This is a genomic window from Blastococcus sp. CT_GayMR19 (genome assembly GCF_004570385.1).
Lineage (GTDB): Bacteria > Actinomycetota > Actinomycetes > Mycobacteriales > Geodermatophilaceae > Blastococcus_B.
On record NZ_SPQL01000021.1, the window covers coordinates 1 to 51,979 of the forward strand.

Sequence of the window (51,979 nt, forward strand, 5' to 3'; positions counted from 1 at the left end):
CCACGGCGCCGGGCCCCACGGGGCCTGACCCCCCGGAGGGTTCGGCGGCGGCCAGGGTCCGCCGGCCCACGGCGCGGGCTGCCACGGCGCGCGCTGCCACGGGGCGGGCTGCCACGGTGCGGGGGCCCACTGGCCCGGCTCCGGTCGCTGGGTCGGGGGCGGACCGCTGTAGGACTCGTCGCCCGCCGCCGTCCCGGAAGTCGGTTCGCTCATCCGGCGGACTGGCCGGTCAACTCGCGCGCGGCCGCCAGCCGGCCCAGCGTGCGGTCCCTGCCGAGCAGCTCGATCGACTCGTACAGCGGCGGGGAGACCGTGCGGCCGCTCACCGCCACGCGCACCGGACCGAAGGCCTGCCGCGGCTTGCGGCCCAGGCCGTCGACCAGCGCCGTCCTCAGCGCCTCCTCGATCGCGGCCGTCGACCAGTCGGCCAGCTCGGACAGCGCCGTCGTCGCCGCGTCGAGCACCTCGGCGGCGTCCGGCCCGGACAGCTGCTTCTCGGCCGCGGCCGGCTCGATCTCGACGTCGTCGACGAACAGGAAGCGCAGGAGACCCACGGCCTCCGACAGGACGATCATGCGCTCCTGGGCCATGGGGGCGATCGCCGCCAGCACGCGCCGCTGCTCCGCCGTCGGCGGCTCGCTCACCAGACCGGCCGCGGCCAGGTACGGCGTGACCCGCTCGGTGAACTCCTCGACCGGCAGGGCGCGCAGGTGGGTGGCGTTGATCGCCTCGGCCTTCTTGAGGTCGAAGCGCGCGGGGTTGGCGCTCACCCGCGTGACGTCGAAGGCCTCGACCAGCTCCGCCATCGAGAAGATGTCGCGGTCCTCGGCGATCGACCAGCCGAGCAGGGCCAGGTAGTTGACCAGGCCCTCGGGCAGGAACCCGCGCTCCCGGTAGACGTCGAGATTGGACGTGGGGTCGCGCTTGGAGAGCTTCCGGGTGCCCTCGCCGGTGACCAGCGGAAGGTGCCCGAACCGCGGCGTGCCCGAGGCGACCCCGATGTCGGTGAGCGCGGCGTAGAGCGCCAGCTGGCGCGGGGTCGAGGGCAGCAGGTCCTCACCGCGGAGCACGTCGGTGATGCCCATCAGGGCGTCGTCCACGGGGTTGACGAAGGGGTACAGCGGAACGCCGTTGCCCCGGACGAGGACGAAGTCGGGCACTGCGCCCGCCGCGAACCGGACCTCTCCACGGACGAGATCGGTCCACGTCAGGTCCTCGTCGGGCATCTTCAGCCGCAGGACCGGCTCGCGGCCCTCGGCGCGGAAGGCGGCCTTCTGCTCGTCGGTGAGGAAGCGGTCGGCGTTGTCGTAGCCGAGCTTCGGGTCCTGCCCGGCGGCTCGGCGGCGGACGTCGACCTCCTCGTTGGTGGAGAAGGACTCGTAGGCGTGCCCGGCGACGAGCAGCTTCGCGGCCACCTCGCGGTAGATGTCGTGCCGCTCCGACTGCCGGTAGGGCCCGTGTGGTCCGCCGACCTCGGGGCCCTCGTCCCAGTCCAGGCCCAGCCAGCGGAGGGAGTCGAGGAGATGGCGGTAGGACTCCTCGGAGTCGCGGGACGCGTCGGTGTCCTCGATGCGGAAGACGAACGTGCCTCCGGTGTGGCGGGCGTGCGCCCAGTTGAACAGCGCCGTCCGGATCAGCCCGACGTGGACGAGTCCGGTCGGCGACGGGCAGAAGCGGGTGCGCACACCACTCATCGGGCGCCGCCCGCGGTGGAGACGCCCTCGGCCTCGGCGACGGTGTTGGTGAGCGTGCCCAGCCCCTCGATGGAGCACTCCACCCGCTGACCCGGACGGATCGGGCCGACGCCGGACGGCGTCCCGGTGAGGACGACGTCACCGGGGAGCAGCGTCATGACCTGCGAGATGTAGGAGATCAGCGTGGGCAGCCCGAAGATCAGCTGGCTGGTGCGGCCGGACTGGCGCGGTGCGCCGTCGACCGTGCAGCTGATCTCGAGATCGGCCGGGTCCAGCCCCAGCGCGCCGAGATCGGTCTCGATCCAGGGCCCGAGCGGGCAGAAGGAGTCGAAGCCCTTGGCGCGGGTCCACTGCCCGTCGGACTTCTGCATGTCCCGCTCGCTGACGTCGTTGCCGATCGTGTAGCCGAAGACGCTGGCCATGGCCTGCTCCTCGGTCACGTTGCGGGCCCCCCGGGCGCCGATGACGACGCCGAGCTCGACCTCGTGGTGCACGTTGGTGCTGCCCGGCGGGATCCGGATGGCGTCGCCGGGGCCGATCACCGCCGTCGAGGGCTTGAGGAAGATCAGCGGGGCCTTCGGTGCGTCCCCGGTGTCCATCTCCGCGATGTGCTCGGCGTAGTTCTTGCCGATGCAGACCACCTTGCTCGGCAGGATCGGGGACAGCAGCCGGATGTCGGCCTGCGCGTAGCGGGCCCCGGTGAAGGAGATCCGGCCGAACGGGTGGCCCTCGATCTGGGCGACCTGGCCGTCCCCGTCGAGAACGCCGAAGGACATGCCCTGAGGTGAGGCGAAGCGGACGATGCGCACGTCCCGAGGTTAGTCGGGTGCGGTTCCTGCCTACCGTGCCCGTCATGGCCTGCCGCTTCACCGAGCTCGTCGTCGACTGCCGCGACCCGGACACCCTCGCCGCCTTCTGGGCGGCGGTCCTGGACTACCGGGTCCTCTCGCGCGACGAGGACGGCGCCGTCGAGATCGGCCCGGAGGCCGGGTTCGGGGGCCCCGCGCCCACGCTCGTCTTCGGGCCGGTGCCCGACCCGACGCCGGGCAAGGTGCGGCTGCACATCGACCTCAACGCCACCGACCGCGACCAGGACGCCGAGCTGGAGCGCCTGCTCGAGCTCGGCGCGACCCGCGCGGACGTCGGCCAGACCGGCGGGGAGGGCTGGCACGTGCTGGCCGACCCGGAGGGCAACCAGTTCTGCCTGCTCCGGCGCCGGCTCGATCCGTTGTAATACCCGGGTGATCCTCATCGTCGTCAAGTTCCCCGTCCGCCCCGAGCGTGCCGAGGAGTGGTCGGCACTGGCCGCCGGCTACGCCCGCGCCGTCGACGCGGAGGACGGCAGTCTCTTCTTCGAGTGGTCGCGAAGCGTCGGGGAGGCCGAGACCTGGGTCTGCGTCGAGGGCTTCCGCGACGGTGACGCCGGCGCCGCCCACGTGCGGACGCAGGCGTTCAAGGACTTCGTCGAGCGGGCGCCCGACCTCGTCGCCGCGCAGCCGCAGATCATCTACGTCGACGCGCCCGACCTGGCCGGCTGGGGCCCCATGGGCGAGATCCGGCCCCGCGACTGACCCGCGGTCAGGTCCGCGCCGGGGCGCGGTGGCGGACCGCGTAGGTGAGGGCATCCACCAGGGCGTGCCAGGAGGCCTCGACGATGTTCGAGTGGACGCCCACCGTCGTCCACTCCCCCACGCCGTCGGTGGTGTCGATGAGCACCCGCGTGGTCGCGCTGGTGCCGCCCTTCCACCCCAGGATGCGGACCTTGTAGTCGGCCAGCGAGACCTCGGCCAGGTACGGGTGCCGACTCACCAGCGCCTGCCGCAGGGCGTTGTCCAGGGCGTTGACGGGACCGTTGCCCTCCGCGGTGCTGATGATGCGCTCGCCGTCGACGTGCACCTTGACCGTCGCCTCGCTCACGACGACGCCGTTCCCCCAGTGCTCGACCGACGTCTTGTAGCTCTCCAGCTCGAACAGCGGCTCCGGGGCACCCGGCAGCTGGGCGCGGAGCAGGAGCTCGAAGGACGCGTCGGCCGCCTCGAACGACCACCCGTCGGCCTCGAGCACCTTCACCTGGTCCACCACCCGGCCGATGGCGTCCGCCTGCCCGGCGAGGTCCACGCCCAGCTCGCGTCCCTTGAGCTCCACCGATGCCCGCCCGGCCATCTCGGTCACCAGGATCCGCATGTCGTTGCCCACGACCGCCGGATCGAGGTGGTTGTAGAGCTCCGGGCTCACCTTGATCGCGCTGGCGTGCAGCCCGGCCTTGTGCGCGAAGGCCGAGTGACCGACGTAGGGCTGATGGTCGTCGGGGGCGATGTTGGCCAGCTCGGCGATCGCGTGGCTCACCCGCTGCAGCTCCGGCAGGCACTCCGGCGGCACCACGGGCAGGTGCATCTTCACGGCGAGGTTGGCGATCAGCGAGAACGTGTCGGCGTTGCCGGCCCGCTCGCCGTAGCCGTTCGCCGTCCCCTGGACGTGGGTGACCCCGGCCTCGACGGCCGCGAGAGAATTGGCGACGGCGCAGCCGGTGTCGTCCTGGCAGTGGATGCCGAGCTTCCCGCTCACCCGCGCCCGGACGTCGGCGACCACCCGGCCGAGGCCCATCGGCAGCATCCCGCCGTTGGTGTCGCACATGACACCGACCTCGGCCCCGGCGCCGAAGGCGGCCTCCAGCACCCGGACGCCGTAGTCGGGATCGGCCGCGTAGCCGTCGAAGAAGTGCTCGCAGTCGAGGAACACCCGGCGGCCGTGGCCGACGAAGAAGGCCACCGTGTCGGCGACCATCGCGAGGTTCTCCTCGAGCGTCGTCCGCAGGGCCTCCCGGACGTGCCGGACGTCGGACTTGGCGACCAGGCACACCACCGGGGTCTCCGCGTCGAGCAGCGCCCGCACCTGGAGGTCCTCCTCCACGCGGACGCCGGCCTTACGGGTGGCCCCGAAGGCGACGAGCAGGGCGTGGCGGAGCTTGAGCTCGGTGCGCGCTCTGGCGAAGAACTCGGTGTCCTTCGGCAGGGCGCCCGGCCAGCCGCCCTCGATGAAGCCGACACCCACCTCGTCCATCAGGCGGGCCACGGCCAGCTTGTCGGCGACGGAGTAGCTCACGCCTTCGCGCTGGGCCCCGTCGCGCAGGGTCGTGTCGAAGACGTGGAAGTCGGTGCTGGTGCTGGCCACGGTGTTCTCCAGAGCGGTGACGTGTGCGGGCCCGACAAACGAAAAAGACCCCCCGGTTACGGGAGGTCTGCGCGCAGTCGGGGAGCTGACTGCGCGCTAGCTGATGATGATCGAGCCGGTCATGTGCATCGCGCACGAGTAAAGCACGACCGCGCGCGTCGCGAACGCTATGCCCTCTCAGTCCCCGCCGACTCGCTCGGGGCCAGCGGGCGGTGACCCCGGCGACACACGCCGAGCAGGCCCTGGACCAGGACGTCGTCCTCGCCCTGGCCAGGCCCGTCCACGGCGTCACATCGGAGCGGAGCCGTCCTGGTCGCCCGATCCTCCGGCCCGCCCGTCGACATCCGTCGACGACGAGAACTCCCGGTGCGACTCGGGACCGTCGGCCTCGACGAGCAGTCGAAGTGCCGCTTCGACCACCGCCCGCTGACGCGCCCGGTCACCGACCGGGCCGATCGTGCGGCCCATGAGATGGGGCGTGACGAGTACCCGTGGCACACGCAGCCGCCCTGCAACGTGTGCGAAGACCCGGCTGAACACCGACACCGTGGGGATCCCTGCCGCCTCGAGGGCGCGTGCGACGAGTCCGACCGACCCGTGGCACACCGGCTAGGTCGCGACGAGCAGGCAGGCATCCACCCCGTCGGCCCGTAGTCGCTGCGCCCACTCCGGAGCGACCTGCTCCCGAAGCCTCACCTGGGAAGTGGCGCCGGTGAAGGCGAAGTGGTCCTCGGCAAGGACGAACGCGCCCTCGGCCGCCATCTCGCGCAGGACCGCCAGCGGGAAGACGGTCCCCGGATCCCGCTGGGCGGTGCGCGCGTCGTAGCCGGGATGGCGGGCGGTGATCGCTGAGTCCGGCGTGTCCTTCGGGATGACCGAGAGCGTCGGGGCGCCTCGCAGGAAGTCCTTGATCATCGTCAGCGACTCCTGCTGGGTCGGCCCGTCCGGGCCCATCGGGTCGTCGTCGACGCGGAACACTCCGCCCGCCGACATCAGCGCCAGCCGCAGGTTCGCCAGCTCCCCAGGCAACGGAGCGAACGGCGCGTCGTCAACCGTCGGGGCACTGTCCTCCGCATAGGCCGCGACCTGCGCCTCGTACACCGCCTGACCGACCGCAGCCAGGTCCCCCGTGTCGAGGGCCTCTCCCAGCCGGGCCAGGACGCCCGCGACGGCGTCGGCGGCCGGTTCGTCGTCCATCCTGGCCAGGAACTTGAACTGCATGTCCGAGTACCGGCCGTAGTAGAAGGATTTCCGGAAGTCCTCGAACGTCATGGGGTGCTCAGCCATGGCTGTTCCGTTCCTGTCGCTCGATATCCGTCAGGCGGTGTACGTCATCGTCCTGCCCGTGCGCCCGAGGCCTGACACACCCTGCCGTCCCTCCAGCCCGAGCGTCCGAGCATTCGCGGCTCACACGTGGTCGGTCGCGAATCCCTCGAAGATCGCGGCACTGTCCACCGCGTTCGGGTCGGCCACCCGGTCGGCGGCGACCTCCAGCGTCTCCCGCACCGCGGTCATGATCCGTGCGGAGATTCCCGCGGACCGCAGCCCCTCCTCGATGAGGCCGCTGTCCTTGAGTGCTCCGGAGAGGGCGAAGCTCACCGGGTACTCATGGCTGGTCATCGAGCCACCCTTGAGCGTGGCGTACGGGCTGGCGAGGGGGCCGCCTTCGATGGCCGCGAAGAACTCCTGCGGGTCGACGCCGAGCTCGCCCGCGAGCGCGATCGACTGCGCGACGCCCGCGACGAGCATGAGCACCCACGCGTTGCAGGCCAGCTTCAGCCGGCTGCCGGCACCTGCCTCGCCCAGCCAGAGGGTCTTCTTCCCGAGCGCCTCGAACACCGGCGCCAGCCGGGCGCGGGCGCTCTCGCTGCCGGACGCGAGCAGCACCAGCGTCCCGTCCTCGGCCGGCTTCCTGGTGCCGAGGACGGGACAGTCCACCAGCTCCAGGCCGAGTTCGCGGGCGACGGCGATCGTGCGGTCGACGCCTTCCAAGCCCACCGTGGCCGTCTGCAGCCACACCGTGCCGGGAGCCGGTGCGGCCCGGCGGATCGCCTCGATGACTGTGTCGGCGTCGAGGAGGATGGTGAGCACCACGTCGGCGCCGGCTGCGGCGGTGGCCGGTGAGTCGCAGGGCTCCGCCCCCGAGTCGGCCAGTGCCCGCGCCTTGTCGCCGTCCCGGTTCCACACCCGCACGGGAAAGCCCGCCCGGCGCAGGGACCGGACCATGCCGGCCCCCATGGTCCCCGCGCCGAGCACCGCTACAGACGGCATCACTCGACGAGAGCCACGGCCCGGTTCGGGCCGCCGTGCGCACCGATCACCTTGAGCGGGAAGCCGGCGAACGTGAACCGCGTGTTCACGACCTTGTCCAGGTTCGCGAGGTTCTCGTAGTGGGTGATGTGCTCGCGCCGGCACATCATGTGCACCGGGTAGGTCTTGCTGGCCGGGTTGTCCGGCGTCGGGCTGTCCACCCCGAAGGTCTTGACGCCGCGCTCGACGATCCACTCCGCGGCCGACGCGCCCAGGCCCGCGAAGTCGGTCAGGTAGCGCTTGTCCCCGGCGAACTTGTTCCAGGTGCCGGTGTGGAAGAGCACGATGTCGCCCCGGCGGACGTCCACCGGCGACTCGGCCTCGATGCGGTCCAGGTCCTCGGCGGTGATGTCGGTCTGCGGCTCGAAGGACGTCACGTCGAGGCACACCGCGGTCCCGTAGAACAGCTCGAGCGGCATCTGGTCGATCGTCTCCGCGCCCTCGGCAGGGTCGAGGTGGGAGAAGGAGTCGACGTGGGTCGGGCCGTTGTCGTTGAGGATGAAGCCGGTGGTCTGGAAGGAGAAGCCGCCCTCGAACCGCGGGGCGGTCTCCTCGTGCGTGACGTGCTCGAACTGGACGGTCTTGAGGTGCCCCGGGTAGACCTTCATGCCCTCGTAGATGTCCTGCGACAGGTCGATGATCTGCATGCTCGCTCCTCGTGGATGGGGGTGCTGGGCCGAACCCCCGGCCAGTGCCGGGGAAGACATGGTCAGTGGATCGTGTCGGGCACCTGACGGGCCCGCCATGTGCGGGACGACATCGGGCAGGTCACTCCTCTGTCGGTCCGGCCAATCACGAGGGCCGGTCCAGCCGCTCGACGGCGCCGCTCATCGCCGAGCGCGTGATGGCCTCGAAGGCGCGGACGGTCGACCGGATCTCCGCCGTCGTCACCGGGTAGCTGCCCTCCCCCTCGATCGACGCGGCGAAGCGCTCCAGGTTGTCCCGCACCGCGGCGTTCGGGGCGACGACCCGCTCCTCCCGCTCGCCGCCCCGGCGCACCGTGGTGACGTCCCAGCCGGTGGGGTTCTCGGGATGGCTGCGGTCGCGGATCTCCATCCACCCCTCGGACCCGAGGACACAGATCCGGCCGATGAAAGGGGTGGTCAGGATGGCGGTGATGCTGGCCGTCGCACCGCCGTCGAAGCCGAGAGTGACCGACAGGGTGTCCCCGTTGCCGAACGTCGTGGCGCGGGTGGAGAGCCTCGCCCACACCTCGGTCGGCTCCCCGAGGATGCTGACGGCGAGGTCGACCAGGTGGATGCCGGTGGCCGACAGCGGCCCGACCGGGGCGAGCTCCGGGGACAGCCGCCAGTTGTCCGGCGGGAGCGACAGGAACTTGTCCTGGCTGAAGTTGCCCTCGAACACCAGCGGGATCCCGAATTCCCCCGACCGGCACCGCTCCTGCAGCTCCATCACGGCCGGCTCGAACCGCCGCTCGTGACCGATACCGAGCGCGACCCCGGCAGCCCGGACCGCGTCGAGGGCGATGTCGGCCTCGGCGACCGAGGTCGTGAACGGCTTCTCGCAGAACACGTGCTTGCCGGCCTCGGCGGCCGCCACGATCTGCTCCGCGTGGAATCGGTGCGGGGAGCACAGGAGCACCGCGTCGATGGCGGGGTCGCGGAGCGCCTCGGCCAGATCGGCCGTGACGGCCAGGCCCCGTTCGCGGGCCCACTCCCGACCAGCCGGCTCCGGATCCACCCCGAGGACCGGGCGGAGCCGCTCGCTGTCGGTCAGCAGCCCGACGATGGTGCGGCCCCACCAGCCCAGACCGACGACGGCTACGTCCAGCAACGGTTCCTCCCGGTCCTCGGGTGAATGGTCTCGGGTGGTGCGGTCCGTCCCGCGGATCAGCCGTCGAGCTTGAGGAGCTTCGAGGCGGTCGCGCTGCGGATGAGCTCCTTGTCCTCGTCGCTGACTCCGCGGACGCCGTCGATCTGACCGAGCGGGTCGTAGTGGCCCATGTCGAAGGGGTAGTCGGTGCCGATGACGACGTGGTCGACGCCCATCTGCTGGATGAGGAACTCCAGGTGCACCGAGTCGAACACCAGGCAGTCGACGAACACCTGCTTCAGATAGGTGCTCGGGGCCCGCGTGATGTGGTGGCGTCCCTCGGGGCGCTGCTCGTAGGAGTGGTCGATCCGGGAGGAGTAGAACGGCAGGAAGCCACCGCCATGGACCAGGACGAGCTTGAGGGCCGGGTGGTCCTCGAGCACGCCGCCGTGGATGATTCGGTTGATCGCGATCGTGGTGTCCAGCGGGTTGCCGATCACGTTGGTCATGTAGTACTTCTGCAGCCGCTGCCCGTGGGTGAAGCCGTTCGGGTGGAGCATGACCGGGACGTCGAGCTCCTCGGCCTTGGCGAAGAACGGACGGAAGCGGGGGTCGTCCAGGTCCAGGCCGAAGACGTTGGTGTTGATCTCCACGCCGCGGAAGTTCAGCTCCCGGATGCAGTGCTCGAGCTCCTTGACCGCCGACGACACGTCCTGCAGGGGAACGGTGGCCAGGCCCACGAACCGGTCGGGGTTGTCCTCGACCATGGATGCGAGATTCTCGTTCTGCATCCGGGCGAGCTTCCGGCCGAGCTCGACGTCGGTCCAGTAGTAGTACTGCGGCGGCGCCACCGAGATGGCCTGCACGTCGATGCCCATGGCGTCCATGTCCGCGATCCGCACCGCGGGGTCGGTGGCCTTCGGGAAGATCGCCGCCGTGTGGCCGGCCTGGTACTCGTTGGTCTCCTTGCCCGCCCAGAAGGAGAAGGGCTCGTACTCCGGCTCCATCAGGCCCTTGACCAGCTCGAGGCAGGCCGGGGTGACGACGTGGGCGTGGATGTCCACGGTGCGGCCGTTGGTCCCGCTCATGGGTGGGGATGTCCTCTCGGTGGGGTGAACAGTGGTGGTCAGGATGTGGCGGCGTAGACGTCCGGCGCCCACGGGAGGCCGGCGCCGGCGTACTTCGCCGCCCGCACGTCGCCGGAGCGCGCGTGGCCCTCGAACAGCTCGATGCGCGACGCCCGTCCGCAGAGCTCACCGAGGGCCGCACTCGCTGCCCGGTCGGTGACCTCCTGGTAGGTGACCGTGCGGAGGTACTTCCCGACCCACAGGCCGCCGGTGTACCGAGCAGCGCCACGGGTGGGCAGGACGTGGTTGGTCCCGATGCACTTGTCCCCGTAGGAGACGCAGGTGCCCTCCCCCAGGAAGAGCGCACCGTAGTGGCGCATCTTCTCCAGGGCCTCGCGCGGCCGCTCGGTGAGGATCTGGACGTGCTCGCTGGCGAACTCGTCCGCCAGCCGGTAGGCCTCGTCCAGGTCGTCGACGACGTGCACCTGCCCGTGGTCGCGCCACGCGGGGCCGGCCATGTCGTTGGTGGGCATGTCGGGGAGCAGCCGGTCGATGTGTGCCATCGCGGCGCGGGCGACGTCCTCCGACGTGGTGATCAGCACCGCCGGTGAGTCGGGACCGTGCTCGGCCTGGCTGAGCAGGTCGACGGCGACGACGAACGGGTCGGCAGCGTCGTCCGCGACGACGAGGATCTCGGTCGGGCCGGCGAACAGGTCGATCCCCACCTCGCCGAACAGCTGACGCTTCGCCTCCGCCACGTAGGCGTTCCCCGGGCCGGCGAGGAGGTCGACCTTTCCGATGGTCTCGGTCCCCACGGCCATCGCGGCGATCGCCTGCACGCCGCCGAGCAGGAAGATGTCGTCGGCGCCGGCGAGGTGCATGGCTGCGATGGTCGCACCGGGGATCTCCCCCCGGATGGGCGGAGTGCAGGCCGTCACCCGCTCGACGCCGGCCACCTTCGCGGTCACGACGGTCATGTGCGCCGATGCGGTCAGGGGGTAGCGCCCACCGGGGATGTAGGCCCCGGTGGCGGTGATGGGGAGATGCTTCTGCCCCAGGAACACGCCGGGCTGGGTCTCCACCTCGAACGCGCGCATCGACTCGAGCTGGTGCTGCGCGAAGGTCCGCACGTTGGCCTGCACGGTGCGCAGGTCGTCGAGGACCTCGGTCGGCACCGTCGCGACGATCCGTTCGATCTCCTCGGGGCCGAGGCGGAAGCTCTCCGGCGACCAGTGGTCGAACTTCTCCGAGTAGTGGCGGACGGCGGCGTCGCCCCGCTGGCGCACGTCCTCGATGACCCCGGCGACCACCTCGGCCACGTCGGATCGTTCCTGGCGCAGCGTCGCGTTGGACGCCGTCTGCTTCAGCTGCCGGCTCATAGAGGACTCCATGTCACGTCGGGATCACGATCCTGTTGTGCATACCTAGTCATGTCAAGGCCGCCGGGGGTCTTCCGTGGAGCTCGGCACCGTTCTCCGCCGCCAGGCACGGCAAAAGCGCAGGTCAGCTCGTATACGACCGCGCAGCCTCCGGGTAGCAGCGGAGAGCACGATCTGATGACGACACCAGGGACTGCTTGACGTATTCATGTGCGGGGAGGCACAGTGCCGCCCGTATACGTGGGCTGGATCACACCAGTTCCCGCAGCACATGGCTTCACCCATGCAGGACGCGGTGTGCGTCCCACGAGAGAGGCAGGAACATGGGGATCACCTCAGGGGGCACGCGGGCGGGACGGCTGCGTTGTGTGGCCGGGCTCGCCGTGCTCGCGGTTACGGCGTCGGCGTGCGCATCGGGCGGTGGCTCAGGCCAGGTAGCCGGCGAGGCCGAGGACGCCAACGGCGTCGTCAACATGGTCATGGCGCCGGACGCGGTCTGGAAGTGGCTCGACGACAACGGCATCAAGCAGGAGATGGAGGAGGAGGCCGGCATCCAGGTCCTCACCTCCTCGTCCTGGGACGAGTTCGGCGTCTTCGCCGGCGGCCACGCCGACGTCGTCTCCGCGGCCACCTACGAGGCACCCGACCTCGCCGACGCCATCAAGGAGCCGGCCGCCGTCTTCGGGCGGTACAACGCCGACCGCAGCCTGCTCGGCGTGGCTCCCGGCTCCCCGTACCAGGACCTCTGCGACCTGGAGGGCAAGAAGATCGCCACCTTCACCGCGGTCAGCATCACGCTGGTGTGGGGCATGTACGCCAAGGAGATGTGCGGCCTCGACCTGAAGGCCGGCGGCGGTGACTACGAGCTCGTCGTCACCGACATCCAGAACCTCGGCGACCTGGTCGCGCGCGGTGACGCCGACGCCTGCCTGTGCCTGCCCGACTTCGCCCTGCCGCAGCTCGTTGCGGGCACCGTCACGCCGCTGTACGAGGGCAAGTCGGCCGCGCAGCTGTGGTCGGAGAACTTCGGCAGCAACCCCGACGACATCACGCACCCGCAGACCAACGTCTTCGTGGCCCGTGAGGCCTGGGTCGAGAAGAACCCCGAGGAGGCGGCCTTCCTCCTGGCGCTCTGGGAGCGCGGTCTGGAGGAGTGGCGGGCGAACCGGGACGAGATCATCTCGACCTACCCCGAGGACTTCGGCGTCACCTCCCCCGAGGAGCAGGCCTACCTCATCAACCACCTCGACACGGTCTACGACTGGTACGTCGACTCGGTGTACCTCGAGGACCAGTGGGTGAGCGAGGAGAAGGAGATCTTCGAGTTCATGCGCGAGACCGGCTTCATGGAGAAGGACGTCGAAGACCCGGTGTTCACCACCGTCGAGCCCACCTCCTGATCCCGACCGTCCAAAGGGGGACGTGACTCATGTCGAATCCCGTGATCGAGGCGCCCCCCACGGCGCCGGCGGTCACCTGGCAGGAGGGCGAGCAGCTCGCCCGCCGTGCGTCCTCGCGACGCAGGGCGAAGCGGCTCGTCCTCCTGGCAGCCGGATGGGTAGCGATGCTGCTCGTCTGGAACGTGGCCGCGTACTACCTCCCGGCGGGGGTCCTTCCCTCCCCCCTCGAGGTGCTGATCGTCATGTGGGAGATCGTCGCCAGCGGTGCCTTTGCGGCGAACTTCTTCGCCAGCGTCGGCAAGACGTTCGTCGGGTTCCTGGTGGCTATCGCCGTGGGTGCCCCGATCGGCTATCTCATGGGCCGGTACACCTACTGGCGGGCGTTCTTCCACGACGGCGTGACCGTGGCGGGCACCATCCCCGCGCTGACCTACGCCGTCCTGTCGCTGATCATCTTCGGGATCTCCGACCTCGGGCCGATCCTGTCGGTCGCCCTGGTCTCGGTGCCCTACATCGCGATCAACGTCGCGGAGGGCGTCCGGGGTGTCGACCAGTCGCTGGTCAAGATGAGCCAGGCGTTCGGGCGTTCGCCCCAGCAGATCCGCCGGGACGTCTTCATCCCCACCCTGGTGCCGTACATCTTCGCCGCGATCCGCATGTCCTTCGCGGTCGCCTGGAAGGTCGAGGCGCTCACCGAGGTGTTCGGCGGCACGAACGGCGTCGGCTTCCAGATCCGCAGCGAGTACCAGCTGTTCAACATCGACGGTGTGCTGGCGTGGATGTGCCTGTTCATCGTCTTCATGCTGATCATCGAGCGCCTGGTGCTGCGCCAGTTCGAGAACCGCGTCCTGGCCTGGCGGCCCGAGGAGAGGGTGGGCCGATGACCGCGACGGCAACGCAACGCCGATCGTCGGAGGAGCAGGCGTCGGGGACGTCGGCCTGGCGGCGGAGGGTCACCTCCGAGCCCGCGGCCCGCGTCACCTTCTACATCACGGCCTTCCTGATCTGGGTCGGACTGGCCGCGATGTTCGTCCGGGTACCGGGGCCGGCCGCCGTGACGGCCTCCCTGGTCAAGGAGTTCTCCCGCGGGGAGGTGTTCAGCAACTTCGCCGACACCTTCTACCGCTTCGCGGTCGGCGTCTTCCTGTCCGTGGTGGTGGGGCTCGCGATCGGCGTGATCATGGGCATGTCCGGCCTGGCCCGCGCCTTCTTCGAGAGCCCGGTCCTGGTCGGTCTGTCCATCCCGGCCATCATCTGGGCGTTCCTGACGGTGATGTGGTTCGGGTTCGGGGACACGTCGCCCATCGTGACGACGTTCCTCACCGCGGTCCCGTTCGTGATCATCAACGTCGCCCAGGGCGTCCAGGGAGTCTCGCGGGACCTCCGGGACATGTCGTCGTCGTACGGGGTGCCGCTCGGCCGTAGGGTCAAGGACCTGATCCTGCCGGCGGTCGCGGGCTACGTCCTGGCCGGTGTCCGCTTCGCGGTCATCATCGGCTGGAACGGCGTCCTCCTCGCGGAGTGGTTCGGCGGCTCCGGGGGCGCCGGCTTCCGGGCCCGCTACTGGTACGACGCCAACCAGTTCGCCGGGTTCGCGGCGTGGGTGATCCTGTTCGTGATCGTGATCGTCGTGCTCGACCAGCTCCTCTTCGAGCGGGCCGCACGCCGGGCGTTCCGCTGGCGCGACGCCGGCCACTGACGCCCGTACCGAGTTGCGGGGGCGCCGCGTCCGCGCGGCGCCCCCATCCCTCCAGCTCGCCAGCACGTTCCTCCCAGGGACGCACACCGAGAGGCAATGACATGGCCGTCCTGACGGTGAAAGACCTCTACAAGACATTCGGCGCCGGCACGCCCCGCGCCAACCGGGTGCTCGACAACATCTCCTTCGACGTCCGCGGCCAGACCTTCGTCTCCATCGTGGGCCCGTCCGGCTGCGGCAAGAGCACGCTGCTCAACATCATCTCCGGTGTGGAGACCCACACCTCGGGGCAGATCTCGGTCACCAGCGACGACGGCAAGCCGGCCCGTATGGGCTACGTCTTCCAGGACCCGCGCCTGCTCCCGTGGCGATCGGTCCGCAAGAACATGCTCTACGTCCAGGACCAGGCCGACGACGAGACCAACCGCCGGGTCGACAAGTACCTCGACATGGTCGGCCTCGGGAAGCACGGCGACTTCTGGCCGGGCCAGCTCTCGGGCGGCATGCAGCAGCGCGTCGGCATCGCCCGTGCGTTCGCCGTCGAGCCCGACCTGCTGATCATGGACGAGCCGTTCAGCCACCTGGACGCGATCACCGCACGGGCTCTGCGCGAGCAGCTGCAGGACATCTGGTCGCAGTCGAAGAAGACCGTCGTCTTCGTCACCCACGACGTCGTCGAGGCCGTGGAGCTCTCGGACCGGATCATCGTGCTGCAGCCCGGCGGCAAGATCTTCGAGGACATCACGATCGACCTTCCCCGGCCCCGCCGGCAGACCGATCCCGCCGTGGCCACCCTGCAGGCCGAGGTCCTCGCCCGGCTCGAGCGCATGAAGGGCATGGCGCCGCAGGTCTCCGCTGCGCCCTGACATCTCTCGGGCGTCGTCCTACTGACTGCGGAGCGCTCATTGCTTATCGGGAGGACGCCGGTAACATCGACGTGAATGCATACGCAGTCACGCTGTCTGCCCAATGGGGTTGCTGCCTCACTTCCGAGAGCCACTCCTTCCGCTCCCAGGAGTGCCCAGCGCGCCCCGCGTCCGGGCTCCGACAGAAGGAGATTCCGTGGTCGACAGAGCGCCCAACCTGCTCGGGAACGACGCGCGTCCCCGGTTCTTCCCCGTGGCGGATCCTGGCGATCTCGGCCTGACCCCGCCGCCGGACCGGCACGGGACGGCGGTGCGGGTCTGGGCCAGATCGCTGGCCGGGATGCAGAAGGAGGTCCTGGTCTCCACCACCCTCGGGGATCCCGCCTGGCGCCTGGTCAGCGACGAGGGGAGCGATCTCAACGGCTACGACGAGGGACCGTTCCCGCTGGGGCACATGGCTGCCGGGATGGTCGCCTCGTACACGAACGAGCTCGTGGCGCTGGCGCACCAGCGTGGGATCGAGCTGCGCGACCTGCGGCTGACCTTGGACAACTACTACACGATGGAAGGCTCCGCCCTCCGCGGGACCATGATCGGGGGTGCGCTCCCACCCGAGCTGTCGCTGGAGTGCACCTCGGATCTCGATGCCGACGGTCTGCGTGGCCTGGTCTCCGATGCGGTGCATGCCTCGCCGGTCAACGCGCTGCTCCGCCAGGCACTCGTCAGTGCCTTCACGCTGACCGTCAACGGCGAGCGTGGCGACCCGGGTCGCGTGCCCGAGCTGGGCAGCGACTGTCCTCCTGACCCCGACGGCAGCTTCGTCGAGGCTCGAGTGGCCTCGAGCGAGGTGTCGCAGCCGCTCGTGGAGCTCCTGCCAGAGCCCGCATCGGACGACGCCGGTGACGGCGGCGGTCTGACGGAGACGCAGAACCGACGCCTCCACGTCCGCGCGGTGTGCACGATCCGGGACGACGGCGTCAAGGAGATCACCGCACACCTGCGCAGGCCCGCGGGCGCGCTCTTCCGCTTCCTGTCCGACGAACCCGCCGGTCCCGGCCGGCCCGCCCGAGCCCCGGACGCCGCAAGCTACGTCGCGGCAGGTATCGCCTTCTGTTTCATGACCCAGTTCGGCCGGTACGCGGCGATCACCAAGAAGAAGCTCGAGACGTACCGCCTGGTCCAGGACCTGCACCTGCCGATGGGCGGCGCCTCGGGCGCCACGGGCACGGCCGGCAACGCCGACCCGGTGGAGACGCACGTCTACCTGGAGACACCGCACGGCCACGAATTCGGTCAGCTGGCCCTGGCCATGAGCGAGCAGACCTGTTTCCTCCACGCGGTCTGCCGCACGGCCCTCAAGACCCGGATCCGTGTGCTCGCCCGGAGGTGATCCCCGTGACCGTCTGCGGACGTCTGCCGATGACCTCTCATGCTCCTCGGGTTCGTCTGCCCCCATCGGGTGGCGGGTGAACCCGACGACGATGGTCACGGTGCAGATCCTGCGAGAATGGTCGCCACCGGGTCCTGCTGCCCTGGAGACCAGGCCACCCCGCCAACCGGGTGTGAACCGTGCCGCGCCCCTCGCATTGGCCGCCGCCGTGTCGGCGCACCCAGCCGCTTGCCAGGAGCAAGCACCGACAGGACGGCCCGGAGAGGACGACCACATGCTGATCGACGTCGGCGGCGTGCGCACGCGCCCCTCCTCGATGGCCGCCCGGCCGGCCGGGCGGGAGACCACTTCGTGGCCCTCGATCCGGTGAGCAACACTCCCCGGCTCCCGGTGGCCCACTCCGAGCGCGGCGATCCCTCCGATCGCGCGCCCACCAGCTGGACCGTCGCACGAGCCGCCGGCGTCTCCCAGTCCACCGTGTCCCGCGCGCTGCGCGGCGATCCGAGGGTGCGCGAGGCGACACGCCTCAGGGTGGACGAGGCCGCCCGGCGGCTGGGCTACGTGCCCAACTCCCTGGCCAGCGGTCTCGTGTCCCGATCCACCCGGACGGTCGCGGTCGTGGTCTCCGACCTGACCAACCCCTTCTTCCCGTCGCTGCTGACGCCTGTCTACGACGAGCTCCAGCTCATGGGCTACCGCGTGGTCCTGTTCACCGAGCGGACCGACATCCCCACCGGGCAGGAGACGCTCCGGCGGCTCCTCGACCGGTCCATCGACGGCGTGCTGGTGACCACCGCGACGCTGGACTCGCGCTTCGCCGGCGAGCTGCAGCAACGGGGACTCCCGATGGTCCTGCTCAACCGGTACATCGACGGCCTCGACGTGGACCGGGTCATCAGCGACAACTTCGGCGGCGCGGTCACCGGGGGTCGGCACCTGCTGGACCTGGGTCACCGACGGGTCGGCATCATCCGCGGACCGGCCAACACCTCGACGAGCCGTGACCGTACGGCCGGACTCGTCGAGGCGCTCGCGCAGCACGGCATCGCGCACGATCCCGGTCTGTTGCGCGAGGGCAGCTACTCCCATCAGAGCGGGTACCAGCACACGAGGGAGCTGCTCCGCCTCCCCGAGCCGCCGACGGCCATCTTCTGCGGCAACGACGTCGTCGCGTTCGGCGCCGTAGACGCCGCGCTGTCCCTCGGCGTCCGCGTTCCGCAGGACGTCTCGATCCTCGGATTCGACGACATCCCGATGGCCGCGTGGGAGGTCTTCCAGCTCACCACGCTGCGCCAGCCCATCGGCGACATGGCGCGTGCCGCAGCCCGCATGCTCGCCGAACGGATCGAGCACACCGCGGAGATCGGGCCCGGCCGCGAGCAGATGTTCGCCACCAGTCTCGTCCGTCGTGCCACCGTCGACCGTCCGCCGGCCGGTCGCTGAGTTCACGCCGTAGCGGCGCCACCCAAGGCCTCGAGCACGTCCGCTGGGCGGATCGGCTGCCGCCAGACCCCCGCAGCTCCCCCGTGGGCGAGCGCGTCGTTCACCGCGCAGTGGATGGCTGCCGGCGCCCCGGCCGTGCCGGCCTCCCCCACCCCCTTGGTGCCCAGTGACGTCGAGGGCGCGGGGGTCTCGATGTGCTCGATCCGGATGTCGGGAACGTCGACGGTCGTGGGTACCAGGTAGTCCAGCATCGTCGACGTCTGCGGCTGGCCGATCTCGTCGTGGATCACGTGCTCGAGCAGCGCCCCGCCCAGGCCCTGGGTCACACCGCCGCGGATCTGGCCGTCCACGATGCCGGGGTTGATCAGGACGCCGCAGTCCTCGACGACCAGGTAGTCGACGACCCGGACCAGCCCGGTCGCCCGTTCGACCTCGACGACCGCCACGTGAGTGCCGTTGTTGAAGGTGTACGGCGGCCCGGAGTAGGACCCGACGGCCCCCAGCCCGACCTCCATCTGCGGCGGCAGCTGATGCGTGCGCCAGTACGCGACCTGGGCGATGTCCCGCACCGGCAGCCGCGTGGACGGGATCCCCCGCACGCCTACCTGGCCCTCGGTCATCTCGAGGTCGGCGGGATCGGCCTCGAGCATGTGGGCAGCGAGGAGCAGCAGCCGGCGGCGCACCTCGACGGCTGCCGCGGAAGCTGCCCCGGCGCTCACCACCGCCGACCGGCTCGCCCAGACCCCGCTGCCGTGCGGGGCGACGGCGGTGTCCCCGGACAGCACCCGTACGTCCTCCAGCCGTACACCGAGGCTGTCGGCGACCACCTGGGCAGCCGTCGTGTGCAGGCCCTGACCCTGACCTGGCGTGCCCAGCACCACGGTGACCGAGCCGTCCGGCTGGACCGTGACCTCCACCTGGTCGTGGGCGGTGATCGGGGCGCCCTTCGCCCCGTAGAACATCGCCCCCGGGGCCGACAGCTCGACGAAGGCCGCGTACCCGACGCCGAGCAGGCATCCCCGGCCGGCGGCCTCCTCCCGGCGAGCCGCCAGGTCGTCGGGGCCCAGGCCCACGACCGCCTGCTCGAGCGACTCGAGGTGCGATCCGGAGTCGTAGACGTTGCCGGTCGCCGAGGTGTAGGGCAGGTCGTCGGGCCGCAGCAGGTTGCGCCGTCGGATCTCGTCCGCCGGCAGCCCGAGGGCCCGTGCGGCCTCGTCCATCAGGAGTTCCATCACCAAGATCGCCGGCGGGTGCCCGACCGCCCGGTAGACGGCCAGCGGTGTCTTGTTCGTGTAGACGACCCGCAGGTCGGCGGCGTACGCGGGCACGCGGTAGGGGCCCGGCATGATCGTGGCCACCTGCACGCCCTCGGTCACGCACCCCCGCGGGTACATCGACCACGCCCCGGCGTCGGAGACGACGTCGGAGCGCAGCCCGAGGATGCGCCCGTCCGCCGCGAGCGCCAGCGAGGCGGTGACCCGCTCGTCCCGGGCCTGGGTGTCGGACTGCAGTGCCTCGTAGCGGTCCTGGGTCCACTTGAGCGGGCGGTCGACCAGCGTCGCCGCCGTCACGACCGCCATCTCGTCGGGATAGACGAAGGCCTTCATGCCGAAGGCGCCCCCGACGTGCTCGGTGAGCACCCGTACCGAGTTCTCCGGCAGGCCGAGTTCCCGTGCGTAGAGCGTCTGCAGCATCTGCGGCGCCTGCGTGGACACCCGCACCGTCAGCGTGCGCTCCTGCCGGTCGAAGGACGCCAGGACGCCCCGCATCTCGAGCGCGACGGCGGTGTGCCGGCCGGTCTGCACCGTCACCTCGACCACCCGGTCGGCCGCGGCGAAGGCGGCGTCCACGTCGCCGCTGCCGAAGGGTGAACCGAAGCACAGGTTGGTGCCCAGCTCCTCGTGCACCAGCGGGCTGCCGTCGGCCAGCGCCGCCACCGGATCGAGGACCGGCGGCAGCTCGTCGTAGTCGACGACGACGAGCTCGGCCGCGTCCTCCGCAGCGGCCCGGCTGGTCGCGGCGACGAGGACGACCGGCTCGCCGACGTGCCGGACGACGCCGGCGGCGAGCGGGGTCTGCAGCCCGGCGACCATCCCCGGCCAGGCCAGGAGTCCCCGCCACCCGCCGCAGTACGGCGCGAGGTCCTCGGCGGTGAACACGGCCACGACCTCCGGCGACGCCAGTGCGGCGGCGGTGTCGACGTGGGTGATGCGTCCGGAGGCGATCGGCGACCGCACGAACGCGACGTGCGCCTGGCGCCGCTCGGTCACGTCGTCGACGAAGCGTCCGCGTCCGACGAGCAGCGTCGGGTCCTCGCTGCGCCGGACCCGCCGGCCCACGTACGGCGCGCCCGCCGCCGCGTCCCCCGTCATCGCGCCGCCTCCCCACCCGGGTTCCGGGCGGCCTCCGCAGCCGCGAGGACGGCGTCGACGATCGGCTCGTAGCCGGTGCAGCGGCACAGGTTGCCGCCCAGCCGCTCCCGCAGTGCGGTGCGGTCCCAGTCGGTCCGTTCCCGCAGCGCCACCAGTGCCGTCATCAGGAAGCCGGGCGTGCAGAAGCCGCACTGGACCGCCTGGGCGTCCCAGAACGCCTGCTGCAGCGGATGCAGTCCGTCCCGGCCGAGACCCTCGACGGTCTCCACGTCGCAGCCCTCGGCCTGGACGGCGAACATCAGGCAGCTGCGGACCGCGGCCCCGTCCACGACGACGGTGCAGGCGCCGCACACCCCCTGCTCGCAGCCCACGTGGGTGCCGGTCAGGCCCAGCTCCTCGCGCAGGAACTCCGCCAGCGTGACCCGCGGCTCGACGCGGCCCACCTCGCGTCGGCCGTTGACGCGGAGGGTCACGGGCACGGGCTGCCCCGTCACGCGGTCCCCCCACCGGCCGAGCGGACCGCCGCGGCGAGCGTCCGCCGCACCAGGGCACGGCCCGCGTCCCGCCGGTAGGCGGCCGGGGCGTGCACCTCGTCGCCGAGCACGTCGACGCCGTCGAGGCTCGCGGCCGCCGCCGCGTCGAGGACTGCCTCGTCCACCTGCTGCCCCATCAGGACCTCCTCCGCGCCGCGGGACCGGACCGGCGTGCTCGACACGCCGAACAGGGCTACGCCCACCCCGGAGCACCGCCCGGAGCTGTCGAGCTCGACCGTGCAGACCGCGCCGGCAAGGGCGAAGTCCCCCGGGCGGCGGGCGATCTCGTCGACGGCCCAGCCGACCGCCGGCCCGGGGACCGGCAGCCGGGCGGCCACGACCATCTCGCCGTCGTCGAGCGCCGCGGTGAACGGGCCGTCGAAGAACTCGGCCGCGGGAACACGCCGGGGCCCGCCGGGCCCGTCGACCTCCACCTCGCCGTCGGTGGCCAGCAGGAGGGCGGGCAGTTCCGCGGCCGGGTCTGCGTGGGCCAGCGATCCGCACAGCGTGCCCCGGGCGCGGATCTCCTCGTGGGCGATGAGGGACAGCGTGCGCACCAGCAGCGGATGGGCGGCCCGGATGTCGGGGTCCCGTTCCAGGACGGCGTCGGGGACGGCGGCACCGATCCGCAGCACCGACTCCTCCAGCGAGCAGGACTGCAGCTCGGGGCAGCGGGTGATGTCCACCAGCACCTCCGGCCGGGCCAGCCGCAGCGCCATCATCGGGACCAGGCTCTGTCCGCCGGCCAGCACCCGCGTCTCCCGGTCGTCCGCGAGGGCGACGAGCGCCTCCGCCACGCTTCCCGCGCGGACGTAGTCGAACGCCGCCGACCTCATGGCCGGTCCGGGACCGGGTCGCTGCGGAGGCCGGCGGCCGAGATCCCCGCGAGCGCGCAGGCCTCGTCCACGTCCGAGATGTCCCCGCTGACCCCCACCGCGCCGAGCAGCGCACCGCCGGCATCGCGCACGAGGACACCGCCCGCTGCGGGTGCGAACCGGCCCTCGGCGACCGACGCCAGCGATCCGAAGAAGACGGGCTGGGCCTCGGCGCGCCGGCCGATCTCCCGGGAGCTGAACCCCATGCCCAGGGCGGACCAGGCCTTGGCGTGGGCGATCTGGGGCCGCAGGATGCCGGATCCGTCCTCGCGCTTGAGGACCACCAGGTGCCCGCCCGTGTCGAGTACGGCCACCGTCAGCGGGGCCGCTCCGACGGCCCGCCCGTGCTCCAGGGTCGCCGCGGCGACGGCCTCGGCCTGTGCCAGCGTGATCATCGGCGATCCTCCCGGTTGAGCGTCTCGAGCAGTGCGGCGGCGTCGGCGTCGGCGAGGCCGTGCTCGACCGCGCGGTCGTAGAGCGGCCGCGTAGCCTCGAGCAGGGGCAGCCCGAGGCCCAGCCCGTCGGCGAAGTCCGCGATCAGGCCCGTGTCCTTCACGAACATCGAGATCTTCGCGGTGGCGGGGTGGTAGGCCCGGTCCACCATGAGCTGCCCGCGCTTCTCGAAGATGACCGAGTTCCCCGCGCCGTCGCGGATCGTGTCGTAGATCTGCCGCGGGTCCAGGCCTGCCGCCTCCCCGAGGGCGAAGGCCTCGGCCGTGGCGGCGTTGTGCACGGCGACGAGCAGGTTGGCGACCAGCTTCATCGTCGACCCCCTGCCGAACGGGCCGAGGTAACGCACCGACCGGGAGAAGGTCTCCATGACCGGGCGGGCGCGCTCGAAGGCCGCTTCGTCGCCACTGCCGTAGACCACGACGTCGCGGACCAGGGCCTGCGCCCCCGTGCCGCTGAGCGGGCAGTCGAGCAGCTCGGCGCCGGCCGCGCTCACCAGCTCCCGGCACCGGTCCTTCACCTGGTGCGGCAGCGTGGACGTCTCCACGATGATCGAGCCCTCCCGCGCCCCGGCCGCCAGTTCGGCGCAGACGTCGAGCGCAGCCTGGCTGCCGGGGAGGGAGGTGATCACCACCTCGGCCCGTTCGGCCGCCTCCCGCACCGACGACATCGAGGTCCCGCCTCTGGACTCGAGCTCGCGGATCCGGTCGGCATCCAGGTCGTACCCGAGGACGGCGCAGCCGCCGTCGAGCAGGTGCTGCGACATCGCCGAGCCCATGATGCCGAGACCGACCAGCCCCACCGTCGCCACGATTCCTCCGTCCGGGATCGGTGCCCGTCCCGTCACAGCGCTCGCAATGCCGTCACGACCTCGTCGAAGTCGGGCAGGACGAGGGCGTCGTCGGTGACCCACCGGTAGCGAACGATGCCCTCGCCGTCGAGGACGAAGATCGATCGCTTGGCGACCCCGGTGTGGCCCTTCCACACGTCGTACCGCACCCCGTAATCAGTGCAGACCGTGCGCTCCCAGTCCGACAGCATCGGGAAGTCGACGCCCAGGGACGCAGCGAAGGCCTGCTGGGAGAAGGTGGCCGTGACGGCGATCGCGAGGATCTCGGCACCCCGTTCCCGGATCTCTCCGGCCGATTGTCCCAACTGGGACAGCTCGGGCGTCTAGAGGCCACCGAAGTCGAAGACGTAGAAGACGAGGACCACCGGTCCGCGCCTGAGTGTCTCCTCGAGGCTCACCGAGGTGTCGAACGTGTGGCGCAGCGTGAAGCCTGGGGCCCGGTCGCCGATCTCGACGGTGCCCTGGGAGGACGTCATCTCGGGTGCCTCATTTCAGGGGATGCAGGGGCGGCGGTGGGGTGATCCTGGCAGTGATCGTTCCGAGCAGGTCGGCCTCCAGCCGCACCTCGTCGCCCGGCTTCAGCCACGGGTACTCGTCCTCGCTGTGCACCGTGGAGAGCTCGAGGATGCAGCCGGTGCCGACGGTGCCGCTGGCGATCACGTCGCCGGTCTGCACCCGGGTCCCCCGCGAGGCGTAGGAGATCATCTGGCCGAAGCTCCAGTAGAGGTCGTCGGCGTTGCCCTTGCTGTAGGGCCGGCCGTTGACCGAGGCGCTCATCTCCAGGTCGAAGGACTTCCCCGACCGGCGGGGCGCCAGCTCGTCCGGCGTGATCATCCAGGGGCCGAGGCTGGTCGCGGTGTCCTTGGCCTTGACCGGCCCCAGGGTGTGGCGCACCTCCCGCGCCTGCAGGTCGCGGGCGCTCCAGTCGCAGAAGAGCAGGTACCCGGCGATGTGCCGCTCGGCCTCGTCCGGGGCCAGATTGGCGCCGGCGCGCCCGATGACGGCGGCGAACTCCAGCTCGAAGTCGTACTTGACCGATCCCGGCGGCATGGGCACGTCGTCCTCGGAGGAGCGGATGGCGGCCGGGTTCTGGAAGTAGAAGACCGGCAGCTCGTACCAGTCGGGGTCCATCTCCTTGCCGTTCGCCTCGCGATAGGTGCGGACGTGGGTCTCGAAGGCGTAGAAGTCCCGCACCGAGGGCGGCACGGGAACCGGCGCCAGGAGGTGCGCCTCCCCCTCCGCGATCACGTCCAGCGGATCGGCCAGGGCCTGCTCTCCCGACCGCGCCAGCAGCTCGCCGTCGTCCCCCAGGAGGTCGATCAGCCGGTTGGCCGTGCGGAGGCCGTGCAGCGAGCCGTCGGACAGCACGGCCGGGTGCTCGAGGCCGTCGGTGGGTGAGACGTAGGTGGTCCAGCGCATGGAGGTCCTTCCCGGGGCGGGGCGAGGCGGTGCGGGCGGGTGGGCCGTTCAGGCGAGCGCGGAACCGGCTCGGGGATCCTCGGCGACCAGGGGCTCGGCCACCCGCAGCGCGGGCGGTGGGTCGTCCAGACCGTCGAGCAGGTGCCCCATCCGGCGCTGCTTCGTCCGGAGGTACACCAGGTTCTCCGGGTTCGGCACGATCTGCAGCGACTCCCGGGCGACGATCTCCAGCCCGTACCCCTCCAGGCCGCCGTACTTGGCCGGGTTGTTGGTGAGCAGGCGCAGCCTCCGGGCGCCGAGGTCCACCAGGATCTGCGCGCCGACCCCGTACTCGCGGCTGTCGACCGGCACGCCCAGGTCGAGGTTCGCGTCGACGGTGTCGCGGCCGGCGTCCTGCAGGCCGTAGGCGCGCAGCTTGTGACCGAGGCCGATGCCCCGGCCCTCGTGACCCCGGAGGTAGACGACCGCACCCCGGCCGACCGCGGCCACCCGGGTCATCGCCGCCTCCAGCTGCGGTCCGCAGTCGCAGCGGAGCGAGCGGAAGATGTCGCCGGTCAGGCACTCGCTGTGCACCCGCACGAGGAGGTCGTCCCCGGACGCGACGTCGCCGAGCGTGAAGGCGACGTGCTCGGTCCCGTCCAGGATCGACCGGAAGCTGATGCACCGGAACTCGCCCCAGGGGGTCGGCACCCGCGCGTCGCCGGTCCGCTCCACGAGCACGTCGACGCGTCGGCGGTACCGGATCAGGTCGGCGATCGTGATCACCGGCAGCCCGTGCTCGGCCGCGAACCGGAGCAGGTCGGGACGGCGGGCCATCGTGCCGTCGTCGTTGACGATCTCGCAGATGACCCCGGCCGGCGTGAGACCGGCCAGCCGGGTCAGGTCGACCGCCGCCTCGGTGTGGCCGGCCCGCTTGAGGACGCCACCCTCGCGGGCCCGCAGCGGGAAGACGTGCCCGGGCCGGTTGAAGGCGGCGCCGCCCAGCCCGGCATCCGCCAGCCCCCGGATGGTCGCGGCCCGGTCGGCCGCGGAGATCCCGGTCGTGGTCCCCGCGGCCAGGTCGACCGTGTGGGTGAACGCGGTCCGCTGCTGCTCGGTGTTGTGGTCGCCCACCATCAGCGGCAGGTCGAGCGCGTCGCAGCGCTCCCCGGTCAGCGCCACGCACACCACGCCCGACGTGTGGCGCACCATGAAGGCGAGATCGCCCGGCGTGACGTGCTCGGCGGCCATCACGAGGTCGCCCTCGTTCTCGCGGTCCTCGTCGTCGACGACGATGACCATGCCGCCGTCGGCGATCTCCTGCAGGGCCAGCTCGATGGGATCGAAGTCGCCCGGCGGGCGGCTTCCCCCGGTGCCGGTCCCCTCGGTGCCGGGGGACTCCGGATAGGTCTCCGTGGCGGTCACAGCGCTCCTGCTCTGCGCGAAGGTGCGAGGTCAGGCCTCGTAGGGGGTCATCTCGTCGAGCGCCGGCTTGACGTGCTCCATGAACAGCTCGAGCTGCCGGACGACGCTCTCGGCCGGCTGCTGCGCCCAGTGGTAGATGAGCACCACGTACTCGGCCGGCAGCTGCCGCCACAGCTCCACGTACTGGTCGCGCACCTGCTCCGGCGTGCCGACGACCCAGAGGCCCGAGTTGATCACCGAGTCGACGCCCTTCTCGGGGTCGAACTTCATCGGCGTCGTCCCGGCGTAGAGGTCCCGGAAGATGTCGACGTCGTACTCGGCGACCATCCGGCGGGCCTCCTCCTCGGTCTCCGCCATCTGCCCCCAGCGGACGAGGGCCTGGTTCTGGCCGAGCGCATAGTTCCGGCCGGCCGCCGCCGCGGCGTCGACGTAGGCGGCGCCGAACTCCGCGGCCCGCTCGATCTTGGAGAAGTAGGTCGGGATGAAGCCGCGCGGGCCGCAGTACTCGATCGTCTCCTTGCTGGCGTTGCTGGAGACGAAGACCGGCGGGTAGGGCTTGGTCAGCGGGCTCGGGGTCACGCTGACCCGGCGGATCTTGTTGTGCTCGTCCATCTCGCCCGGCGCCCCCATCTCACGGGTGGCCGTCATGGTCCAGTCGACGCCCTCCTCGTAGGGGTAGGGCACCTGCCAGCGGCCCTTGGCCTCGACGCTGTCCTGCGTCCAGGCCTGGAGGACGAGCTCGACGTTCTCCTCGAAGATCTCGCGGTTGATCTGGTCGTCGGAGATCCGGGCGGCCTGGGTGGCCTCGTCCAGCTCGGCCATCTTCTCCTGGTTGCCCGACGGCGAGAGCGTCGCCTTCGTCCCGAGGTGCTGGCCGAGGATGTTGGTCCACCGCGCCTGGTAGCCGCGGGAGAACCCGCAGAACGACCGGCCGCCGGAGAGGTGGTCGATGATCGCCACGTCCTCCGCCACGCGGAAGGGGTTCTGCGCGCTCATCGTGTAGCCGAGCTGGCCGACCCGGATGCGCTTCGTCATCGCGGCCCAGTAGGCGTCCAGCAGGCCGGGGTTGGGGCCGACCTCGTAGCCCTCGCTGTGGAAGTGGTGCTCGATGGACGAGATGCCCCACAGACCCAGCTCGTCGGCCGCCTTGACGATGGTCGGCATCTCGCGGATCAGGGCCTGGTAGCGCTCGGCGTCGCGGCCCAGCGGACGCTGGTCGATGCGCTCCTGGCGGGTCGCCTTCACCTGCGGGTAGAGCTGCAGGATCACTTTCACCATGGCCGCCGGCCTCCGCTCGCCTCGCTCGATGTGGGGTGGGTCACCCCCGTTCCGCCCGGACGTTACGGACCGCGGGAAGGCGTCACATGTGGAATCCGGACAGTGTCTGTGCGTCGCGCTTTGTCTCCGGACACAAGTCGGCCCACCGCCTGCCGCGCCGATACTGGCCGCCGCGGTCGGCGCTCCCGGCCCTCCGTCACCCCCGGAAGGGAGTGGTCATGCCGATCGACGAGCTCGAGTCCCTGACCGTGGCGTGGTCGCCCCCGCCGGAGGCCTTCGCCGCGTCACCGGCCGGCCGCATGGCGGCGCGGCACGGCATCTCCGACGCCCGTGAGCTCGCCGAACGGGCGGCCGCGGACCCGGCCTGGTATTGGGCCGCGGGCATGGCGGACCTCGGGATCCCGTGGATGCGCCCCTACGACACCGTCGTGGACGTGTCCCGGGGGGTCGAGCACCCGCGCTTCTTCCCCGGCGGGCTGCTCAACTGGGCGGACTTCGCGGTGGACCGCTGGGTGCGCGAGGGACGCGGCGAGGCCCGCGCCGTGTGGTGGGAGGGCGACGACGGCGCCACGCTCACCCTGACCTACGCCGAACTGAAGGCCCGCGTCGACGCGGCCGCGGGCGCCATGCGGGCGCGGGGCGTCGGCACCGGCGACGTGGTCGCGCTGCTGCTCCCGATGATCCCCGAGGCGATCACGACGGTCCTCGCCGCGGCGAAGATCGGCGCCCTCGTCATGCCCCTGTTCAGCGGGTACGGCGCGCAGGCCGTCCGCGCCCGCCTGGAGGACTCCGGGGCGACGCTGCTGGTGACCTGCGACGCCTTCCCCCGGCGCGGTCGGCCGGTCCCGCTCAAGGAGGTCGCCGACGAGGCGGTCCGCGACCTGCCCGGCCTGACCGCCGTGCTGGTGGTCCGGCGCCTGGGTGCCGAGGTGCCGATGACGCCGGGCCGGGACGGGTGGTGGCACGAGGAGTGCGCCGCCGCGGAGCCGGTGCAGCAGGCCGAGCCCATGCCGGCCGACGCGCCGTGCCTGCTGCTCTACACCTCCGGGAGCACCGGCCGCCCGAAGGGCTGCGTGCACACCCACGCGGGGCTGCCGTTCAAGGTCGCCCTGGAGGTGCGGCACGGCATGGACGTCGACCGGGACTCCGCACTGCTCTGGCTGACCGACATGGGCTGGGTCATGGGGTCGTTCGTGATCGCCGGGGCGCTGGGCAACGGCGGGACCGCGGTCTTCTTCGAGGGCGTGCCCGACTGGCCCGAGCCCGACCGGCTGTGGGAGGTCGCCGAGCGCAGCGCGACGACGGTGCTGGGCATCTCCCCCACCGTGGTGCGGGCACTCATGGCCCACGGGCACAGCTGGCCCGACCGGCACGACCTCCCCCGTCTCCGGGCCATCGGCTCGACCGGCGAGCCGTGGAACCCCGAGCCCTGGCACTGGTGCGCCGAGCACGTGGGCAAGGGCCGGGTGCCGATCGTCAACATCTCGGGGGGCACCGAGATCGGCGGCTCCCTGCTGTGCGGCTCGATCCACCTCCCCGTCAAACCGATGTCCTTCCCCGGCCCGACCCTCGGCGTGCGTGCCGACGTCGTCGACGAGGACGGGCGATCGGTCCGCGGGGAGATCGGCGAGCTCGTGGTCCGCTCGGTGTGGCCGGGCATGACCAAGGGGTTCTGGCGCGACGAGGAGCGCTACCTCGACGCCTACTGGCGGCGCTTCCCCGGTGTCTGGCACCACGGCGACCTGGCCTACGTCGACGCGGAGGGGTACTGGTACCTGCTCGGCCGCTCCGACGACACCATCAAGGTGGCGGGCAAGCGGCTGGGCCCGGCCGAGGTGGAGTCACTGCTCGTGGCCGACTCCCGGGTGCTCGAGGCGGCCGCGATCGGCGTCCCGGACCCGGTCAAGGGTGAGGTGCTGGTCTGTTTCGTCGTCCTCCACGCGGACGAGGACCCTGGTGCGGCCGTACCGGCGCTGCGGGACGTCGTCACCGCGGCGATGGGCAGGGCGATGGCCCCCAGTGCGGTCCACGTGGTGGGGGCGCTGCCCAAGACCCGCAACGGCAAGATCCTGCGGCGGGTGGCGCGGGCCTCCTATCTCGGCGCCCCTCCCGGGGACCTGAGCTCGATCGAGGACGCGTCCGTCCTGGAGCGGTGGCCGCGTGCGGACAGTGCCCGGGTCGGGTGAATCGGGGCCGGTGCAGGGGAAACACACTGCGCCGTCCGTAGAGTGGAGGATCCCGGCACACAGCGCAGTGGAGAGGGGTTCCGTCGTGGTCCACCCCTCGCTCGCGGGGTCCGATCTGCTGCTCGCGGGTGAGCCGGCCACCGCGGAGCTCAGTTCGTGGCTGGACGCCATCGCGGAGATCACCCGGGCGGCCATCCGCGACGCACCGCTCGACGAGCTGATGGACCTGATCGCCGGCGCGACGGCCCACCTGACCGGCTACGACTTCTGCGCCGTGTTCGAGGCCGACCTCGAGCGGCGGGCGCTGATCATCAAGGGCTCCTACGGCCTGTCGCAGACCTACATCGACACCATCAACGCGCGCACGCCGATCCTCCTGCGGGCGGGCGACACCGGCGAGGGGCCCTCCAGCCGCGCGTTCCGGTCGCAGCGGCCGACCACGGTTCTCGACATCGCCGCCGATGCGCCGTCCCGGTCCTGGGAGACCGTCGCCGCCCAGCAGGGGTACTCCTCGCTGCTCGCCGTCCCCCTGGTCGTCGGCCAGACACCCTTCGGCCTGATCACCTGCTACACCGCCGAGAAGCACGAGTTCTCCGCCCGGGAGATCATCCTGATGGAGAGCATGGCCAACCAGGCGGGGCTGGCCATCGAGACCGCCCGCCGGCTGGCGGAGTCCCAGGCGCGCGCGGACGGGGCCGCCGAGGAGGCGGCCTCGTTGCTGGCCGACCTCGAGGCGCAGCGGCATGCCGACGCCAACCACCGCGAGCTGCTGCGTGTCGTCCTGCGGGGCGGCGGCCTGACCGCCATCGCGGAGTCCCTGGGCAGCATGCTGCGGTGCACCGTGGCCATCGACGACGCGGCCGGCCGCCTGCTGGCCTCGGCGGGCAGCACCGGTCGTCCGGGGACGCGGGACCGGCGGGTGGCCGCCACGTACGAGCAGGCTCGCGAGCGGGTGGGGAAGGAGCTCGATCTCGAGACGGTCGTGATCCCCGCGGCGCCGGGCGAGCCCGGCGGTACCGAGGGGGTCGTCGTCCCCGTGGTGCTGGACGAGGAGGTCGCCGGGCACCTGTGGGCGCTGCAGCCGCGGGCGCCGTTCGGCCCGCCCCAGCGCCAGGCGCTCACCCGTGCGGCCGCCGTCGTCTCGCTCGCCCTGCTCAAGGAACGGACGGCGCAGGAGGTGGAGTGGCGGCTCTCCCGCGACTTCTTCGACGACCTGTTCGACGCCGAGGGCCAGTCCGCGGACGCGCTGCGCGCCCGTGCCCGCCAGCTCGGCGCCGACCTGTCCCGGCGGCACACCGTGCTGGTGATCCGGCGGGATCCCGCGGAGGAGAGCACCGGCGCCCTCCAGGACGACCGGGAGGCCTACGCCCAGCGCTCCCTCCTCTCGCTCGTCCAGCGCACCGGTGGCGGCTGGGGCGGCGCGACGCTGACGGCCACGCGCAGCGACCACGTCGTCGTGCTGTGGGACGACGCGGAGCCCAATCGATCAGCCCTGGAGTTCGCCGAGCACCTCAGCCGCGAGATCCAGGCGTACGCCAGCGGGTGGACCGCCACGATCTGCGTGGGCCCGTCCTGCGCCGACGTCCGGGAGTACGGCGACGCCTACCGGCTGACCTGCGGAGTGCTCGACCTCGTCCAGCAGTCCGACCGCCGCGACCGCATCGTGTCGCTGGACTCGATCGGCGCCTACCGGCTGCTCCTGCAGGTCAAACGGCCGCAGGAGCTGCAGTCCTTCGCCGAGTCGATGCTCGGCACCGTCCACGTCTACGACCGCAAGCACCAGACCCAGCTCGGCGCAACACTGCGCGCCTACATGGCCAACCGCTGCAACGTCTCGGTCACCGCCAAGGCGCTGCACGTGCACCCGAACACGGTGGCCTACCGGCTCCGGCGGGTGGAGGAGCTCCTCGGGATCGACCTCAGCGACCCGCAGGCCATGCTCCACCTGCAGCTGGCACTGATGATCGAGCGGATCCTCGGCGAGTAGCTCACGGGCCCGGGAGCCGGTACACGGTGCGCGCGGTGTCCGCCAGCACCCAGGACTGCTCCTCGGACGACAGCCCGGACAGCGCCGTCCGCCAGGCGTCCAGCAGCACGGCCATCGACGTCCAGAGCTTCTCGATCGGGAAGTTCGTCCCGAACATGGCCCGCCGCGGCCCGAAGAGGTCCAGGACGCGGTCGGCCACCAGCGCGATCAGCCCCGGGTCGACCCGGTGCACGAACGTGCCCTGCCCGGTCAGCTTGACGACGACGTTGTCCAGCCCCGCCAGCTCCCGCAGGCCCGCCTCCCACGCCCGGACGGTGCTCTCCCCGGTGTCGACCAGCATCCCGGCGTGGACGAGGACGAACGTCGTGTCGGGGAAGTCGGCCACCAGCTCGGCCGCGTCCGCCATCTGCCCGGGGAAGACCTGCAGCTCGAAGACCCACCCCAGCTCCCGCAGGACGGCGATGTTCTCCCGGAAGACGGGGTCGCGCATCCGGGCCGGCCCCGCCGCGAAGCGGTACTCCTCGCGCTCGTGCCAGTGCAGCTGCAGCCGCGTCCCACGGACCAGGGGTGAGAGGGCGACCTGCTCGCGCATCGTCCCGGGCGCGTCGGGGCTGAAGAGGTCCGCGGATCCGATGACGGCCGACGGCCATCCGGTGGCCTCGTGCACCACCTGTATCCACCGCACCTCGTCGAGCGACCTGTCCAGCGGCCAGTTGGCCTGGACGTAGACCGATTGCGTGATCCCGCAGCCGCGCGCCTCGGTGATGTACTCCTCCGCCGGATAGTCCCGCCGGATCGGTTCGTACGGACCGAAGATCCGCGGCACCATCTCCCCGCTGAGCCACGGCAGGTCCCGCTGCCGCCAGATGTGGTGATGGGCGTCGACGACCGGACCGGTGTAGCTGCCTTCCCCTGCCGTGCCGCCCGGTCGGCTCACCGCGCTGCGGAGGAGACCTGCCCGGCCGCCCTGATGGCCGCACGCAGCCGGTCGGGGGTCATGGGCAGCTCGGTCACCCGGACGCCGAGCGGCGCGAGCGCGTCGTTGACCGCCGCGTTGATCGCGGCCGGTGCCATCATCCGGCCACCCTCACCACCGCCCTTGATCCCGTGCGGGGTGTACGGCGACGGCGTCTCGATGTGCCCGATCGTCATCTCCGGCATCTCGGCCGCCGTCGGGATGGTGTAGTCGAGGAAGCTGCTGGTGATCAGCTGCCCCTCCTCGTCGTAGACGAACTCCTCGTACAGCGCCGTCCCGATGCCCTGGGTCGTGCCGCCGAGGATGTGCCCGGCCAGGGACCGCGGGTTCACCAGCGTCCCGCAGTCGTGCACGGCGGCGTAGGCGAGGAAGCTCACGCGCCCCGTCTCGATGTCGACCTCCACGACCGGCACGTGGCAGGCGTTGCCCATGAACGGGTAGAAGACGCCCAGGTCGCTGCGGTCCGCGGACGGCATCGTGGTGTACGGGTGGTCGAAGACCTTGGACTCCTCCAGCCCGCTCTCCACCTCCTCCGGGAAGCTGTGCTTGAACATGTGCAGCATGGCGGCGATCTCGTCGAGGCCCTTCCGCTGGCCGGGCACGCCCCGGACCTGGAAGCCGCCCTCGGTCCACTCGAGGTCGTCGGGGTCGACCTCCAGGAGGTGCGCCGCCGCCTTCCGCGCCTTGGCCTTGATCTTGGCCGACGCCCCCTCCACCGCGCCGGCGAGCATGACCGTCGTCCGGGAGCCGCCCGGGCCGGTGGCCGGCAGCCCGCCCGCCGTGCCGTGGTAGATGATCGAGACCGAGTGCGGGTCGACGTCGAACTCCTCGGCGACCAGCTGGGCCACCATCGTCTCCGGGCTGTTGCCCCAGAAGGCGCACGAGTACAGCGTCGCGGTGATGGTGCCGGTGGCGTCGACCCCCAGCGTCACGCTCTCCGGGCTGCTGGTGACCGGCGCGTTCGGCTCGTCGAACCAGAACCAGAACTCCGTCGCGGAGAAGACGCTCCGCTCCTGGGCGGAGATGACGCCGATGCCGATGTAGCGCCCCTCCTCGCGCGCCCGGGCCTGCTCGGCCCGCCAGTGGTCGTAGTCGGCCAGCTCCAGGGTCTTGTCCAGGACGGCCGCGTAGTTGCCGCTGTCGTAGACGTTGCCGCTCGGGATGAAGTACGGGAACGACGCCGGGGGGATGAAGTTCCTGCGGCGGATCTCGACCGGGTCCATGCCCAGTTCCCGGGCGGCCTTGTCCACCATCTGCTCCAGCATCCAGTTGTTGACCTCGGACCCGAAGCCGCGGTAGGCGCCCTGCTGATTCTTGTTGGTCAGCGCGGCCCGTACGCGGTACCGGACGCTGTTGATCGTGTACGGGCCGGTGACCTGGGCCAGCGCGTTGCCGTGGTGGCCGACCCCGAACTGGATGTAGGCGCCGTAGTCGTCGACGGTGTCGATCGTGATGCTGCGCATCGTGCCGTCGCGCATCACCGCGAGCTCGACGTCGTAGACGCGGTCGCTGCCGTGGTGGTCGCAGTTGGAGATGTTGTCGACCCGGTCCTCCAGGTAGACCACGGGACGGCCGAGGAGGCGCGAGCACATGCCGGCGATCACGAACGGCTTGGTCACGAAGAGCTTCGAGCCGAAGCTGCCCCCGGCGGGAACCTGGTGGACGTCGAGCTTGTTCATGGGGACGCCGAGCGCGCCGGCCGCCATGAACATGTAGCTGGTGAAGCTCAGCGAGTTGGTGTGCACGGTGAGCCGCTCGGTCGCCGGGTCGAAGTCGGCGATCGCACCCACCGTCTCCAGCGGCTGCCCGCCCGAGCGGTGCCAGCGCAGCCGGTCGCGCACGACGACGTCGGCCTCGGCGAAGTCGCGCTCGACGTCGCCGAAGTCGAACTGCCGCGCGTACGCCAGGTTGCTGCCCAGCGCCTCGTGCACCATGGCAGCGCCCGGCTGCAGCGCCGCTTCGGGATCGGTCACCGGCGGCAGCGCCTCGTACTCGACGTCGATGAGCTCGAGCGCGTCCTCCGCGAGGTAGCGGTTGTCGGCGACGACGACGGCCACGCCCTCACCGACGTAGCGCACCTTCTCCGCGGCCAGGCAGCGCCACGTGTGCTTGGTCGGGTCCGGGCCGAAGTCGGGCAGGGGGCCGGTCAGCTCCGCGGCCCGCGCCCCGGTGACCACCAGGTGCACGCCGGGAGCGGCTTCCGCGGCGCCGGTGTCGATGGAGACGATCCGCGCGTGCGGCATCGGGCTGCGCAGCACCGCGGCGTGCAGCATCCCCGGCCGCACCAGGTCGGCGATGTAGCCGCCGCGGCCGCGCAGGAACTTGGGGTCCTCGACCTTGCGGATCGATTTCCCGACCCACCTGCGGTCCGCCTTGTGGGTGCGCACGGGGGGCGCAGCGGGGCGTTCGACGGCGGTCATGCCTGCGCTCCGGTGGTCTCGGTGGGCGTCTGCGCCGGAGTCCGCTCGCGCATGCGCGGTGCGGCGGCGAGGACGGCCTCGACGATGTAGGCGTAGCCGGTGCAGCGGCACAGGTTGCTGGCGATGCCCTCGCGCACCTGCTCCGCCGTCGGGTCGGGCGTCTGTTCCAGCAGTTCGCACGCACGCAGCAGCATGCCGGGGGTGCAGTAGCCGCACTGCAGCCCCTGCTTGTTCCAGAACTCCTCCTGGAGCGGGTGCAGGACGGCGCCGTCCGCCAGCCCCTCCACGGTGCGGATCTCGGCGCCGTCGGCCTGCACGGCCAGGGTGATGCAGGACCGGATGCTCGCCCCGTCGAGGAGCACGGTGCACGTGCCGCAGACCCCGTGCTCGCAGCCGATGTGCGTGCCGGTCAGGCCGAGGTCGTCGCGCAGGACATCCACCAGCAGTCGCCGCGGCTCCACCGCGAGGGTGTACTCGCGTCCGTTCACGGTCAGCGAGATCGGGTGCAGATCCGTCATCTCGGGGTCACCTCCGGTCCTGTGCGCGCTCGGCGGCGCGCTCGATGGCGTCGCGCAGGACGGCCCTGGCGATGTCGATCCGGGTGGCCGCGCTGCCCTGCAGGTCCCCGGCCGGCTGCAGCCCGGCGGTGCCCGCGTCCACGGCCGCGCCGATCGCCGCGGAATCGGGGACCGCCCCGCCCAGGGCCTCCTCCGCCGCGGTCATCCGCACCGGAGTCGGCCCGACGCCGCTGGCGGCGATGGCCGCGCGGGTGACCCGGCCGTCGGTCACGGCGACGAGGGCGGCCACCCCGACGACGGCGAAGTTCCCGTGGGTGCGGGCGAACTCGACGAACGCGTGACCGCCGGCGAACGGCGGGAGTCGCACCTCCGTGAGGATCTCGTCGGAGGCGAGGGCGGTGGTGAACGGCCCCTGGAAGAACTCGGCCGCCGGGATCCGTCGCTCGCCCTGCGGACCCACCGCGGTCATCTCCGCGTCCATCGCGAGCGCGACGGTCGGCAACTCGGCGGCGGGGTCGGCATGGGCGATGCTGCCGACCACGGTGCCGCTGTTGCGGATGGGCGGGTGCGCCACGTGCCCGAGGGCCTCGGCGAGCAGCGGGGCGGCCACCCGCACCTCCGCGCTCCGCTCGGCGGCCGACTGCCGGACCATGGCGCCGAGAACGAGGACGTCGCCGTCCATCCGGATCGAGTCCAGGCCCGGAACGCGGCGCAGGTCGACCAGGAACCCGGGATGCGCCAGACGGAAGTTCATCAACGGCACCAGGCTCTGGCCGCCGGCCAGGACCCGGGCGTCCTCCTCCGCGTGCTCGACCAGCAGCGCGACGGCATCCGGCACGGTGGCCGGGGACGAGTAGCGGAACGACGGTGGTTTCACGGCGGCTCCTCGCGCGGACGCGCTCTCCGGGGGTGGCGCCATCGTGTCCGGCGCCGCCCCCGCCGGCCATGGCCAGAGTGCCAACAGGTCCGCGATTCGCTGGTCCGGCGCACAAGACGGCGGTCAGCCGCCTCCGGACAGCTCGTGCACCGTGACGGCGAGGTGCAGCTCCATGCGCACGTCGGGCCGGCGGAGGTTGCGGCCGGTGAGCCGCTCCACCTTCGCCAGCCGGTAGGCGACGGTGTTCGGATGGACGACGAGCTGCGCGGCGGTCTCCGGCGCCGAGCAGCCCGACCCGAGCCACGCCCGCAGCGTCTTGAGGAGATCGCCGCCGCGGCGGGCGTCGTCGTCGGTGACCGGATCGAGCAGCCGCCCGGCGAACCCCCGCAACGCCTCCGGCGTCCCCGCCTCGAGGAGCAGCGAGGAAAGGCCGAGATCCCGGACGTCGACGAATCCGCCCGACCCTGCCGGCAGCCGGAGCCGCGCGGCACCGGCAGCGACCCGGTGGGCCGCGGCGAGCTGCCCGGGCGCCTCCGCGACCGGTCCGGCCACAAGGGTCACCGTCGCCGCCGCCCCCACTGCCTGCTGCAGGTGCGCATGGGTGCGCTGCAGGGTGGTCCGGGGATCGGGAGCGGCCGGCACCAGGAGGACCTCCAGGTCCTCGTAGGGGCCGACGAGGCCTGGGGACTCCCGCTCGACCGCCCCGCGGACGAGACCGTGCCAGCGCGCCAGCGGCTGCGGCGGGTCGACGGCGACCACGGCGATCGCGGACGGCCGGCGGAGGTCAAGGCCGAGCGCGCAGGCGCGCTCCACCGCCGCCTGCCGCTCCATCCCGTCGGCGCGGAGCAGCGTGCCGATGAGGTCGCCCGAGGCCTGGGCCTCGGCCTCCACGAGCTGCCGCCGGGTGAGCAGCTCGAGCCCGATCACCAGGGAGAACCGCTCGATGACCCTGCGCTCCACGGGCGCCGGGCTCTTGCGCGGGTCGACCACCCAGAGCCGGCCGGCCAGCTCGCCGCCCAGCACGACGGGCGCCATCCAGGTCCTGGGATCGATGGTGGGCGGGTGGCCGACCGCCGCCGCGCCAGGGCGACCGCTGCAGGTCTCCGGCACCCGGATGACGGCGTAGCCGGGCGTGCGGTCCTCCAGCGCCGCCCGCACCGGGAGGCGTCGACGGGCCGCAGGGCTCGGCGGGGGCCGGTAGCCCCGCTCCGGCGCCCGTGCCAGGACCCCGCCGTCGGCGTCCTCCACGGTGACCGACGCCCGGAGGGTCCGGGCCAGCGCCGCGACGAGGCCGGAGAGGCCGACCCCGGCGAGCGCCAGCTCCATGAGCGCATGGTGCTGGCGCTCGGCCCAATCCTGCACCGCACGCCCGCGGCGCAGCTCCTCGTTGGCCCGCGACAGCTCGGCGATCGCGGACTGCTCAGCAGCCCGCAGGCACCTGTTCTCCAGCGCCAGGGCAGCCTGGTCGGCCAGCAATTCGGCCAGTTCCTGCTCGGCCGCGCCGAACAGCCGCGGAGCCACGCTGTACCCGACGAGCACGCCCAGCTGAACGCCTGAGGCCCGGAGCGGGACCGCCACCAGGGCCCGGTAGCCCTGCGCTTCCGCCAGGAGCCGGAGCCGCCCGTGACGGTCGTCCTCCCGGACGTCGGCCACCACCACCGTCCGCTGCTCCCGGTAGGCACGGGCCGCCGGGGTGTCGAGTGCCGGTCCGGACGGGTGGACGACGGGCGAGTTCTCGCCGCTGATGAGGGCGACGTAGTCGGCGGTCAGCCCGGACGAGCCGGCCATCTGCAGCCGCTGCGGCTCCCCGTCGGCGAGCAGGACCGCGCAGTGGTCGAATCCGATCAGGGCGCAGGCCCGCGCCGCGACCCGGCCGAGGAGCGCGTCGACGGGCTCGCCGCCGTTGGCGGCTCGCGCGATCTCCCCGACGGCGCGCAGCCACGACCGCAGGTGGACCGGAACCCCGGGCGCCTCCACTCGTCCACTGTCCTGCCCTCGTCCCGGGGAGGACAAGCCCGTTCGTCGTCGTCCGCGTCGTACGGTTCTCGACCATGACGACCGACGACCCCGTCGACGCGGGGACCGTGGACCGGGAGGTCGCCGAGGCCATGTCCTCGGCGGCGACCGCGTGGCTGGCCTCACTGGCCCCCCACCAGACGACCGACGCCCACTGGGGCGCGCCCGGCGACGCCGAGGCCGAGGCCGAGCGGTTGCGGTGGTATTACACACCGACCGATCACGGTGGGCTGCCGCTGGGCCGGCAGCGCCCGGCCCAGCAGGCCCTGGCGATGCAGCTGGTGGCCACCGGCCTGTCCACGGCCGGCTACGTCACCGTCTGCACGGTGATGGGCCTGGAGAACGTCCTGGACCACGTCGAGGGGTTCTCGGTCGACTGGGGGCGCGAGCGCGGCCGCGACCCGGGCATGTACTACCTGAGGGTCTTCGGGGATCCGGCCGGGCCGGGGCCGTGGGGCTGGCGCTTCGGCGGGCACCACGTCTCCCTGAACAACCTCGTCGTCGAGGGCCGGGTGCGGTCGACGACACCGTGCTTCCTCGGTGCCGACCCGGCGTCGGCCCCGCTGCTGGGTCCGGCCGCCCTGCGTCCCCTGGGCGGGACCGAGGACATGGCGCGGGAGCTGATGCGCTCCCTGCCGCCGGCTCTCGCCGCGCGGGCGACGCTGTTGGACCGGGCCCCGTCGGACATCGTCGGCGGCAACCGGCCACGGCTGACCGACGGCGACGAGATGCTGCTCCTGGACGAGCTGTTCCGAGGGCGGTTCACCGAGCCCCGCCTCGTCGACCGGATAACTCGGATGACGGAGGCCGCCGAGGCCGGAACCGGTTACGACACCGAGGACCATCGGCGGCTCGCGCTCACCGAGCGCCCGAAGGGGCTGGTCGGGGCCGAGCTGGACGACGGCCGGCGGGAGCTGCTGCAGGCGCTCCTGGCGACCTATCGGGGCCGAGTGCCCGACGGCCTGGCCCCGCCGGTGGACCCGGCGGCGGTGCACTTCGCGTGGGCCGGGTCGACCGAGCCCGGGCAGCCGCACTACTACCGGCTGCAGGGGCCACGGTTCCTCGCGGAGTGGGACAACACCCAGCGGGGGGCCAACCACGCCCACTCGGTCTGGCGCGACCCGGAGTCCGACTTCGGGTCGGACGCACTCGCCCGGCACCGGGCGGAGCACCACGCCGCCGGGAATCCGTCAGGACGGTGACAGGGACAGCAGGCTGCGCTCCACACCGGCCGTGTACGTCTCCCCCGGGAGAACCGGATGCGGGACGAGGAGGACCGTCGCCGCGCCCGTGTCCTGCCACCGGGCGAGCTGGTCGCGGCACCGTGCTGCCGGCCCGGCCAGGCAGTACTCGTCGATCAGCTCGTCGCTGATCGCCGCCCGCAGCGCCGCCGTGTCGCCGGCCCGGAACGCCCCGGCGATGCGGGCCGCCTCCTCCTCGTGGCCGGCGCGGGCCAGGGCCCTGTTGTAGGCGGGGAGCCCGACCCAGTAGCTCAGCGACGACCGGGCGGCTTCGCGCGCCGCGCCGAGGTCGTCGCTGACGAAGGCGTGCACCGACGCCTCCACGGGTGGGGCCGGACGACCGGTCCGCTCCCCCGCCCGGCCCGCGGCCGCGAGCAGCTCCCCGATCCCGGCGTGCGGCACCAGCCACACCATGACGCCGTCGGAGACGACCGCGCCCTCCTCGGCCATCGTCGGCCCCACGGCCGCGGTGTAGACGGGGACGGGGTGCTCGGGGGTGCGGAAGTCGAGGAGCCGACCCTGGTAGCTCTGCGGCGGCAGGCCGGGGTAGCGCTGCCTCCCGCGACCGGCGAGTACCTCCTTCACGTCCCGGACATAGGCGGGCAGATCGACCGAGGGCCGCCCCACGGGCACACCGAGCGCCTCCACCCGGATCTTGTGGCCCAGCCCGAGGCCGAGCACGAACCGGCCGCCCGAGAGGTCCGACGCGGTCGTGGCCATCTGGGCCGCGATCACCGGGTGCCGCAGGTAGCTGACCGCGACGAAGCTGCCCACCCGGATGCGCTCGGTTCCCAGGAGGATCGCCAGGTCGATCGAGAGAGTGTCGGTCAGCGACTCGGTGGTGTAGCAGGCGGCGTAGCCCGCCTCCTCCGCGCGGCGGCCCAGCGTGACGAAGTCCTGCGTACGGGCGGGGGCGAAGGTGATCAGGGCGATGCCCAGCTCGGCCACGCCCATCCACCTCCGTCCCGGGACAGCCTCGGATCGCCTGCTGCGCCCGGGCTCACAGCTGCAGGTGCTCGGCCATCCAGGCGGGGTCGGCGCGCAGCTGCTCGGCGTCGCCCGAGTGCACGATCACGCCCTGGTCCACGACGTAGACGCGGTCGGCGACCTCGAGCGCCATCTGGGCGTTCTGCTCCACGAGCAGCACCCCGTGGCCCTCGTCGGCGACCCGGCGCAACGTGCGGCCCATGTCGTGGGCGATGTTGGGTGCCAGCCCCTGGGTCACCTCGTCGACGAGCAGCAGCTTCGTGCCGCCGATCAGCGCGCGGCCGACGGCGACCATCTGCTGCTGCCCCCCGGAGAGCCGGGAGGCGTCGCGGTCGAGGTGCTTCTCCAGCAACGGGAAGACCTCGAGCGCCCGGCGCTGAGCCGCCTGCTGCTCCCCCTTGGGCGCCCGCGAGCCCAGCGCCGCCAGCCGGAAGTTCTCGCGCACGGTCAGGCCCGGGAACATCCGGCGGTCCTCCGGCACGTAGCCGATGCCGAACTGGGCGATGTTCTCCGTCGCGTGACCGACGACGTCGCGTCCCGCGCAGCGGATCCGCCCGCCGCGGACGGCGACCAGCCCCATGATCGACTTGACCGTCGTGGTCTTGCCGGCCCCGTTCCGGCCGAGCAGCGCCACGAGCTCCCCGGCCCGCACGGTCAGGGTGATGCCCTGCAGGATGTGCGCCAGACCGTAGTAGGCCTGGACGTCGTCGAGCTCCAGCAGCGGCGCGCCGTCCGCCCCGGCGACCCGCTCGGCCGCGCTCACAGGCTGCCCGTCAGGTAGACCTCTTGGACCTTGGGGTGCGACTTCACCTCGTCCGGAGCCCCCTCGAACAGTTTCTCGCCCTGGTGCAGGACGGTGATCGCGCTCGCGATGCTCAGGATCACGTCCATCTTGTGCTCGATCATCAGGATGGTCACCTCACGGTTCAGCTCCCGGACCAGCTCGACCGTCGACGCCGTCTCGCTCGGGCTCATGCCCGCCGTCGGCTCGTCCAGCAGCAGCAGACGGGGCTCGGTGGCCAGCGCGATCGCGAGGTCGAGGCGGCGCTGGTCACCATGGGAGAGATTGCTGGCGATCGCGTCCCGGTCCGCCGTGAGTCCGATCTTCTCCAGCACCTCGTCGGTGCGGCGGGTGACGGCCTTGATGCTGTCGGCGGGCCGCCAGAACACGTTGGCGTGCGAGGCCGCCTGCGCGGCGATGCGCACGTTCTCGAAGACCGTGAGCAGCGGGAACACCGTGGTGATCTGGTAGGACTTCGCGAGCCCGCGCCGGGCCACCTTGGCGAACGGCATGCCGGTGATGTCGTGCCCGTCGAACTCGACCCGGCCCTTGCCGGGCTTGGTGTGCCCGGTGATCAGGTTGAACAGCGTGGTCTTCCCCGAGCCGTTGGGACCGATGATCGCGTGCAACGCACCCTGAGGGACCTCCAGGGACACGTCCTTGACGGCGTGGATGCCGCCGAAGGAGCGGTCGAGGCCCTCTGCCTTGAGGATGAGGCCGGTCATCGTGCCCCCCGCGTCCGTCGTAGGAGGTGGGGCACGGTGGTGGTCAGCAGTCCCCACAGCCCCTGCGGGAAGAGCAGCACGCAGATCACGAAGATCGCACCCACGAAGAACTGCCAGGAGTCGGTGTAGCGGGAGAGCGTGCTCTCGAGCATCAGGTAGAGGACGGCGCCGAGGAAGGGGCCGAACAGGGACGAGCGGCCGCCGAGGATCACCATGATCAGCACCACGCCGGAGAGCAGCCAGTACGGCTGCAGCCCGACGAAGTTGTTGAGCATCGCGAACAGACCGCCGGCCAGCCCCGCCACCGCACCGGCGATGATGAACGTGACCAGCTGGACCAGGCGGGTGTTGTAGCCGCAGCCGCGCGCCCGCTCCTCGCTCTCCCGGATCGCCTGCAGGACCCGGCCCATCGGGGACTCGGTGAACAGGATGAGCGCGGCGAAGGTCAGCAGCACGATCACGGCGGTCACGAGGAAGAAGGTCAGCGGGTCGCGCAGACCGTTCAGCTCGAGCGTCGTGAAGCCGAGCTCCAGCGTGGACACGGGGACGCCGGCCAAGCCGTCGTCCCCACCCGTCACGTCGTTCCACTGCAACGCGATGAAGAACCCCAGCTGCGCGAAGGCGAGGGTGAGCATCGAGAAGTAGACCTCGGTCCGCCGCAGGCAGACCGCACCGATGAGAGCCGAGAGCAGGGCCATGGACACCGTCGCGACGAACAGCGCGACCCAGGCGCTCGTCGTCACGTTCTTCAGGACGAGCCCGGCGGCGTAACCGCCGTACGCGAAGGGCAGGGCATGCCCGAACGACACCAGCCCGCCGTAGCCGACCAGCAGGTTGAGCCCCGCCGCCCAGAGACCGAAGATCAGCATCCCGATCGCCAGGCTCGGGTTGGGCACGGTGAACAGCACCACGACCGCGAGGACGACCAGCAGCCCGATCTGACCCCACGTCCACCGGGCCGGGGCGCTGCCCGTGGCGCGGGCCAGGGTCACCGCCGCGGCGGCGTCGGTGACCGGTGCGTCCTTCGCCCCGGCCGGGCTCAGGTCGGTCATGTCGCCCCCAGCAGGCCGCGCGGCCTGAACGTCATCACGAGGATCATCAGGATGAACGGCACGATGCCGGCGTAGACGCTGGCGTACAGAGTCGTCACCGACACCAGGACGCCGATCAGCAGCCCGGCGACGACGGCTCCCCAGAAGCTGCCCATCCCGCCGACCACCACGACGACGAACGCGAGGATCAGGATGTCGGCGCCCATCTCCGGGTAGACGCCGGTGATCGGCCCGGTCAGGACGCCGGCGACCCCGGCGACCGCTATCCCGATGGCGAACACGAGAGTGCGGTAGCGGTCGAAGCGCACGCCGAGGGCCCGGATCATGATGTGGTCGCGGATGCCGGCGCGCACGATCAGCCCGACGTTGGTCTTCTGCAGGAAGAGCCAGAGGCCCCCCACGACCAGCGCCACGGCGACGACCACGAACAGCAGGTACGCCGGCACGGGCCGCCCGAGCCCCAGGTCCACCTGGAAGGCCAGCAGCTCCGGACCCTTCACCCGGCGACCCCCGGACCCGGCGATGTACCGGACACCCTCGATGAGGATGTAGGTCAGGCCGAAGGTGAGGAGGAGCGCATCGACCTGATCCCGTCCGTACATGGGGCGGATGACCGTCCGCTCCAGGGCGGCGCCGATCAGTGCCATGGCGATCGGCACCACCAGCAGCGCCAGCCAGATCGTGCCGGTGGCCGCCGCCAGGTAGGAGGTGAGGTACGCCCCGACCATGTACAGCGCGCCGTGCGAGAAGTTGATGAACTCCAGCAGCCCGAAGATCAGGTTGAGCCCCAGCGCCAGCAGCACCAGGAGGGCGCCACTGACGATCCCCAGGACGAGCTGGGAGAGCAGCTGATCCATACGACCTCCTCCCGGGAGTCGATGCCGGTGGGACGGATCAGCCGACCCGCTGGAACTCCTCCTGGACCTCGTCGCAGGTGGGGGCCGTCTCCTCCGACCCGGGCACGGTCTCGACGACCTCGCGGAGGCCGAACTCGGCGTCGCCGCCACGGCTCTCCGCCTCGTCGGCCGCCAGCCCCTCGAGGATGTAGATGGGGGCGAGCGCCTGGTGGTCGCACTCCCGGATCGTCATGTCGCCCTGGCCGAGTGACACCTCGCGGCCCTCCATGAACTCGCGGAAGGCCTCCGGGGTGTCGCTGCCCTCCTCGACCGCCGTGGCGATGAGGTTCAGCGCGTTGTAGAGGTACACGCCGTAGCCGCCCGGCGGGGTGCCGTACTCCTCGCGGTAGGCCTCGACGTATGTCTGGACGTTCTCGTCGTCGACGTTCCACCAGAACGCGGCCATCGCGTAGGTGCCGTCGATCAGGTCGAACCCGAGCTCCTGGTCGAAGCTGAGGTCCTCGATCGTGAGGAAGGTCGGGATGCGGTCGGTGAGACCGAACTGGTCGGCCTGCCGCAGGAAGCTCACCTGGTCGCGGCCGACCCCGCCGTAGACCAGTGCGTTGGCGCCGGAACCCTCGATCGTCGGGACGAACGGGTTGAAGTCCGTCGTACCCAGCGGGAAGTAGGCCTTCCCGACGATGCTGCAGCCGGTCTGCTCCGGAAGCGCCGTCGTGTAGGCCGCCTCCTGCTCGTGACCGAAGGCGTAGTCGGGGAGCAGCAGGAAGACCTTCTCGCCCAGGTTCTCGCAGATGAACGGGGCGGCGCTGTTGATGCCCTGCGACGGCGTCGGCGCGAGGTGGTAGGTGACCTCCGCGTTGAAGTTCGGCGGCCGGTTGAGCTGCTCGGTCTGGCACGTGCCGAGGTAGGGCACGCCGGCCTGGGAGGCGATCTGGTTCACCGCCAGCGTCGTCGCGGCCGAGACACAGCCGGTCAGGAAGTCGACCTGCTCCTCCTGGATCAACGCCTGCGCCTCCCGCAGCGCGATGTCGGGCTTGAGCTGGTCGTCGCGGACGATGAGCTCGATCGGGCGGTCGCCCGCCTTCTCCTCCAGCAGCTTGACGGCGAGCTCGGCGCCGTTCCGCTGCTCCTCGCCGAGCTGGACGTAGGCCCCGGTGATCCCGGTGATGACGCCGACCTTGAGCGGCTCGGTAGAGCCCTCGCCGCCGCCGCCTCCACCGCCACCGCCGCTGCCGCCGCCACCGGCGACCGTGCCTCCGCAGGCCGCGAGCAGAAGAGCCGCTCCCGCCAGCAGTCCAGCCTTCGCGCGCATGGGGCAACCTTTCAGCCGTCGATCGGGTGGGGGAACCATACGAGCGAGGCGTGACGGCCGTCTCATGATCCGAAACACAACTGACACCTGCTTGTTGTGAGAGCGCACAACCGGCAGGGGTAGTGATTACGGTTCCATCACAACCCGGTGGGTCGCCGTCGTCCCGCTGACAGGAGCGCGCCCTCCGGACGTCGCCGCGGGCGCCCGCACAGGGAGTCGGAGACAGATGCAGATCGGCCTCTTCCACACCGTCCAGTGGCCCGAGGGCAGCGACCATGCCGACCGGTACGACCAGGCCCTGACCCAGATGTGCCACGCCGATGAGCTCGGCTTCGACTCCGTCTGGCTCACGGAGCACCACTTCAGCCGACACGGTCTGGTGTCCGACAGCCTGATGGTGCTCGCCCACCTGGCCGCGCGGACCAGCCACGTGCGGCTCGGCACGGCCGTCTCGGTCCTCCCGCTGCACCATCCGGTGCGCTTCGCCGAGGCCGTCGCCACCGTCGACCAGCTCAGCCGCGGACGCCTCGACCTCGGCATCGGCCGGGGGTACCAGCCGGGCGAGTTCCGGGGGTTCGGGGTGGACATCGCCGAGAAGCACGACCGGTTCGAGGAAGCACTGGAGGTGCTCCAGCTGCTGTGGTCCTCCGACAAGCCCGTGTCGTTCGCGGGGCGATTCTGGTCCTTCGAGGACGCCGCGCCTCACCCGCACACCTTTCAACGCCCGCACCCGCCGCTCTGGGTGGCGACCGACAGCCCCGAGGGTCTGGCCCGTTGCGCGGCGGAGGACTGGGGTGTGCTGCTGCCCCAGGGCACGTCCGCCGCGGTGATGTCCGGACAGCTGGAGCGCTACGCCACAGCGCTGGCCGGTGAGGGGAAGGGCCCCGAGCACGGGCGGGTACACCTCGCGCGCGCGGCGCACCTGGCCCCGACGGACGAGCAGGCCTGGGCCGAGGCCGAGGACTCGTACAAGGACTTCCTCGGCTACGCGGACAAACTGCGGCGGGCCACGTCGGCGGGCGCGGCCGATGGTGGACGCAACCCCTTCGAGCTCGACGCCGACCTCCGCGAGAGCGTGCTGTTCGGCAGCCCGGACACGGTCCTGACGGGACTGCGCCGGATCGCCGACCTCGGGATCGACCGCGTCCTGCTCTTCACGCACTGGGGCGGGCTCCCTCACGAGCTCGTCATGTCCACTCTCGACCTGCTCGGGCAGGAGATCCTGCCCGTGGTCCGGGAGTGGTGACGATGGCCTCCGGCGGGAAGCACCCTCCTGTCGTCGACGCGCAGGTGCACGTCTGGCTCCCCGAGGGCCCGGACCGGCCGTGGCCCTCGGGTGGGGCGGAGCGGGCCCTCGCGATGCACCGGCACGAGCCGATCAGCGGCCCGGCCCTGCTCGCCGAGATGAGGGACGCCGGCGTCGACCGCGCCGTCCTCGTGCCGCCGTTCTTCGAGGGCCACCGCAACGACTACGCCGTCGCCTGCGCGACCGAGGCCCCCGAGGCGTTCCGCGTGATGGCGCGGGTGGACCTGCGCACCGGCGACCCGGGACCGGTGCGCGAACTCCTCCGGGACCCGGTCGTCGCCGGTATCCGGCTGGTGTTCCTCCCCGCTGACGCGGGACGTGTCGACGACCCGGCCGCGGAGTGGCTCTGGGCCTTCGCCGAGGAGGAGGACGTCCCGGTGATGCTGCTCGCCTCGGGCCAGCTCGGCGCACTGGGGGATCTCGCGCGCGCCCGGCCGGGACTGCGCCTCGCCGTCGATCATCTCGGGCTGACCGGGCAGCACACCGACGCGGCCATCGCTCCGGAGATCGCCGAACTGGTCGCGCTGGCGGGGCTGGACAACGTCTCGGTCAAGGCGACCGCGGCGCCCTGCTACAGCACCGAGCCCTACCCGTACCCGGCGCTGCACCCGTTCCTCCGGCAGCTGTACGACGCCTTCGGACCCGAACGGCTCTTCTGGGGTTCCGACCTCTCCCGGCTGCGCGGGAGCTACCCCGACCTGGTCCGGCTCTTCCGCGAGGAGCTGGACTTCCTCCCACCCGACGACGTCGAGGCCGTCATGGGCCGGAGCGTGCTGGCCTGGCTCGACTGGTGAGGTGGCGGGCCGGCCGGATCACGTCGGATCGGCCTGCAGGAACTCCACCCAGTTGCCGTCCGGGTCCTCGACCATCGCCACGGTGACGCCCGGCCGCACCACCGTGGGCGGCAGGACGACGGGCCGACCGGCCGCCTCGCAGACGCGCAGCACCTCGGCGAGGTCCGGGACGGAGATCGTCCAGTACCGGTAGCCGGTCGCCGCCCCGACGCCCCCGGGCGGTGCCGCCTCGGGCGGCGGCGTGCGCGGACGGACGAGCTTGATGTGGCTGGTGCCGCACACCAGGCGGTGCATGGTGCCGACGATCGACTCCGCCTCCCCCATGTCGGTGAAGCCGAGGGTGTCCCGATAGAAGGCGACCATCGGGGCCAGGTCACGGGTGACGATCCCGAGGTCGACGGAGTCCTTGGTCGGTTCGATCATCGGAGCTCTGCCGTCCAGTCGCGCTGCTCGGTCGGATAGATGGTGAGGAGCTCGACGTTCGCGCGCTGGGGCAGCGTCGCGACGAACAGGATGGTCTCGGCGAGGTCCTCGGGCTGGAGCATGGACGCCCGCGCCTCGGCCGTGGGCGGCTGCGGCCGCAGCTCGAGGATGGGGGTCGCCACCTCGCCGGGGCACACCGCGCAGGCCCGGATCCCGTACCGCCGGTCGGCGAGGTTGATCGACTCGGTGAACGCGTTCACGCCCGCCTTGGCCGCGTTGTAGGCCGGCCCGGTGAGGGCCATCGCCCGGTAGCCGGCGATCGACGACACGTTCACGACCGTCCCGGACCGCTGCTCCCGCATGATCGGCAGGACGGCCTGCGTCACGAGGAAGGTGCCGGTGAGGTTGATGCGGAGAACCGCGTCCCAGTCGGCGAGGGACAGGCTCGCGAGGTCCCGCCGGGGCACGTTGATCCCGGCGCTGTTCACCAGCACGTCGACGCGACCCCAGCGCTCGCGCACCTGACCGACGAGGCTCTCGACCGCGTCGGGGTCGGTCACGTCAGCAGGGACGGCGACCGCCGTCCGGCCCTCCGCGTCGAGGGTGGCGACGAGGGACTCCAGCGGCTCGGCCCGCCGGCCGACCACCGCGACAGCGGCGCCCTCGCGGGCCAGCGCGAGCGCGGTCGCCTCGCCGATGCCCGAACCTCCCCCTGTGACGATCGCGATCTGACCGTCGAGTCGTGCCACGTTCCCTCCGTCCGATCGGTCGCCGTCCGCGCCCGAGTCGACTCAGGAGGCGCGGGGTGCGCGGGGGACTGTAGAGGACGACCGCGCCGTCACCACGGTGCCTGTGGGGAGTTCGCCCCCGCTTGTTCAGGCCCACAGGTCCCCGGCGCTCTTTTTGTCAGGTGCGCGGTGGGCCGGTGCCCGGCCCCGGGAAAGCATCGCGAAGACCCGTCGCCGGATCGGCCTGCGGTCCGGGCGGACCGGTCGCCACGACGGTCGAGTCCCGGACCCGCGACTGACCGCGCACACGCTCCAGCCCGGCATCCCCGGCCGTTCGACAGCGGCTGACGGGAGTCCGGTCCGAGGAAGGAACCCGGAATGGCAGTGACGGAGACCCCCGGCGCCCACCAGCGTGAGACGACCCCGGAAGGGTTCGTGGTCGAGTGGGACGTGCCCATCGAGATGGACGACGGTCTGGTCCTCCGGGCCGACGTGTACCGGCCTGCCGGCAACGGCAGGCATCCGGTCCTCATGACGTACGGGCCGTACGGGAAGGGGCTGCCGTTCCAGGAGGGCTACCGGACGTCCTGGGAGATCATGGCCCGCAACCATCCCGACGTCACCGCCGGTTCCACGAACCGCTTCCAGAACTGGGAGGTCGTCGATCCGGAGAAGTGGGTGCCGCAGGGATACGTCTGCGTCCGCGTCGACTCCCGCGGTGCCGGCCGCTCGCCGGGCAGGATGGACCTCTGGTCCGCGCGGGAGACGCGCGATTTCCACGACTGCATCGAGTGGGCGGGCACGCAGCCCTGGAGCACCGGCAAGGTCGGACTCAACGGCATCTCCTACTACGCCATGAACCAGTGGCAGGTCGCCGCGCAGCAGCCTCCGCACCTGGCGGCCATCTGCGTGTGGGAGGGCGCCTCCGACTGGTACCGGGACATGAGCCACCACGGCGGGATCCTCTGCACCTTCGTCTCGAACTGGATCCCGATGCAGGTCACCACCGTGCAGCACGGGCGCGGCGAGGACGGTCCCCGGGATCCGAACTCCGGCCTGCTGGTGTGCGGCGACGAGCGGCTCAGCGACGGGGAGCTGGCGGCGAACCTGACCACCCTCGGCGACGACTTCCGGGCGCACCCGCTCGACGACGAGCTCTACGCCGAGCGCACCCCGGACTTCGGGAAGGTCACCGTCCCGTTGCTCTCGGCGGCCAACTGGGGCGGGCAGGGTCTGCACCTGCGCGGCAACGTCGAGGGCTATCTCAGATCCGCGTCCTCGCAGAAGTGGCTCGAGGTGCACGGACTGGAGCACTGGAGCCACTTCTACACCGACTACGGCCGCGATCTGCAGCTGCGCTTCTTCGACCACTTCCTCAAGGGCGAGGACAACGGCTGGCAGGACCAGCCCCCGCTGCAACTCAACATCCGGCACGTGGACAGCACCTTCGAGGTCCGGCACGAGCAGGCGTGGCCGCTGAAGCGCACCGAGTGGACCCGCTTCCACCTCGACGCGCACTCAGGCTCACTCAGCACGGACCGGCCGGCCGCGGCCGGCTCGATCGCCTACGACACCACGGGGGACGGCGCCAGCTTCACCCTCGGCCCCCTGCCCGAGCGGGCCGAGATCACCGGGCCGCTCGCGGCGAAGCTGTTCGTGGAGTCGAGCACCTCGGACGCGGACCTCTTCCTCGTCGTCCGGGTCTTCTCCCCCGAGGGCGAGGAGGTCGTCTTCCACGGCGCGCTCGATCCGCACACCCCGGTGGCCCAGGGGTGGCTCCGCGCCTCGCACCGCAAGCTCGACGACGCGCTGAGCCGGCCCTACCGGCCCTACTACACGCACGACGAGGTCCAGCCGCTGGAACCGGGCACGGTCTACGAGCTCGATGTCGAGATCTGGCCGACCTGCCTGGTCGTTCCGGCCGGCTACACCGTCCAGCTCGACGTCCGGGGCAGGGACTACGTCTACCCGGGGCCCGCCGAGCACCTGTCGAACATGAAGAACCCGATGACGGGGTGCGGTCCGTTCGTGCACGACGACCCGCAGGACCGGCCCGCCGACCTCTTCGAGGGCACCGTCACGGTGCACACCGGCGGGGACCGGCTGTCCTACCTGCTCCTGCCCCTCATCCCGGCCCGCGACGCGTGAGCCGTCAGACCCCTCGTCCGGCCGACCACCGACGCCCACCTCCAGCAGGGAGCACCGCATGACACATGCCGACCGCATCGGCTGGGGGATCGCCGGCCTCGGCCGGATCGCCGGCACCGAGATCGCACCGGCCGTCACCGCCGCCGGGAACAGTACCCTGGTCGCCGTCTGCAGCCGGGACGCCGACCGCGCGCGGGCCTTCGCCGCCGAGCACGGGGCCGCGTCGGCCCACGCCGACTACCGGGCGATGCTCGACGACCCCGCCGTCGAGGCGGTCTACATCGCCACCCCGAACGCGCTGCACGCCGATCAGGTCGTCCAGGCGGCCGAGGCCGGCAAGCACGTCCTGTGCGACAAGCCGCTCGCGACGACGGTCCCCGATGCCGAGCGGGCCGTCGCCGCGTGCGAGGGGGCCGGCGTCCGTTTGGGGGTCACCTTCCAGACACGCAACCACGAGGGCATGGGCGATGTCCGGCAGCTGATCGCCGACGGGGAGATCGGCTCCGTCCGGCTGGCCCAGATCGAGGTCAGCCCCGGGCGGGCACTGCCGGGAGGCTGGCGCACCGATCCGGCGCTGGCCGGCCTCGGCGTCATGAACAACCTGGGCGTGCACGCCTACGATCTCCTCCGCTACCTGCTCGACGCGGAGGTCGTCGAGGCAACGGCCGTCGTGGACGTCGAGCCCGGCTTCGCGGTCGACACCATGGCGCTGGCGCTGCTCAGGTTCGACACCGGCGCTCTGGCGTACGTCAACGCCAACCAGTCGGTGCCCAACAGCCAGCCGAACCTGTCCATCTACGGGACCGAGGGAACGGTCCTCGGGCGCAGCGTCACCCGCCCCAACCTCGTCGGGAGCATCTCCGTCCTGGGCCGCAGCGGCAGTACCGAGCGCCAGGTCTCCACCTCAGGCGCCTTCGTCGCCACCGTCGCCAACTTCGCCGATGCGGTCCTGCGCGGGGCAGACCCCGAGCCGTCCGGGCGCGACGCCCTGCGCAGCGTGCAGCTGACCGATGCGCTCGCACGATCGGCCCGCGAGGGGCGTTCCGTGCGGCTGGGCTGAGAACCCGCACCCGCCGCGGCCGGCGACCCCGAGGGGTGCACCGGCCGCGGCGGGCTCGGTCAGGCGGCGCTGTAGCCCGGGCCGCCACCCGCCGGGATGACCGGCAGCAGCAGGTGCGGTGCGTCCTCGCCACCACCCGTGTGCAGGGTGACGGTGCCGCCGAAGATCTCCCGTGGACGGTCGCTCGGGTCGTCGTGGTTGAACGCCCCGGA

At 71.8% G+C, this 51,979-nt stretch carries 48 protein-coding genes; 15 read left to right on the forward strand and 33 right to left on the reverse strand.

Annotated elements, in window-relative coordinates; all coding sequences use genetic code 11:
• Positions 1-209 precede the first annotated feature (209 nt).
• The gene (gene gltX, locus E4P39_RS20320) at positions 210-1,694 is read right to left on the reverse strand and encodes a glutamate--tRNA ligase (RefSeq protein WP_135138409.1); all 1,485 of its coding nucleotides are present in this window, start codon (positions 1,692-1,694) and stop codon (positions 210-212) included.
• Entirely contained in the window at positions 1,691-2,503 is an 813-nt protein-coding gene (locus E4P39_RS20325) for a fumarylacetoacetate hydrolase family protein (protein WP_135138410.1), read from the reverse strand. The genes gltX and E4P39_RS20325 overlap by 4 nt, the downstream gene beginning before the upstream one ends.
• Positions 2,504-2,520: 17 nt before the next feature.
• Between E4P39_RS20325 and E4P39_RS20330 the strand changes: the two genes are divergently transcribed.
• Both E4P39_RS20330 and E4P39_RS20335 read left to right on the forward strand, forming a co-directional pair.
• Positions 2,521-2,928: a VOC family protein gene (locus tag E4P39_RS20330; RefSeq protein WP_245159992.1), complete on the forward strand. Its 408-nt coding sequence runs from the start codon at positions 2,521-2,523 to the stop codon at positions 2,926-2,928.
• A 7-nt stretch (positions 2,929-2,935) separates the two neighbouring features.
• On the forward strand, positions 2,936-3,265 hold the full coding sequence (locus E4P39_RS20335) for a putative quinol monooxygenase (protein ID WP_135138411.1): 330 nt from the start codon (positions 2,936-2,938) through the stop codon (positions 3,263-3,265).
• A 7-nt stretch (positions 3,266-3,272) separates the two neighbouring features.
• Here the strand turns inward: E4P39_RS20335 and cimA are convergent, their stop codons facing one another.
• From cimA to hisD, 8 genes are all read right to left on the reverse strand, one after another.
• Positions 3,273-4,865: a citramalate synthase gene (cimA, locus tag E4P39_RS20340; protein ID WP_135138412.1), complete on the reverse strand. Its 1,593-nt coding sequence runs from the start codon at positions 4,863-4,865 to the stop codon at positions 3,273-3,275.
• 288 nt (positions 4,866-5,153) lie between these two features.
• Positions 5,154-5,333, reverse strand: coding sequence for a hypothetical protein (locus E4P39_RS20345; RefSeq protein ID WP_135138413.1), 180 nt, complete (start codon positions 5,331-5,333; stop codon positions 5,154-5,156).
• Positions 5,334-5,474: 141 nt separating this feature from the next.
• Complete coding sequence (locus tag E4P39_RS20350) at positions 5,475-6,152, reverse strand: glycine/sarcosine/betaine reductase selenoprotein B family protein (protein WP_135138414.1); 678 nt, start codon at positions 6,150-6,152, stop codon at positions 5,475-5,477.
• Positions 6,153-6,272: 120 nt separating this feature from the next.
• Complete coding sequence (locus tag E4P39_RS20355) at positions 6,273-7,136, reverse strand: NAD(P)-dependent oxidoreductase (RefSeq protein ID WP_135138415.1); 864 nt, start codon at positions 7,134-7,136, stop codon at positions 6,273-6,275.
• On the reverse strand, positions 7,136-7,822 hold the full coding sequence (locus E4P39_RS20360; RefSeq protein WP_167762007.1) for a cyclase family protein: 687 nt from the start codon (positions 7,820-7,822) through the stop codon (positions 7,136-7,138). The genes E4P39_RS20355 and E4P39_RS20360 overlap by 1 nt, the downstream gene beginning before the upstream one ends.
• A 145-nt stretch (positions 7,823-7,967) precedes the next feature.
• Positions 7,968-8,969 (reverse strand): Gfo/Idh/MocA family oxidoreductase, encoded by a 1,002-nt coding sequence (locus tag E4P39_RS20365; RefSeq protein WP_135138417.1) that lies wholly within the window; start codon positions 8,967-8,969, stop codon positions 7,968-7,970.
• Between the two features lie 56 nt (positions 8,970-9,025).
• A complete protein-coding gene (locus E4P39_RS20370) occupies positions 9,026-10,036 on the reverse strand; it encodes an amidohydrolase family protein (protein WP_135138418.1) in 1,011 nt (336 codons plus the stop codon).
• A gap of 38 nt (positions 10,037-10,074) precedes the next feature.
• The gene (gene hisD / locus E4P39_RS20375) at positions 10,075-11,394 is read right to left on the reverse strand and encodes a histidinol dehydrogenase (protein ID WP_135138419.1); all 1,320 of its coding nucleotides are present in this window, start codon (positions 11,392-11,394) and stop codon (positions 10,075-10,077) included.
• Positions 11,395-11,762: 368 nt separating this feature from the next.
• Between hisD and E4P39_RS20380 the strand changes: the two genes are divergently transcribed.
• From E4P39_RS20380 to E4P39_RS20405, 6 genes are all read left to right on the forward strand, one after another.
• The gene (locus E4P39_RS20380) at positions 11,763-12,794 is read left to right on the forward strand and encodes an ABC transporter substrate-binding protein (RefSeq protein ID WP_135138420.1); all 1,032 of its coding nucleotides are present in this window, start codon (positions 11,763-11,765) and stop codon (positions 12,792-12,794) included.
• Between the two features lie 29 nt (positions 12,795-12,823).
• Positions 12,824-13,678: an ABC transporter permease gene (locus E4P39_RS20385; RefSeq protein ID WP_135138421.1), complete on the forward strand. Its 855-nt coding sequence runs from the start codon at positions 12,824-12,826 to the stop codon at positions 13,676-13,678.
• Complete coding sequence (locus E4P39_RS20390) at positions 13,675-14,493, forward strand: ABC transporter permease subunit (protein WP_135138422.1); 819 nt, start codon at positions 13,675-13,677, stop codon at positions 14,491-14,493. The genes E4P39_RS20385 and E4P39_RS20390 overlap by 4 nt, the downstream gene beginning before the upstream one ends.
• A 101-nt stretch (positions 14,494-14,594) precedes the next feature.
• On the forward strand, positions 14,595-15,359 hold the full coding sequence (locus E4P39_RS20395) for an ABC transporter ATP-binding protein (RefSeq protein ID WP_135138423.1): 765 nt from the start codon (positions 14,595-14,597) through the stop codon (positions 15,357-15,359).
• Positions 15,360-15,555: 196 nt separating this feature from the next.
• Complete coding sequence (locus tag E4P39_RS20400) at positions 15,556-16,749, forward strand: hypothetical protein (protein ID WP_209306643.1); 1,194 nt, start codon at positions 15,556-15,558, stop codon at positions 16,747-16,749.
• Between the two features lie 351 nt (positions 16,750-17,100).
• Positions 17,101-18,192, forward strand: coding sequence for a LacI family DNA-binding transcriptional regulator (locus E4P39_RS20405; protein WP_167762009.1), 1,092 nt, complete (start codon positions 17,101-17,103; stop codon positions 18,190-18,192).
• Between the two features lie 2 nt (positions 18,193-18,194).
• On the opposite strand, the gene E4P39_RS20410 is transcribed toward E4P39_RS20405, so the two are convergent.
• The 10 genes from E4P39_RS20410 to E4P39_RS20450 are packed head-to-tail and all read right to left on the reverse strand — an operon-like array spanning position 18,195 to position 27,373.
• Positions 18,195-20,564 carry a xanthine dehydrogenase family protein molybdopterin-binding subunit gene (locus E4P39_RS20410; RefSeq protein WP_135138425.1) on the reverse strand — a complete coding sequence of 790 codons (2,370 nt, stop codon included), beginning with the start codon at positions 20,562-20,564 and terminating at the stop codon, positions 18,195-18,197.
• The gene (locus tag E4P39_RS20415; protein WP_245159993.1) at positions 20,561-21,058 is read right to left on the reverse strand and encodes a (2Fe-2S)-binding protein; all 498 of its coding nucleotides are present in this window, start codon (positions 21,056-21,058) and stop codon (positions 20,561-20,563) included. Before E4P39_RS20415 ends, E4P39_RS20410 begins: the two co-directional genes overlap by 4 nt.
• A complete protein-coding gene (locus E4P39_RS20420; RefSeq protein WP_135138426.1) occupies positions 21,055-21,933 on the reverse strand; it encodes an FAD binding domain-containing protein in 879 nt (292 codons plus the stop codon). The genes E4P39_RS20415 and E4P39_RS20420 overlap by 4 nt, the downstream gene beginning before the upstream one ends.
• On the reverse strand, positions 21,930-22,367 hold the full coding sequence (locus E4P39_RS20425) for a heme-binding protein (protein ID WP_135138427.1): 438 nt from the start codon (positions 22,365-22,367) through the stop codon (positions 21,930-21,932). The genes E4P39_RS20420 and E4P39_RS20425 overlap by 4 nt, the downstream gene beginning before the upstream one ends.
• Positions 22,364-23,233 (reverse strand): NAD(P)-dependent oxidoreductase, encoded by an 870-nt coding sequence (locus E4P39_RS20430; RefSeq protein ID WP_135138428.1) that lies wholly within the window; start codon positions 23,231-23,233, stop codon positions 22,364-22,366. Before E4P39_RS20430 ends, E4P39_RS20425 begins: the two co-directional genes overlap by 4 nt.
• A gap of 32 nt (positions 23,234-23,265) precedes the next feature.
• A complete protein-coding gene (locus E4P39_RS20435; protein ID WP_135138429.1) occupies positions 23,266-23,586 on the reverse strand; it encodes a redoxin domain-containing protein in 321 nt (106 codons plus the stop codon).
• Between the two features lie 9 nt (positions 23,587-23,595).
• Positions 23,596-23,748, reverse strand: a complete 153-nt coding sequence (locus E4P39_RS22470) for a hypothetical protein (protein WP_167762012.1) — start codon at positions 23,746-23,748, stop codon at positions 23,596-23,598.
• Between the two features lie 10 nt (positions 23,749-23,758).
• Positions 23,759-24,691 carry a fumarylacetoacetate hydrolase family protein gene (locus tag E4P39_RS20440; protein WP_135138430.1) on the reverse strand — a complete coding sequence of 311 codons (933 nt, stop codon included), beginning with the start codon at positions 24,689-24,691 and terminating at the stop codon, positions 23,759-23,761.
• A gap of 48 nt (positions 24,692-24,739) precedes the next feature.
• The gene (locus E4P39_RS20445) at positions 24,740-26,095 is read right to left on the reverse strand and encodes a bifunctional 3,4-dihydroxy-2-butanone-4-phosphate synthase/GTP cyclohydrolase II (protein ID WP_280790880.1); all 1,356 of its coding nucleotides are present in this window, start codon (positions 26,093-26,095) and stop codon (positions 24,740-24,742) included.
• 30 nt (positions 26,096-26,125) lie between these two features.
• On the reverse strand, positions 26,126-27,373 hold the full coding sequence (locus E4P39_RS20450) for an LLM class flavin-dependent oxidoreductase (protein WP_135138431.1): 1,248 nt from the start codon (positions 27,371-27,373) through the stop codon (positions 26,126-26,128).
• Positions 27,374-27,591: 218 nt separating this feature from the next.
• Here E4P39_RS20450 and E4P39_RS20455 point away from each other — a divergent pair, with 218 nt between their 5' ends.
• Together E4P39_RS20455 and E4P39_RS20460 are read left to right on the forward strand one after the other, a co-directional pair.
• Complete coding sequence (locus E4P39_RS20455; protein WP_167762013.1) at positions 27,592-29,559, forward strand: AMP-binding protein; 1,968 nt, start codon at positions 27,592-27,594, stop codon at positions 29,557-29,559.
• A gap of 85 nt (positions 29,560-29,644) precedes the next feature.
• A complete protein-coding gene (locus E4P39_RS20460) occupies positions 29,645-31,546 on the forward strand; it encodes a helix-turn-helix domain-containing protein (protein WP_135138433.1) in 1,902 nt (633 codons plus the stop codon).
• 1 nt (position 31,547) lies between these two features.
• Here E4P39_RS20460 and E4P39_RS20465 read toward each other — a convergent pair whose 3' ends face one another.
• From E4P39_RS20465 to E4P39_RS20485, 5 genes are all read right to left on the reverse strand, one after another.
• Positions 31,548-32,483, reverse strand: coding sequence for an amidohydrolase family protein (locus tag E4P39_RS20465; protein WP_135138434.1), 936 nt, complete (start codon positions 32,481-32,483; stop codon positions 31,548-31,550).
• On the reverse strand, positions 32,480-34,942 hold the full coding sequence (locus E4P39_RS20470) for a xanthine dehydrogenase family protein molybdopterin-binding subunit (RefSeq protein WP_135138435.1): 2,463 nt from the start codon (positions 34,940-34,942) through the stop codon (positions 32,480-32,482). Before E4P39_RS20470 ends, E4P39_RS20465 begins: the two co-directional genes overlap by 4 nt.
• On the reverse strand, positions 34,939-35,460 hold the full coding sequence (locus tag E4P39_RS20475; RefSeq protein ID WP_167762014.1) for a (2Fe-2S)-binding protein: 522 nt from the start codon (positions 35,458-35,460) through the stop codon (positions 34,939-34,941). The genes E4P39_RS20470 and E4P39_RS20475 overlap by 4 nt, the downstream gene beginning before the upstream one ends.
• A 7-nt stretch (positions 35,461-35,467) precedes the next feature.
• On the reverse strand, positions 35,468-36,337 hold the full coding sequence (locus E4P39_RS20480) for a xanthine dehydrogenase family protein subunit M (protein ID WP_135138436.1): 870 nt from the start codon (positions 36,335-36,337) through the stop codon (positions 35,468-35,470).
• Between the two features lie 123 nt (positions 36,338-36,460).
• A complete protein-coding gene (locus E4P39_RS20485) occupies positions 36,461-38,314 on the reverse strand; it encodes a helix-turn-helix domain-containing protein (protein WP_167762015.1) in 1,854 nt (617 codons plus the stop codon).
• Between the two features lie 74 nt (positions 38,315-38,388).
• On the opposite strand from E4P39_RS20485, the gene E4P39_RS20490 reads away from it, so the two are divergent.
• A complete protein-coding gene (locus E4P39_RS20490) occupies positions 38,389-39,555 on the forward strand; it encodes a DUF3500 domain-containing protein (RefSeq protein ID WP_209306644.1) in 1,167 nt (388 codons plus the stop codon).
• Here the strand turns inward: E4P39_RS20490 and E4P39_RS20495 are convergent.
• From E4P39_RS20495 to E4P39_RS20520, 6 genes are read right to left on the reverse strand one after another with little or no spacing between them, the layout of a single operon-like run.
• Entirely contained in the window at positions 39,544-40,542 is a 999-nt protein-coding gene (locus tag E4P39_RS20495; RefSeq protein WP_167762016.1) for an LLM class flavin-dependent oxidoreductase, read from the reverse strand. The two genes, E4P39_RS20490 and E4P39_RS20495, sit on opposite strands and share 12 nt — an antisense overlap.
• A gap of 52 nt (positions 40,543-40,594) precedes the next feature.
• Positions 40,595-41,344: an ABC transporter ATP-binding protein gene (locus E4P39_RS20500; protein WP_209306645.1), complete on the reverse strand. Its 750-nt coding sequence runs from the start codon at positions 41,342-41,344 to the stop codon at positions 40,595-40,597.
• The gene (locus E4P39_RS20505) at positions 41,341-42,087 is read right to left on the reverse strand and encodes an ABC transporter ATP-binding protein (RefSeq protein ID WP_135138439.1); all 747 of its coding nucleotides are present in this window, start codon (positions 42,085-42,087) and stop codon (positions 41,341-41,343) included. Before E4P39_RS20505 ends, E4P39_RS20500 begins: the two co-directional genes overlap by 4 nt.
• On the reverse strand, positions 42,084-43,139 hold the full coding sequence (locus E4P39_RS20510) for a branched-chain amino acid ABC transporter permease (protein ID WP_135138440.1): 1,056 nt from the start codon (positions 43,137-43,139) through the stop codon (positions 42,084-42,086). The genes E4P39_RS20505 and E4P39_RS20510 overlap by 4 nt, the downstream gene beginning before the upstream one ends.
• Complete coding sequence (locus E4P39_RS20515; RefSeq protein WP_135138441.1) at positions 43,136-43,996, reverse strand: branched-chain amino acid ABC transporter permease; 861 nt, start codon at positions 43,994-43,996, stop codon at positions 43,136-43,138. Before E4P39_RS20515 ends, E4P39_RS20510 begins: the two co-directional genes overlap by 4 nt.
• A gap of 37 nt (positions 43,997-44,033) precedes the next feature.
• Positions 44,034-45,308, reverse strand: coding sequence for an ABC transporter substrate-binding protein (locus tag E4P39_RS20520; protein WP_135138442.1), 1,275 nt, complete (start codon positions 45,306-45,308; stop codon positions 44,034-44,036).
• Positions 45,309-45,534: 226 nt separating this feature from the next.
• Here E4P39_RS20520 and E4P39_RS20525 point away from each other — a divergent pair, with 226 nt between their 5' ends.
• Together E4P39_RS20525 and E4P39_RS20530 are read left to right on the forward strand one after the other, a co-directional pair.
• Positions 45,535-46,554 carry an LLM class flavin-dependent oxidoreductase gene (locus E4P39_RS20525; protein WP_135138443.1) on the forward strand — a complete coding sequence of 340 codons (1,020 nt, stop codon included), beginning with the start codon at positions 45,535-45,537 and terminating at the stop codon, positions 46,552-46,554.
• Positions 46,555-46,556: 2 nt separating this feature from the next.
• The gene (locus E4P39_RS20530) at positions 46,557-47,408 is read left to right on the forward strand and encodes an amidohydrolase family protein (protein WP_245159995.1); all 852 of its coding nucleotides are present in this window, start codon (positions 46,557-46,559) and stop codon (positions 47,406-47,408) included.
• 18 nt (positions 47,409-47,426) lie between these two features.
• On the opposite strand, the gene E4P39_RS20535 is transcribed toward E4P39_RS20530, so the two are convergent.
• The gene (locus E4P39_RS20535) at positions 47,427-47,831 is read right to left on the reverse strand and encodes a VOC family protein (RefSeq protein ID WP_135138445.1); all 405 of its coding nucleotides are present in this window, start codon (positions 47,829-47,831) and stop codon (positions 47,427-47,429) included.
• Positions 47,828-48,580, reverse strand: a complete 753-nt coding sequence (locus E4P39_RS20540) for an SDR family oxidoreductase (protein WP_135138446.1) — start codon at positions 48,578-48,580, stop codon at positions 47,828-47,830. The genes E4P39_RS20535 and E4P39_RS20540 overlap by 4 nt, the downstream gene beginning before the upstream one ends.
• 357 nt (positions 48,581-48,937) lie before the next feature.
• On the opposite strand from E4P39_RS20540, the gene E4P39_RS20545 reads away from it, so the two are divergent.
• Positions 48,938-50,707 carry a CocE/NonD family hydrolase gene (locus tag E4P39_RS20545; RefSeq protein ID WP_135138447.1) on the forward strand — a complete coding sequence of 590 codons (1,770 nt, stop codon included), beginning with the start codon at positions 48,938-48,940 and terminating at the stop codon, positions 50,705-50,707.
• 58 nt (positions 50,708-50,765) lie between these two features.
• Complete coding sequence (locus tag E4P39_RS20550) at positions 50,766-51,767, forward strand: Gfo/Idh/MocA family oxidoreductase (RefSeq protein ID WP_135138448.1); 1,002 nt, start codon at positions 50,766-50,768, stop codon at positions 51,765-51,767.
• Positions 51,768-51,979: the final 212 nt, after the last annotated feature.

Bases quoted from the DNA above. Each gene is read 5' to 3' on its own strand.
- gltX (WP_135138409.1), bottom strand. From the start codon at position 1,694: ATGAGTGGTGTGCGCACCCGCTTCTGCCCGTCGCCGACCGGACTCGTC.
- E4P39_RS20345 (WP_135138413.1), bottom strand. From the start codon at position 5,333: ATGGGCCGCACGATCGGCCCGGTCGGTGACCGGGCGCGTCAGCGGGCG.
- E4P39_RS20350 (WP_135138414.1), bottom strand. From the start codon at position 6,152: ATGGCTGAGCACCCCATGACGTTCGAGGACTTCCGGAAATCCTTCTAC.
- E4P39_RS20355 (WP_135138415.1), bottom strand. From the start codon at position 7,136: ATGCCGTCTGTAGCGGTGCTCGGCGCGGGGACCATGGGGGCCGGCATG.
- E4P39_RS20360 (WP_167762007.1), bottom strand. From the start codon at position 7,822: ATGCAGATCATCGACCTGTCGCAGGACATCTACGAGGGCATGAAGGTC.
- E4P39_RS20370 (WP_135138418.1), bottom strand. From the start codon at position 10,036: ATGAGCGGGACCAACGGCCGCACCGTGGACATCCACGCCCACGTCGTC.
- hisD (WP_135138419.1), bottom strand. From the start codon at position 11,394: ATGAGCCGGCAGCTGAAGCAGACGGCGTCCAACGCGACGCTGCGCCAG.
- E4P39_RS20385 (WP_135138421.1), top strand. From the start codon at position 12,824: ATGTCGAATCCCGTGATCGAGGCGCCCCCCACGGCGCCGGCGGTCACC.
- E4P39_RS20390 (WP_135138422.1), top strand. From the start codon at position 13,675: ATGACCGCGACGGCAACGCAACGCCGATCGTCGGAGGAGCAGGCGTCG.
- E4P39_RS20395 (WP_135138423.1), top strand. From the start codon at position 14,595: ATGGCCGTCCTGACGGTGAAAGACCTCTACAAGACATTCGGCGCCGGC.
- E4P39_RS20410 (WP_135138425.1), bottom strand. From the start codon at position 20,564: ATGACGGGGGACGCGGCGGCGGGCGCGCCGTACGTGGGCCGGCGGGTC.
- E4P39_RS20420 (WP_135138426.1), bottom strand. From the start codon at position 21,933: ATGAGGTCGGCGGCGTTCGACTACGTCCGCGCGGGAAGCGTGGCGGAG.
- E4P39_RS20425 (WP_135138427.1), bottom strand. From the start codon at position 22,367: ATGATCACGCTGGCACAGGCCGAGGCCGTCGCCGCGGCGACCCTGGAG.
- E4P39_RS22470 (WP_167762012.1), bottom strand. From the start codon at position 23,748: ATGACGTCCTCCCAGGGCACCGTCGAGATCGGCGACCGGGCCCCAGGC.
- E4P39_RS20440 (WP_135138430.1), bottom strand. From the start codon at position 24,691: ATGCGCTGGACCACCTACGTCTCACCCACCGACGGCCTCGAGCACCCG.
- E4P39_RS20450 (WP_135138431.1), bottom strand. From the start codon at position 27,373: ATGGTGAAAGTGATCCTGCAGCTCTACCCGCAGGTGAAGGCGACCCGC.
- E4P39_RS20455 (WP_167762013.1), top strand. From the start codon at position 27,592: ATGCCGATCGACGAGCTCGAGTCCCTGACCGTGGCGTGGTCGCCCCCG.
- E4P39_RS20470 (WP_135138435.1), bottom strand. From the start codon at position 34,942: ATGACCGCCGTCGAACGCCCCGCTGCGCCCCCCGTGCGCACCCACAAG.
- E4P39_RS20475 (WP_167762014.1), bottom strand. From the start codon at position 35,460: ATGACGGATCTGCACCCGATCTCGCTGACCGTGAACGGACGCGAGTAC.
- E4P39_RS20490 (WP_209306644.1), top strand. From the start codon at position 38,389: ATGACGACCGACGACCCCGTCGACGCGGGGACCGTGGACCGGGAGGTC.
- E4P39_RS20505 (WP_135138439.1), bottom strand. From the start codon at position 42,087: ATGACCGGCCTCATCCTCAAGGCAGAGGGCCTCGACCGCTCCTTCGGC.
- E4P39_RS20510 (WP_135138440.1), bottom strand. From the start codon at position 43,139: ATGACCGACCTGAGCCCGGCCGGGGCGAAGGACGCACCGGTCACCGAC.
- E4P39_RS20515 (WP_135138441.1), bottom strand. From the start codon at position 43,996: ATGGATCAGCTGCTCTCCCAGCTCGTCCTGGGGATCGTCAGTGGCGCC.
- E4P39_RS20520 (WP_135138442.1), bottom strand. From the start codon at position 45,308: ATGCGCGCGAAGGCTGGACTGCTGGCGGGAGCGGCTCTTCTGCTCGCG.
- E4P39_RS20525 (WP_135138443.1), top strand. From the start codon at position 45,535: ATGCAGATCGGCCTCTTCCACACCGTCCAGTGGCCCGAGGGCAGCGAC.
- E4P39_RS20530 (WP_245159995.1), top strand. From the start codon at position 46,557: ATGGCCTCCGGCGGGAAGCACCCTCCTGTCGTCGACGCGCAGGTGCAC.
- E4P39_RS20535 (WP_135138445.1), bottom strand. From the start codon at position 47,831: ATGATCGAACCGACCAAGGACTCCGTCGACCTCGGGATCGTCACCCGT.
- E4P39_RS20545 (WP_135138447.1), top strand. From the start codon at position 48,938: ATGGCAGTGACGGAGACCCCCGGCGCCCACCAGCGTGAGACGACCCCG.
- E4P39_RS20550 (WP_135138448.1), top strand. From the start codon at position 50,766: ATGACACATGCCGACCGCATCGGCTGGGGGATCGCCGGCCTCGGCCGG.